Annotated in this window: 56 protein-coding genes and 2 riboswitches (1 of these 58 running past the window's edge); of the genes, 15 read left to right on the top strand and 41 right to left on the bottom strand. The window is 39.9% G+C overall.

What is annotated here, in order from left to right:
• Nucleotides 1-690, bottom strand: partial view of a type III polyketide synthase gene (locus O0550_RS06270; RefSeq protein WP_096886744.1) — the 5' portion only. Its footprint begins 366 nt before the window's first position; the window shows 690 of its 1,056 coding nt (coding positions 1-690); it begins with the start codon at nt 688-690; its stop codon lies off the left edge, out of view.
• A 263-nt stretch (nt 691-953) separates the two neighbouring features.
• Between O0550_RS06270 and brnQ the strand changes: the two genes are divergently transcribed.
• Nucleotides 954-2,303 (top strand): branched-chain amino acid transport system II carrier protein, encoded by a 1,350-nt coding sequence (gene brnQ, locus O0550_RS06275; protein ID WP_181747877.1) that lies wholly within the window; start codon nt 954-956, stop codon nt 2,301-2,303.
• A 118-nt stretch (nt 2,304-2,421) separates the two neighbouring features.
• Here brnQ and O0550_RS06280 read toward each other — a convergent pair whose 3' ends face one another.
• The 6 genes from O0550_RS06280 to O0550_RS06305 form a co-directional block, all read right to left on the bottom strand.
• On the bottom strand, nt 2,422-4,872 hold the full coding sequence (locus O0550_RS06280; protein ID WP_258425847.1) for an AAA family ATPase: 2,451 nt from the start codon (nt 4,870-4,872) through the stop codon (nt 2,422-2,424).
• A gap of 266 nt (nt 4,873-5,138) precedes the next feature.
• Entirely contained in the window at nt 5,139-5,342 is a 204-nt protein-coding gene (locus tag O0550_RS06285; protein ID WP_041752217.1) for a hypothetical protein, read from the bottom strand.
• A gap of 207 nt (nt 5,343-5,549) precedes the next feature.
• Entirely contained in the window at nt 5,550-5,879 is a 330-nt protein-coding gene (locus tag O0550_RS06290) for a hypothetical protein (RefSeq protein ID WP_003335984.1), read from the bottom strand.
• 99 nt (nt 5,880-5,978) lie between these two features.
• The gene (parC, locus tag O0550_RS06295) at nt 5,979-8,450 is read right to left on the bottom strand and encodes a DNA topoisomerase IV subunit A (RefSeq protein ID WP_101668495.1); all 2,472 of its coding nucleotides are present in this window, start codon (nt 8,448-8,450) and stop codon (nt 5,979-5,981) included.
• A gap of 1 nt (nt 8,451) precedes the next feature.
• Nucleotides 8,452-10,419, bottom strand: coding sequence for a DNA gyrase/topoisomerase IV subunit B (locus O0550_RS06300; RefSeq protein ID WP_258425848.1), 1,968 nt, complete (start codon nt 10,417-10,419; stop codon nt 8,452-8,454).
• Between the two features lie 411 nt (nt 10,420-10,830).
• Complete coding sequence (locus tag O0550_RS06305; RefSeq protein WP_003340575.1) at nt 10,831-11,577, bottom strand: YebC/PmpR family DNA-binding transcriptional regulator; 747 nt, start codon at nt 11,575-11,577, stop codon at nt 10,831-10,833.
• 179 nt (nt 11,578-11,756) lie between these two features.
• Between O0550_RS06305 and O0550_RS06310 the strand changes: the two genes are divergently transcribed.
• Nucleotides 11,757-12,146 (top strand): YflT domain-containing protein, encoded by a 390-nt coding sequence (locus tag O0550_RS06310; protein ID WP_003340577.1) that lies wholly within the window; start codon nt 11,757-11,759, stop codon nt 12,144-12,146.
• A gap of 75 nt (nt 12,147-12,221) precedes the next feature.
• Here O0550_RS06310 and O0550_RS06315 read toward each other — a convergent pair whose 3' ends face one another.
• The 19 genes from O0550_RS06315 to O0550_RS06405 all read right to left on the bottom strand — a co-directional run bounded on the left by O0550_RS06315 (nt 12,222) and on the right by O0550_RS06405 (nt 32,104).
• Nucleotides 12,222-12,521, bottom strand: coding sequence for a DUF1292 domain-containing protein (locus O0550_RS06315; RefSeq protein WP_003335979.1), 300 nt, complete (start codon nt 12,519-12,521; stop codon nt 12,222-12,224).
• 260 nt (nt 12,522-12,781) lie between these two features.
• The gene (locus O0550_RS06320; RefSeq protein ID WP_003335978.1) at nt 12,782-12,973 is read right to left on the bottom strand and encodes a hypothetical protein; all 192 of its coding nucleotides are present in this window, start codon (nt 12,971-12,973) and stop codon (nt 12,782-12,784) included.
• Nucleotides 12,974-13,039: 66 nt separating this feature from the next.
• On the bottom strand, nt 13,040-13,909 hold the full coding sequence (locus tag O0550_RS06325) for an ABC transporter permease (RefSeq protein WP_121474487.1): 870 nt from the start codon (nt 13,907-13,909) through the stop codon (nt 13,040-13,042).
• A complete protein-coding gene (locus tag O0550_RS06330; RefSeq protein WP_003335975.1) occupies nt 13,909-14,835 on the bottom strand; it encodes an ABC transporter ATP-binding protein in 927 nt (308 codons plus the stop codon). Before O0550_RS06330 ends, O0550_RS06325 begins: the two co-directional genes overlap by 1 nt.
• On the bottom strand, nt 14,835-17,138 hold the full coding sequence (locus tag O0550_RS06335; RefSeq protein WP_258425849.1) for a hypothetical protein: 2,304 nt from the start codon (nt 17,136-17,138) through the stop codon (nt 14,835-14,837). The genes O0550_RS06330 and O0550_RS06335 overlap by 1 nt, the downstream gene beginning before the upstream one ends.
• 14 nt (nt 17,139-17,152) lie before the next feature.
• The gene (locus tag O0550_RS06340) at nt 17,153-18,253 is read right to left on the bottom strand and encodes a TolB family protein (RefSeq protein WP_258425850.1); all 1,101 of its coding nucleotides are present in this window, start codon (nt 18,251-18,253) and stop codon (nt 17,153-17,155) included.
• Nucleotides 18,243-18,818, bottom strand: coding sequence for an RNA polymerase sigma factor (locus O0550_RS06345; RefSeq protein ID WP_003335972.1), 576 nt, complete (start codon nt 18,816-18,818; stop codon nt 18,243-18,245). The genes O0550_RS06340 and O0550_RS06345 overlap by 11 nt, the downstream gene beginning before the upstream one ends.
• Before the next feature lie 213 nt (nt 18,819-19,031).
• On the bottom strand, nt 19,032-19,529 hold the full coding sequence (locus O0550_RS06350) for a dihydrofolate reductase (protein ID WP_258425851.1): 498 nt from the start codon (nt 19,527-19,529) through the stop codon (nt 19,032-19,034).
• Nucleotides 19,529-20,314 carry a thymidylate synthase gene (locus O0550_RS06355; protein WP_258425852.1) on the bottom strand — a complete coding sequence of 262 codons (786 nt, stop codon included), beginning with the start codon at nt 20,312-20,314 and terminating at the stop codon, nt 19,529-19,531. Before O0550_RS06355 ends, O0550_RS06350 begins: the two co-directional genes overlap by 1 nt.
• A gap of 412 nt (nt 20,315-20,726) precedes the next feature.
• Nucleotides 20,727-21,533, bottom strand: a complete 807-nt coding sequence (gene nikE / locus O0550_RS06360) for a nickel import ATP-binding protein NikE (RefSeq protein WP_258425853.1) — start codon at nt 21,531-21,533, stop codon at nt 20,727-20,729.
• A gap of 17 nt (nt 21,534-21,550) precedes the next feature.
• Nucleotides 21,551-22,519 (bottom strand): ABC transporter ATP-binding protein, encoded by a 969-nt coding sequence (locus tag O0550_RS06365; protein ID WP_258425854.1) that lies wholly within the window; start codon nt 22,517-22,519, stop codon nt 21,551-21,553.
• Nucleotides 22,520-22,535: 16 nt separating this feature from the next.
• A complete protein-coding gene (nikC, locus tag O0550_RS06370) occupies nt 22,536-23,366 on the bottom strand; it encodes a nickel ABC transporter permease subunit NikC (RefSeq protein WP_258425855.1) in 831 nt (276 codons plus the stop codon).
• 2 nt (nt 23,367-23,368) lie between these two features.
• The gene (gene nikB / locus O0550_RS06375) at nt 23,369-24,307 is read right to left on the bottom strand and encodes a nickel ABC transporter permease (protein WP_258425856.1); all 939 of its coding nucleotides are present in this window, start codon (nt 24,305-24,307) and stop codon (nt 23,369-23,371) included.
• A gap of 35 nt (nt 24,308-24,342) precedes the next feature.
• The gene (gene nikA, locus O0550_RS06380) at nt 24,343-25,974 is read right to left on the bottom strand and encodes a nickel ABC transporter substrate-binding protein (RefSeq protein WP_258425857.1); all 1,632 of its coding nucleotides are present in this window, start codon (nt 25,972-25,974) and stop codon (nt 24,343-24,345) included.
• Nucleotides 25,975-26,132: 158 nt separating this feature from the next.
• Nucleotides 26,133-26,320: riboswitch (cobalamin riboswitch) on the bottom strand.
• A gap of 276 nt (nt 26,321-26,596) precedes the next feature.
• Nucleotides 26,597-27,220: a nitroreductase family protein gene (locus O0550_RS06385; RefSeq protein ID WP_258425858.1), complete on the bottom strand. Its 624-nt coding sequence runs from the start codon at nt 27,218-27,220 to the stop codon at nt 26,597-26,599.
• 246 nt (nt 27,221-27,466) lie between these two features.
• Nucleotides 27,467-27,853 carry a DoxX family protein gene (locus O0550_RS06390; RefSeq protein WP_003335960.1) on the bottom strand — a complete coding sequence of 129 codons (387 nt, stop codon included), beginning with the start codon at nt 27,851-27,853 and terminating at the stop codon, nt 27,467-27,469.
• A 106-nt stretch (nt 27,854-27,959) separates the two neighbouring features.
• On the bottom strand, nt 27,960-28,451 hold the full coding sequence (locus O0550_RS06395; protein WP_258425859.1) for a MarR family winged helix-turn-helix transcriptional regulator: 492 nt from the start codon (nt 28,449-28,451) through the stop codon (nt 27,960-27,962).
• A gap of 707 nt (nt 28,452-29,158) precedes the next feature.
• Entirely contained in the window at nt 29,159-30,358 is a 1,200-nt protein-coding gene (locus tag O0550_RS06400) for a flagellin N-terminal helical domain-containing protein (protein WP_003340610.1), read from the bottom strand.
• A gap of 612 nt (nt 30,359-30,970) precedes the next feature.
• A complete protein-coding gene (locus O0550_RS06405; RefSeq protein ID WP_003340614.1) occupies nt 30,971-32,104 on the bottom strand; it encodes a flagellin N-terminal helical domain-containing protein in 1,134 nt (377 codons plus the stop codon).
• A 296-nt stretch (nt 32,105-32,400) separates the two neighbouring features.
• On the opposite strand from O0550_RS06405, the gene O0550_RS06410 reads away from it, so the two are divergent.
• The 4 genes from O0550_RS06410 (at nt 32,401) to O0550_RS06425 (ending at nt 34,586) form a co-directional block, all read left to right on the top strand.
• Nucleotides 32,401-33,000, top strand: a complete 600-nt coding sequence (locus O0550_RS06410) for a hypothetical protein (protein ID WP_258425860.1) — start codon at nt 32,401-32,403, stop codon at nt 32,998-33,000.
• The gene (locus O0550_RS06415) at nt 33,001-33,771 is read left to right on the top strand and encodes a DNRLRE domain-containing protein (RefSeq protein ID WP_258425861.1); all 771 of its coding nucleotides are present in this window, start codon (nt 33,001-33,003) and stop codon (nt 33,769-33,771) included.
• Complete coding sequence (locus O0550_RS06420; RefSeq protein ID WP_258425862.1) at nt 33,714-34,043, top strand: hypothetical protein; 330 nt, start codon at nt 33,714-33,716, stop codon at nt 34,041-34,043. Before O0550_RS06415 ends, O0550_RS06420 begins: the two co-directional genes overlap by 58 nt.
• A 66-nt stretch (nt 34,044-34,109) precedes the next feature.
• A complete protein-coding gene (locus O0550_RS06425; protein ID WP_258425863.1) occupies nt 34,110-34,586 on the top strand; it encodes a hypothetical protein in 477 nt (158 codons plus the stop codon).
• A 436-nt stretch (nt 34,587-35,022) separates the two neighbouring features.
• On the opposite strand, the gene O0550_RS06430 is transcribed toward O0550_RS06425, so the two are convergent.
• From O0550_RS06430 to O0550_RS06450, 5 genes are all read right to left on the bottom strand, one after another.
• A complete protein-coding gene (locus tag O0550_RS06430; protein WP_258425864.1) occupies nt 35,023-36,012 on the bottom strand; it encodes a hypothetical protein in 990 nt (329 codons plus the stop codon).
• A 657-nt stretch (nt 36,013-36,669) separates the two neighbouring features.
• Nucleotides 36,670-37,371: a hypothetical protein gene (locus tag O0550_RS06435; RefSeq protein WP_096886771.1), complete on the bottom strand. Its 702-nt coding sequence runs from the start codon at nt 37,369-37,371 to the stop codon at nt 36,670-36,672.
• Between the two features lie 118 nt (nt 37,372-37,489).
• Nucleotides 37,490-37,690: an aspartyl-phosphate phosphatase Spo0E family protein gene (locus O0550_RS06440; protein WP_096886772.1), complete on the bottom strand. Its 201-nt coding sequence runs from the start codon at nt 37,688-37,690 to the stop codon at nt 37,490-37,492.
• A gap of 256 nt (nt 37,691-37,946) precedes the next feature.
• Nucleotides 37,947-38,093 carry a hypothetical protein gene (locus tag O0550_RS06445; protein WP_003340636.1) on the bottom strand — a complete coding sequence of 49 codons (147 nt, stop codon included), beginning with the start codon at nt 38,091-38,093 and terminating at the stop codon, nt 37,947-37,949.
• A 15-nt stretch (nt 38,094-38,108) separates the two neighbouring features.
• Nucleotides 38,109-39,383: a helix-turn-helix domain-containing protein gene (locus O0550_RS06450; protein WP_258425865.1), complete on the bottom strand. Its 1,275-nt coding sequence runs from the start codon at nt 39,381-39,383 to the stop codon at nt 38,109-38,111.
• A gap of 468 nt (nt 39,384-39,851) precedes the next feature.
• On the opposite strand from O0550_RS06450, the gene O0550_RS06455 reads away from it, so the two are divergent.
• The 5 genes from O0550_RS06455 (at nt 39,852) to O0550_RS06475 (ending at nt 44,332) form a co-directional block, all read left to right on the top strand.
• A complete protein-coding gene (locus tag O0550_RS06455) occupies nt 39,852-40,541 on the top strand; it encodes a peptidylprolyl isomerase (protein ID WP_276564925.1) in 690 nt (229 codons plus the stop codon).
• 641 nt (nt 40,542-41,182) lie between these two features.
• The gene (locus O0550_RS06460; RefSeq protein WP_258425866.1) at nt 41,183-41,947 is read left to right on the top strand and encodes a cell wall hydrolase; all 765 of its coding nucleotides are present in this window, start codon (nt 41,183-41,185) and stop codon (nt 41,945-41,947) included.
• 352 nt (nt 41,948-42,299) lie between these two features.
• On the top strand, nt 42,300-42,608 hold the full coding sequence (locus O0550_RS06465) for a DUF1811 family protein (protein WP_003340649.1): 309 nt from the start codon (nt 42,300-42,302) through the stop codon (nt 42,606-42,608).
• A 26-nt stretch (nt 42,609-42,634) separates the two neighbouring features.
• On the top strand, nt 42,635-43,084 hold the full coding sequence (locus O0550_RS06470) for a DUF441 domain-containing protein (protein WP_003340650.1): 450 nt from the start codon (nt 42,635-42,637) through the stop codon (nt 43,082-43,084).
• 129 nt (nt 43,085-43,213) lie between these two features.
• Complete coding sequence (locus tag O0550_RS06475) at nt 43,214-44,332, top strand: DUF2515 domain-containing protein (protein WP_258425867.1); 1,119 nt, start codon at nt 43,214-43,216, stop codon at nt 44,330-44,332.
• Between the two features lie 140 nt (nt 44,333-44,472).
• On the opposite strand, the gene O0550_RS06480 is transcribed toward O0550_RS06475, so the two are convergent.
• The 6 genes from O0550_RS06480 to O0550_RS06505 form a co-directional block, all read right to left on the bottom strand.
• Entirely contained in the window at nt 44,473-44,637 is a 165-nt protein-coding gene (locus tag O0550_RS06480; protein WP_003335926.1) for a hypothetical protein, read from the bottom strand.
• A 5-nt stretch (nt 44,638-44,642) separates the two neighbouring features.
• On the bottom strand, nt 44,643-45,491 hold the full coding sequence (locus tag O0550_RS06485) for a DUF1444 family protein (protein WP_101668523.1): 849 nt from the start codon (nt 45,489-45,491) through the stop codon (nt 44,643-44,645).
• A 60-nt stretch (nt 45,492-45,551) separates the two neighbouring features.
• On the bottom strand, nt 45,552-46,709 hold the full coding sequence (locus O0550_RS06490) for a DUF3900 domain-containing protein (RefSeq protein WP_003340655.1): 1,158 nt from the start codon (nt 46,707-46,709) through the stop codon (nt 45,552-45,554).
• 291 nt (nt 46,710-47,000) lie between these two features.
• Nucleotides 47,001-47,156, bottom strand: a complete 156-nt coding sequence (locus tag O0550_RS06495) for a hypothetical protein (RefSeq protein WP_003335923.1) — start codon at nt 47,154-47,156, stop codon at nt 47,001-47,003.
• A 101-nt stretch (nt 47,157-47,257) separates the two neighbouring features.
• Nucleotides 47,258-48,487 (bottom strand): DEAD/DEAH box helicase, encoded by a 1,230-nt coding sequence (locus tag O0550_RS06500; protein WP_258425868.1) that lies wholly within the window; start codon nt 48,485-48,487, stop codon nt 47,258-47,260.
• 172 nt (nt 48,488-48,659) lie between these two features.
• Nucleotides 48,660-48,800 (bottom strand): hypothetical protein, encoded by a 141-nt coding sequence (locus O0550_RS06505; protein WP_003340661.1) that lies wholly within the window; start codon nt 48,798-48,800, stop codon nt 48,660-48,662.
• A 192-nt stretch (nt 48,801-48,992) separates the two neighbouring features.
• Here O0550_RS06505 and O0550_RS06510 point away from each other — a divergent pair, with 192 nt between their 5' ends.
• Both O0550_RS06510 and O0550_RS06515 read left to right on the top strand, forming a co-directional pair.
• Entirely contained in the window at nt 48,993-50,069 is a 1,077-nt protein-coding gene (locus O0550_RS06510; RefSeq protein ID WP_258425869.1) for a phosphodiester glycosidase family protein, read from the top strand.
• A 95-nt stretch (nt 50,070-50,164) separates the two neighbouring features.
• Nucleotides 50,165-50,632, top strand: a complete 468-nt coding sequence (locus O0550_RS06515; RefSeq protein ID WP_258425870.1) for a low molecular weight protein-tyrosine-phosphatase — start codon at nt 50,165-50,167, stop codon at nt 50,630-50,632.
• Nucleotides 50,633-50,758: 126 nt separating this feature from the next.
• Here the strand turns inward: O0550_RS06515 and O0550_RS06520 are convergent, their stop codons facing one another.
• A complete protein-coding gene (locus O0550_RS06520; RefSeq protein ID WP_003335916.1) occupies nt 50,759-51,625 on the bottom strand; it encodes a HEPN domain-containing protein in 867 nt (288 codons plus the stop codon).
• 63 nt (nt 51,626-51,688) lie between these two features.
• A complete protein-coding gene (locus O0550_RS06525; RefSeq protein WP_022586242.1) occupies nt 51,689-52,372 on the bottom strand; it encodes a peptidylprolyl isomerase in 684 nt (227 codons plus the stop codon).
• A gap of 108 nt (nt 52,373-52,480) precedes the next feature.
• Between O0550_RS06525 and O0550_RS06530 the strand changes: the two genes are divergently transcribed.
• Both O0550_RS06530 and thiC read left to right on the top strand, forming a co-directional pair.
• On the top strand, nt 52,481-52,630 hold the full coding sequence (locus O0550_RS06530; protein ID WP_003335914.1) for a hypothetical protein: 150 nt from the start codon (nt 52,481-52,483) through the stop codon (nt 52,628-52,630).
• Between the two features lie 122 nt (nt 52,631-52,752).
• Nucleotides 52,753-52,869: riboswitch (TPP riboswitch) on the top strand.
• 125 nt (nt 52,870-52,994) lie between these two features.
• A complete protein-coding gene (gene thiC, locus O0550_RS06535) occupies nt 52,995-54,773 on the top strand; it encodes a phosphomethylpyrimidine synthase ThiC (protein ID WP_096886782.1) in 1,779 nt (592 codons plus the stop codon).
• Nucleotides 54,774-54,911: 138 nt separating this feature from the next.
• Here thiC and lpdA read toward each other — a convergent pair whose 3' ends face one another.
• On the bottom strand, nt 54,912-56,324 hold the full coding sequence (gene lpdA / locus O0550_RS06540) for a dihydrolipoyl dehydrogenase (RefSeq protein ID WP_003340672.1): 1,413 nt from the start codon (nt 56,322-56,324) through the stop codon (nt 54,912-54,914).
• 4 nt (nt 56,325-56,328) lie between these two features.
• A complete protein-coding gene (locus O0550_RS06545) occupies nt 56,329-57,648 on the bottom strand; it encodes a dihydrolipoamide acetyltransferase family protein (RefSeq protein WP_258425871.1) in 1,320 nt (439 codons plus the stop codon).
• Nucleotides 57,649-57,671 lie beyond the last annotated feature (23 nt).

The following is a 57,671-nucleotide window of genomic DNA, read 5'->3' on the forward strand; positions in this document are numbered from 1 at the left end:
ATCCCATCCCATAACATCAACCGTATCACGCCAGATCGTTGAATGTGTTGACAAGATAGCAGGTACATGATCAGATACTGCTTGTTTATCTCCATAGAGCAATACAGCAGCAGCCCCATCAGCAAATAAGCTGGTAGCGATTAGATTACTTTTACTTCGATCCCCATGTACAAAGGTTAAACCGCACAGCTCAACGCAACAGACAAGTACACGTTCCGATGGGTGTGCCTTCGCAAACGCGAAACCTCTGGCTAATCCGGCTGCTCCTCCTGCACATCCCAGTCCCCATACAGGGGTTCTTTTCAAATTGGAGCGAAACGGTAAGCGATTGAATAGAAGAGCATCTAAGCTCGGAGTTGCGATCCCAGTGGAGCTGACCATAATCACATGATCAATCGCATCTGCTGTAACACCTGCCCTTTCCAAACACTGCTCAATTGCACGTACGCTTAATTCTAGTGCCTGCTGCACGTATAATTGATTTTTTTCTGCCCAGTCATGGGGCTTTTCAAACCATTCTAGCGGAGTTGAGAAGCTTCTATTTTCAATTTCTGCTGATTCAAATACTTGTAACAGACGTTCGATATCAGAAAAATGCGGTTGAAAGAACCGACGCGAGAATTCCTTGCTTTCTTGCTTCGTAATAGTATAATGTGGATTTGCTGTGCCGATTGAGACAATTCGCGGCATCATTTCTCCTACTTTCCGTTGTTTTGCTTTTATTCTTTCCCAAAGACTTTCCCTTATGTAAATAAAGTGGTAACATCAGGAAAAATGGGTCTAAACAATTCGTAATAGTATAAACCTTCGAACAAAAGAGTGAGAATTATCAATAAAAACAGATTTTATTCACAAAACGGTAACATTATTAAAAAATTTAACACGTATGCTTTTTTCAATGTGTGATAAATTAATTGAATAAGAAAATCTATCGCAAGGAGTCTACCTACCTTATGAAACAAAAGCAATTATCAATGAAAGAAACAGTGACAATTGGATTAATGCTGTTTGCTCTCTTTTTTGGAGCCGGCAATATGATATTTCCTCCTTTATTAGGACAAAACGCTGGGACAAGCGTATGGATAGGTATTTTAGGATTTGTTTTAACCGGAGTAGGACTTCCGATCCTAGCAGTTGCTGCCACTGCAACAACGTTAGGTGATTTAAAGGTTATTGCAGGTCGGGTACATCCGCTATTCGGCATTATTTTTCCCACACTCATTTATCTAGCTATTGGCCCATTTTTCGGAATTCCACGAACGGCTAGCGTTGCCTATGAGATTGGTCTTAGTCCTTTGTTGTCAGACTCTATTAAAGGAAGCAGTCTACCTTTGCTTGTCTATTCGATTGTCTATATGTCGATTACGTTCTGGTTATGTCTAAATCCTACAAAGTTGGTCGATCGCATCGGAAAAGTCTTAACACCCACATTATTGCTAATTATCGCAATATTGTTTGTTCGGAGCATTTTTAAGCCATTAGGGGACTTTACAGCACCTTCAGAAGCCTATATGAACAATGCATTTTTTAAAGGATTCCTCGAAGGATATCTAACTATGGATACGTTGGGTGCTTTAGTTTTCGGAATTGTCGTGATTTCTTCTATACAAAATCGAGGAGTTACAGATAAAAAGAGCATTACCATGGCTACAGTGAAAGCAGGTTCCATTGCTGGAATTGCTCTAGCCCTTGTATATATGTCTTTAGCCTATCTAGGAGCTGGCAGCTCTTCTATAGTAGGCACCTCAACAAATGGTGGCCAAATTTTAACTGCGGTTGTATCCTATTTGTTTGGTCAAGGAGGCGTTATATTACTCGGTACCGCTATTACCTTAGCATGCTTAACGACTTCAATTGGACTTATTACAGCGTGCGGTCAATTTTTCTCCAACCTTATCCCTGCCCTAAGCTATAAGGTTTCGATCAGCATTTTGTCTGTATTTAGCTTAATTATTGCTAACTTGGGTTTGAATCAAATCATTTCCTTCTCTGTACCTGTATTGGCTGGACTATATCCAATTGCAATCGTACTGATCCTTTTATCTTTGATTCACAAACATATAAAAGGCTTTAAAGAAGTATATATATATAGTGTCGTGTTCGCTGGAATCATTAGTCTAGTGGATTGTTTGCATGCCTTTGGCTTTGCTTTAGGCAAGATTACCGTATGGCTACAAATTCTTCCGTTATATTCAGTTGGTATCGGCTGGGTTATTCCCGCCATCATTGGTGCGATTATTGGTTTTGTCGTAGGTTCATTGAAATCTCAAGATCGTGTGAATCCCTCTACTCAAACCGATTAATCTACTTTGTTTCTTTCCATTCGTATTGTCGCGATCGTGATGGAACCAATCCGTCTTCGCTTCTTATATACTAAGTAAAAAAGACAGGGATAGGCTCACAGCCCCCTGTCTTTTTCTATTATTTTGCCGGCATGATACGCTCAATAGCTTTACTAAAATCTTCCCATGTAAGTAAGCTTAAATCCTCTTTCGTCCAATCTGATTTCTCTGCTGCTGCTAACCGTAGGGCCTGCTCCTGCATTGCTTCTTGAACCAAATTTTTAGCAAATCGCCCGTTTCCTTTAATTCTTCCCTGTTCACTCCACGTCCCTAGCTGCTCTGCTAAACGCTCTTGTGTATCATCCGTTACCTCATAGCTATTGTCCTGAATAAATTGTGTAATAATGGATAAAAGCTCGGAGGCTGTATAATCCGGGAATCGGAAATATTTTTTAAAACGTGAGGAAAGACCTGGATTGCTATCAATAAACTTTTGCATATCGTAGGGATAACCTGCTAGGACAACTACTAAATTTTCCCCGTGCTTGCTTATCTCTTCGACCAACGTATTGATTGCCTCGTGTCCATAGTCATTTTCACTAGTAGACATCAACGCATAGGCTTCATCAATAAATAAGACACCACCTAAAGCCTCTTTTATTTTTCGCTTCGTCTTACTTGCTGTCTGCCCTACGTAGTTTGCCACAAGATCAGCGCGACCAACTGTTACGAGATGCCCTCGCTTGAGATAGCCTACTTCTTGTAATATTTGTGCATATAATTGAGCTACCGTCGTTTTTCCTGTTCCCGGGTTACCCGTAAACACTGCATGCAATTCAACAGGAACAGCCGGCAACCCATTTTTTTGACGCGAACGCTGAATAGACACAAACGCAGCGACCTTGGTTAATTCAGCTTTCATTTCTGCAAGCCCTATCATTTGCTCCAAGTGTTGCTTTGCCGAAAGAGTGTTGATTTGTACCTCTTTACCAGATAAATGGGCTTCTACATCTGCTGGTGTAAGGATTGTGAAATCTGGTATCTTCATTGCTTCTGTATCGCCTACATGGCTTCCTTTAGCAAAGATAGCATCTAAAATAATATTTTTGGCTGTTCGAGCATTCCCAAAGGTTTCATCAACCCTCTCTCGCTCTAAACGCTGCTGAATCGAGATTTTTGTATCAGGACGAAGAATGAAATCATTACGCTCCGCCACTTGCTCAGCTACTTGTAATAACTCATCTGTTGTAAAGTCAGGCAGTGTAAAGTGATTGCTTTCCGGGAAACGACTGCGTAAACCAGGGTTTGCCCGCAGGAAGTTTCGCATCTCTTCTGGATAGCCTGCTAATATTACTACGAACTTGCCGCTATATTCACCGCTTGTCATTGCAGAAACAAGGGTATCAATCACAACCTGCCCATAATCACTATCGCTGGACTCCGCCCGTTTCAAGCTGTAGGCTTCATCAATAAACAAAACGCCGCCCACCGCTTTCTTAATCACTTCCATCGTCCTTTGCTCTGATTGACCTACATACGCTCCCACTAGCTGAGAACGATCGACTTCTATCACTTCTGCTCGTTCTAATAAGCCTAATTCATGATATAGAGTGGCTAACAGGCGAGCTAATGTCGTTTTCCCCGTACCGGGATTCCCCATTAATACAGCGTGCAATTCTAGCGGATCGGCCAACTCCCAGCCCTTTTCCGTACGAATACGCTGGTACTGTAAAAATTGTGCAAGTTGCTTTACCCTTTTTTTCATGTCGGCTAAACCAACTAATTGATCAATTTGTTCCATTGCCGGAAGTTCATCCTGTAAGTCTGCTTCTGCTTGTGTAGGAGTTAGTTGTTCGCGAATAGATTGCTCGATCTCCTGCAAATTTTTATTAGCTTGCTGAAGTCGAGCCAACAATTCGGAAGAGTAAAATAATCCTTGTACCGAGCCGGCATACTTCTGTGCCTCCTTATGTAACAGGATTAATGCTTCCTCTAGCTCTAAGGTACCCTCACGCAGAGACTTATATTTTTGCTGAAGAAGGGTATTCGCCGAAAGCTGAGCGGCTTGTGTTCCTGCTTGTAGCATATCCTCCCAATTAACCAAATCGTCAAGACGCTCTTGAATCTGTGAAACGAATTGAGCTGTTACTTTCTTGCGCGTAGCTGCATTGTCAGTTTCACGCATAGCAGGAAATTGAGCTGTTTCTTTTAAGGATTGCAATAAAGAATGCAGATACATGTCTGCTTGCAAAGAAGCGGCTTGCTTACTATCTGGGTCCAATTTTCTCGCTTTTTTTAACCATTCCTCCACCAGCGAAATTTGCTGGGTCTTCCTCCAACGTATCTGTGCAAGGATAGTAAGGACTGTTGCTTCAGCTTGATCAAGCTCGGCCTGTTCTACTCCGACCATCTGTTTTTGCTCTATCTGTTCGTCAGAATCCTGGGTAAGAATATGTAGGAGTTGCTCGCGTTTTTCTTCTATATATTGCAAGGCCACAATAGCCTCTACTTCTGTTACATGTAAATTTCCATTTGGTTTTTGCCATTCTTTGATTTTATCTAGTACTGTTTGCTCTTCTCTTCTATTCATTGTTATGTTGTCCTCCGTTATCTGCTCCCTTTCCTTGTTGTATCACTTTTTTAACTAAAAAGAAAGAGGATAACCCAATCAACTCATTATATCTATGGATTTTCCCTTTCATCTTAAAAATGGGTTGCTTCCTCACAGCAAAAAACCCGGCTCATCCTTCATTCCGGGTCTTGTTGCTATACAAGACATAACTTGCTCTGCAAGAAACAAGCAATCGCTATTTAGCTCCTGCTTGTTTGTCCATACGCGAAATGTCGCATGACGTATTATAGTTGCAAATGTCCCATTTCGATATCAGACTCCATATGTGCTAGTGCTGCAGGGAATACATCCTGTTCAGATTCAGCGTATATCTTAAATGAGCTGACTATCTTTTCTCCGCTGCACACCTGTACGTTATATTGAGAATCTCCATCGTAGGTCGTTGCAAATCGATACTCTCTTCCGTTTACATTCAAATTTTTTTCCACGATAATCACCTCATCCTTAGTTTGTCCAGCTTTAAAAAAAGCATTACGATCTGTCCTTATCTTTGCTCTGGTTACCTAAAGAAATGAGTCCATTCTCCATTCTCCATTCCCCCGGAAATAAGCCATTTCACTCATGGAAAAGATAAAAGCCGCTGTCCACGTGCTTGGACAACGGCTCTTTCTTGGCTTCCTATCTCTACCCTGTTTTTATACCATGGAAAAATCCATGATATTGGTTCGTTGCGTTAGTTCTTTTCCTGATGGCAAAGTAACGTACATAAGACCTTGACTCTCTTCTTCATTCGTCCAGGTAAAATCAAACGTTACACTTTTTTTCTCAAACGCCTGCTCTTCCTCAAATTCCTCCAGGATTAACCGCAATGTTTCAGGATGCAAAGGTACAGAAATGGATTCCCCCGACTGACTCGGAATCGATAGATATTTTAACGCATCTTCAAAATACATGACTGTATCAAGCAACAATGATAACTGTTGCCAGTTCAATTCACTTGTAAACCGCTCGAATGGTTTTAACATTTCCCCGTCATCCCTTCAATGATGTTCCTGTATAAGGATTTCTCTTGGTGCTTACTCTTAGTTGGATGAAAAATTCTCGTTTTTATTGCTGATTCGAAGTTATAAATCGGTTTCCGATTCTTTATCATCATGGGATGGAATCGTGGCTTCTAACAAAATCTGGTTAAAAGCCTCATCAACTATTAGTCGTCCAATTCCACCTTGCTCCGTTATTGGCACTTGATCGGCTTCTACCGTTATCAACTCTCCACGCTTTGTCACCACAATCCACTTAGGAGAATGAGGCTCCTCCAGCAAAATCGCTTTGATCTGATGCGGATTCGTTTTTCTTTTACGGATCAGAAGTAAGCCTTTCCCAGCTCGACCCTGTAGAGGAATATGAGCAATGGAAGTACGTTTCACTACTCCTTCTGCAGTTAACGCTCGCAATACTCGATTATCTTCTATATCCGTAGCCAGCAGGTCAATTAATAGGTCTTCTTTTGCCAAATTAATTGCTTTGACACCACTGGAAGCTCGGCCTGTCGGCGATACCTCCGTTTGCAAAAAGCGGATTACCATTCCATCCTGCGTGACACCAACAAATGCTCCCTCGTCATCAATCAAATGAACATGATTCACTTCATCTTCACTGTTCTTTAATTTAATAGCAACGACCGCACCTGATCGATTGGTTTCATACTCTTTTAGCGCTGTCTTTTTAAGTAAGCCGCTCTTGGTTGAATGACAGACATATAATGGCTTGTCAAAACTATCGACAATATGTACAGCAACGATTCTTTGACTTTTTTCAAGAGAAAGCACATTTACAAGTGCTGTCCCGATATCCTTCCATTTCGCGTCCGGAATATCATTTACCAGCATAGCAAAATATTTGCCATCCTGTGTAAAGAATAGTGCTGTATGGGATGTATTGGTTTCACAGAAGGTCCTTACCTTATCCCCTTCCTTTACCCCGCAGGTTTCAATCGAACCACCCATTGATTTAAAGGAACGTGGGCTAACTCGCTTCACATAGCCTTGATGAGTTAACGTCACAATACAGTCCTCTACCTGAATTTGCATGGATAAATCGAGTTTAATTTCCTCAATTTCACCCTGAATTTCAGTCATACGCGGCTCACTATATTTTTTCTTGATTTCACTTAGCTCAGCAACCAGAACTGAAATTAGCTTTTTCTCACTACCTAGAATAGCCTTAAGCTCCTCTATTTCCTTGGCAAGCACCTGTAGCTCCTTCTCAAGCTTCACAATATCAATTCGTGTTAAAGAAGCAAGCTGAATACTTAAAATAGCGTCTGCTTGCAGCTCAGTAAAACCAAACTTAGCAATAATATTCCCTTTGGCATCCGCACGGTCCTCGGAATCCATAATCGTATCCACGATCTGTCTGAGAATGGACTTAGCATGAATCAAGCCCTCAACAATATGCTTTCGATTTTCTTTACGGTCCAGATCAAATTGAGAGCGACGAGTCACCATCTCTTTTTGATGTGAAATGTAGGCATCCAGTAAGTGCTTGAGTCCCATCTGCTTGATGGTACCCTCATGGATGGCATTCATATTGTAGTTGTAGAAAATCTGTAAATCCGTATTTTTATATAAATAATGGAGGATCGCTTGGGCGTCAGCTTCTTTTTTCAGATCGATAACAACACGGACTTTTTTGAGCTCGGCTTCCTTACGCCCGGTCTCGTCTCGAACAGCTAATGCACCTTCAATCTTACGCTCCATAACCAGCTCATCGATTTGAGCGACTAGCTTTGATTTCACCACATCATATGGGATTTCACTAATCACAATGCGCTTATGCTTGTTCCCTTTTGCCTCTTCGATATCAGCTCGTCCACGAATAATAAACTGGCCTCTACCTGTTTCGAATGCCTTTTTAATGCCAGATACCCCTTGAACAATCCCTCTGTTAGAGAAATCTGGACCCTTCACAAACTCCATGAGCTCATCAGTCGTAATGGACGGTTTACGCATCATGGCAATTGTAGCGTCAATGACTTCTCCAAGATTATGTGTAGGAATGTCGGTCGCAAAGCCTACAGCGATACCAGACGCTCCATTTACCAGCAAATTCGGGAACCGTGCTGGTAAAACAGCAGGCTGCACTGTGGAATTATCATAGTTCGGGATAAAAGGTACAGTATCTTTTTCGATATCTCGCAATAACTCATTAGCCAGTGCAGATAAGCGAGCCTCCGTATATCGCATAGCAGCTGGAGGATCGGCATCAAGGCTACCGAAGTTACCTTGACCCTGAATTAACACATGGCGCATCTTCCACCATTGTGCCATCCGTACCATTGTCTCATAAATAGAGGCATCCCCATGCGGATGGTACGTTCCCATTACGGAACCAACTGTTTTTGCTGATTTCCGATAAGGCTTATCAAAGGTGTTATTCTCTTCGTACATCGAATATAAAATCCGGCGTTGTACCGGCTTTAAGCCATCGCGAGCATCCGGAATAGCACGTGAGAGGATAACTAGATTAGCATAATCCCCAAAACGTTTTCCCATGATCTCTGCAAAGCTTTGTTCAATTAAACGATTAGAAAACATGCTACTCATCCTCTCCTACTTCAAAAGTGACATGGGTCTCGATCCATTCACGGCGAGGAGGGACTTTATCGCCCATTAAAACCGTAATTAATTTTTCACAGTGAGCCCTGTCTGCAAGAGACACTTGAATCAGCTTCCGGTTCTCAGGGTCCATTGTCGTTTCCCATAATTGATCAGGGTTCATTTCACCTAAGCCCTTGTAACGCGTAATTTTTGCCCCTTTGCCTAACTTTTTCAGAGCGATTTCCAATTCTTTATCATCCCAGCAGTAATAGGATTCCGCACCCTTCTTACCCTTTCCACCATCTCTAGATACCTGATAAAGCGGCGGCTGAGCAATATAAAGCTTATTAGCAGCAATAAGCGGCTGCATATAACGGAAGAAGAAGGTTAATAGGAGCGCCTGGATATGCGAACCATCCACGTCTGCGTCAGACATGATGATAATCTTATCGAACGCACAATTCGCAATCGAAAATTCTTCGCCGATATCTGTCTCCAGCACTTCTAAGATCGTTCTGAACTCTTCATTTGATAAAACCTCGGAAAGCTTAGCCTTCTCCGTATTCAACGGCTTTCCTTTCAGTCCAAAGATCGCTTGATATTCAGAGTTGCGTGCTTGCTTAGCCGATCCTCCTGCTGAATCACCCTCGACTAGGAATAGCTCGTTAATCTTCGGATTTTTATATTGAGGGGGTGCAAATTTTTCCGAAATGGATTTACGCTTCTTCGCACCTTTCCCTTTTTTGTCCCCGCGCAATGCTTCTCGTTGTTTTCGCAGCTCTTCACGAATTTGCATCGATTTTAAAGCTTTATCAATTAATAGCTTAGCAATCTCAGGATTCTCTTCCAAGAAAAAGCCCAATTTTTCCGAGATAATCTGTTCAACAATGGTGCGTGCTTCTTCATTGCCCAATTTGTCCTTTGTTTGCGATTCAAACTGAACATCAGACATTTGCAGAGATAACACGCCTAAAAAGCCTTCACGCAAATCGTTCCCGGTTAAATTAGGATCTTTTTCCTTGATATACCCTTTCTTGCGGGCAAAATCATTAAAAATCCTGGTGGTGGCATTTTTAAAGCCTGTGACATGTGTACCACCATCATTTGTCGGGATTGAATTCACATAAGAAGCCAATGTCTCCGTATATCCATCATTGTATTGGAAGGCCAGCTCTACATACACATTATCCTTCTCTCCATCGAAATAAACTACAGAATGGAGACCATTTTTACCCTCGTTTAAATACTCTACATACGATTTAATGCCATCTTCATAATAGAATTCTTCTTTACGTACCTCTGACGTACGTTTATCAATTAAAACCATGCGCAAGCCTTTCAACAGAAAAGCCGTTTCACGGAAGCGATCACGCAAGGTCTCGTAATCAAATTTAGTAGCAGTAAATACCTCAGGGTCTGGTTGGAACGTTACGGTTGTCCCTGTACGTTTGGACTTTCCTACAATCTCAAGGCCCGTGACAGCTTTACCCACAAACTCCTGCCCATTCTTATCTACTACATATTCAAAGCGTTGTTTATAAATGTTTCCTTCTCGGTGAATTTCTACTTCCAGCCAACGAGACAAGGCAACAACGACACTGGAGCCAACTCCATGCAAGCCACCGCTTTTTTTATACCCGCCTCCGCCAAATTTACCACCTGCGTGAAGTGTGGTAAAAATAACCTCTGGCACTGGTCGTCCAGATTTATGCATACCTGTTGGAATACCGCGACCGTGATCCTCCACGCTAACGCTACCATTTGGATAAAGAGTGACAATAATACGATCGTTTACGCCAGCCAAAGCTTCATCCTTAGCATTATCCACGATCTCCCACACTAGGTGGTGCAAACCGCGTGATCCAGTGGAGCCTATGTACATACCAGGCCTTTTACGTACGGCGATCAAGCCTTCCAGGACCTGAATATCTTCTTCGGTATATGATAGTGCTCGATTATCAGCCATTCTGTTCTCCCCTCTTACACACTTGCAATCAACGTTCCTTCAAGCGAACACCTAATCGCTATTTTATCTCATTTCATAAAAAGAAAAAACTCTTTTACATGAAAGCTCTTACATAGTTGCTACTATACATGTATTTTACTTGTTGTTCCACCGTAACAAACTTACATACAAAGAAAAGTTCACCTTTCCTATTGCTTTTCCCTATTCTTCTAGAAAAATAACCATCTTTATCCCTTTCTAACAAAGGTAACGTTCTTCCTGCTTTTTTATATGTATTTTTTTGCAACCTAGCTCTTATAAAAGGTAAAGCTTTTACGTAACAGGCTACTTCCTAAAAACAACAGGAACATTCGTTCGTTTCTTATAGATAAATACAGCCACCCTGCCGTTTGGACAAGATGGCTGAAAGACTTAGCCTTGAATACGTTCCAGCTCTTCTTTATCAATGTCGTAATTCGCATACACATTTTGTACGTCGTCATTTTCTTCAAATGCTTCCATCATCTTCAGGATTTTTTCAGCATCTTCACCTGAGATTTTCACAGTGTTTTGTGGAATCCACTGTATCTCAGCATTAGTAAATTTATAACCCTCTGTTTCCAATGCATGTTTTACTTGCTCTAACTCGTGGGGATGCGTAATGACTTCGAATTCTTCCTCTGTCACGATTAAATCCTCTGCACCCGCCTCTAGGGCTTGCATCAGCATTGTATCTTCATCAACCTCGAATTCTTCGCGGTCAATAACAATTACACCTTTACGGTCAAACATGAAGCTTACAGATCCTGTTTCCCCCATGTTTCCACCACGTTTACCAAAAATAGCTCGTACATCAGCGGCTGTACGATTACGATTATCAGACAAGCATTCTACGATCACAGCTACTCCGCCTGGAGCATAGCCTTCATAACGGATTTCTTCGTAATTATCCCCTTGACCACTGTCTGTCGCTTTTTTAATCGCACGCTCAATATTGTCATTGGGCATATTAATAGCTCGTGCATTGGCAATAATTGCTTTTAGTTTCAGGTTTGCAGTGGGGTCAGGTCCGCCGTTTTTAGCTTCTACAAATATTTGACGAGCTAACTTAACATATTGATTGTTTTTCTTTTGATCGGCTGCACCTTTTTTTCCTGCAAATAACTTAAACTTTGGCATCTGAAACTCTCCTCACCAGAAATGTCTGCTTGGGTATGAAATAATAATTTATTGTAGCAAAGAATAGCGATTCATACAAGGCTGGCTCGTCTGATTGCCACAAAGATGGCAAGGGTAAAGACATAATTACGGGGTAAGCTAGATAGTGAACCCATACCTATTTGCGAGGAGGATGAGCCGTGCTAAGTGCAACGAAACCGTTTATAAAGCTGCATAAGTATGACGAGCATCTGGTTGCTGACATTGAGGCACTTAATTCATCTGGATATGCTAAAGATGACATTTATGTATTAAAATGGAATCCTGATAAGAATCATTCAAATCAACGCGACAATTTTTACAAATACAGTACACATTTTGAAAAAGCAAAAGGCCATATCGACACCAAAGCTAACTTTTTTGATAACGGTGGGAAGGAATTACGTTCAAAGCTCGAACATATTGGACTAACCAAAGACGAAGCCTCTGCCCTAGTTAGGGAACTGGAAGAGACAGATAAAACCTGCATTTTGGCTGTGCATGATTTAAAAGATAATATTATTGAAATGAATACGCAATATAATCAATAGGGTGCTTTAAACAGCAAGAAACCCGGAGTAAAGGTAGCTCCGGGTTTGATTTATCACATTTTTTACATGTTTTTTTTACTCGTGCGTACGGTCAATCAGCTCGATGCCTTCCATTGTTTCATGCAATTTCGCATGAGCAGCCTCTTCCTCTTCTTCTAGCAATGGTACTAGTTCTCCATCTTCAATACCAAATACATAAATATCGATTTCGCCTTCTTCATCGATCTCGTCTTCCTCGGTTGCTTCTGTAAGTGCAACAAATTGCTTGTTATTTAATTCAAACATCGCGATTACTTCAAAATCGCCCATTTCTTCGCCATTTTCATCATCTAGTGTGATGATATCACCTAAAACCAAATCTTTTTCATTTTCCATGTGTATATGCCTCCTGCTTTTGTTCGCTTAGGTTATGTATCGTCGTCCATTCAGACAGCAACTCATATGTTTGGTATGGGCTTACATAACAGGGTAGATGCTAGCTCAATTAGCTAATCCCATCTATATCCAGTGTTCCCCTACACCTTTCTTAGCATACCCTGCTTTTTAGGAAAAGTCTATGAGAAGTTCTAAAACATAAAGACCGTCTCCTTCTAAGAAGAACGGTCTCCTTCATGTATCTACTGTTTCGAGGTAAACTAATCAGCCTCGTAAGGGATCTCTTCAATGACTCCCTTTTCAATCAAAAAGGCTTCCTCAGCTTCCAAAATGGTAATAATTTCTTGACGTCCTACTTTCATGCCGCCTTCAGCCAGTTTTCTTTCTACGAATTGCAGCATCTCTTCATAGTCTAACACTTGTACATCTTGTTGATTATTTTGCTGTCCCATGGTTATACCCCCCTGCATTCTCTCAGCCATTCTTTGGGTAGTATAGCATGAATCCACCAAGCTAGGCTATTCACTAGTGCCCTCACTCATGCCCTCTTGTTTTCGAGACCATGGACGGCGCACTGGCTTTAACAAATAAGCAGACCAGCATAATAAACCTATACTGAGCACTAGATAAAAGCTAGCGAAATATCCCCAATAAAAATCATCGTTGCTTGACATAGAAGAAAACATGGTCATGCCTAGAATACGTGACCCGACTATACATGGATTAATATAGGTGAGCCACTTTAGTAGGAAAAAGTTTTCTATCCCATTCATTTCGGGATACCAGTAACGCATGATCGCTACCAAAAAGTACAAGAGAAACCCCGTACCTACCACAAAGAAAAAGGCAATACCATATGCAATAATCGTACTAACCCCAGTACGTTTAACCCATGTTGAACAAAAGATTCCTAACGAACCAAAAAACAGGATATTGATAGCAAAGAAGAGAATGATACTAAAAATTTGGGATGGTGATACTCCACCGTATAAGAATACAAAACTGTATAACGGCAGAGAAGCCATAATTAAGAGAAACATAAAGGACAATGATGTAACCAGCTTGCTCAATATAATCCGTCGTGGCGATAATTGAGTGGTTAATAGGATATTCAGGGTTTGTCTTTCCCTTTCACCGCTGATTGTCCCTGCTGCTAATGCCGGCGCAATAAAACAAATCAAGGCATAATGCAGAGCTGACATAGCAAAAAATAGATCATCTCCCTCTCCTAAAAAAAACGTGGACGTTTTCTCCATGATAGTTAAATATCCCAGCAAAACAGCACCAAAGACCATTAGATAGCTAAACAGAATCCAGATCGACCTTTTCGAACGAAATCTCTCACGCAATTCTTTCGAAATAAGCGGATTACCAAAAAAGTGCCCCATCAGTTACCCACCCCTTCCGTTATCGCTAAGAACACATCTTCTAGGTTTTCCTGCGAGTCTGCGAAGTGTGTTACAGGGATGTTTGCCTGTATTAACTGCTGTAGTAAAATAACCTTCTCTTCCGGTGTACCTGTAAAGTGAAACCGAAAATGACTGTTTTTATTATCTAAGCGTCTCACAAAAGGAGAGGCTTGAAGGATTCGTTCTGCAAGCTCCACGTTCCCCAATGTCTTTACCTGCATAATAGAGATACCGCGTGTCTCCGTGCTTACCTCGTTAACCGCTCCATTTGCAATAAGCTGGCCTTTTTCAATGACGCCGATCTCATCGCAAAGCTCTGCTAGCTCAGGCAGGATATGTGAGCTAATCAGGATTGTTTTGCCCATTCCTTGTAATTTCTTTAAGATTTCTCGCATTTCGATACGTGCTCGTGGGTCCAACCCTGAAGCAGGCTCATCCAAAATAAGAATTTCTGGACTATGAACCAAGCAACGGGCTAAGCCGAGACGCTGTTTCATTCCGCGTGACAAATGATCCACATAAGCATCAGCTTTGTTACTGAGATTAACTAAATCCAACAGATCAGCAATCAAATTAGAACGGTTTCGGGCTGGAATATTATATGCCCTTGCATAAAAATCAAGGTATTCGGTTGCTTTTAAATTATCATAAACACCAAAAAAGTCAGGCATGTAGCCTAGGAGCTGTTTAACCTCCCTCGGCTCCTTCTCTACATCATATCCGCCAACATAAGCTTTTCCACTGGTAGCTGGCAGGAGGGTAGCTAGAATCATCATCGTTGTACTTTTGCCCGCACCATTTGGCCCAATAAACCCATAAACGCTTCCCTTTTGAATGGACAGGTTCACATTCTTTAGGGCTTCAAATTTCCCATATCGTTTGGAGAGATTCTGCGTCTGTATCATTATTGTTTCTCCTTTCCTTCCAACTGGAAGACAGGCTGTGGAATGGAGACAGGTGAATCTCCTTCATAAATAAATCTGATCAAAATAAAACCTTCCGAATTGATATATTCTTTCGGATTGTCTTTTAGCTCTAATGCGCTACTACTGTCAAGGATTTTCCACTCACGAGAAGCGGCATGATACACTGCTTTCTTCACAAAGCGATAAGCCAAATTGTCTAGAGGGGCCGTCACTCTTGTGATGTCCACATTGGCTGGTACTTGTAATCCGTACGTTACTTTTCCATTAAACATAGTAACACCATCGTGATCATCTCTATTTACTTTGCCTTCCGTACTAAGAATCTGAACCCCTAGTGTCCCATATGGATACGTGATGTGACTGGTTTGCGCATCTTTTAACAAAATGGGTTGTTGAACAAAGCTTAGATAGTCTTGCATGATTCCTTGTTCAGATGTAGTAAAGACCTGATAGGGGCTATTGCTTACACCTATCAAAGTCAATCCGTTAGCATTGCTTAGCCCTTGCAGTGAACTTTCGTACAAAATAGCCTTTTCCCGCTCGTTTTGCGTAGGATATGTCGCGTCTTCAACTGAGAAATCTTGTGTATAAAATGGCTTCACTTCTTCATTTATTTGCTTGGTTTCCCCTTTAGCAAGAGAGCCTAGCTCCATTCTTCGATTTCCCATTGTCAGATACAGCTCTTGATAATCAAAAACACTCTTGTTTGTTATGGTTCCTTTGATATGCTCCTGCTCGAACACTAAATCAGCTTGTAATTGGCCAACATCTTTAACTAAACCTCCCCCATTAATCGGCTTTTGCGCCATATACGGGATATGAGTTAAGGTTGTTTGAAATTGACCACGATCGTTTTGTCGAATGGTATAGGTTGATTTGTTTTTATTTCGTTCTGTGTATTGCAAAAGATTTCCTGGAACGATAATCCCATCTTTTGTGTCTAAGGTCACTTCTCCACCAGAACGTTTCAACACAGTTGCATCCGATTTTAAAATCGCTAAATCTGGTCGAATCGAGATAATTTGGTTTACTGTATAAAGCTTATCATTTGGAGCTATTAAATTCTTTCCAAAAGAAAGGGCTCCAACACTAACCACGAGGGCTGATACCGGGATAATTCCCCACGCCCAGTCTCTACGGTCCCTACGTTTTAACAGCACATACAGGATAGGACCAATCAATAGTACATAACCGATCCAAATGAAAAATAGCACGGAAGCAGACGGCAGACGAACATCAGGAATGTGCTGTGCCATATTATAATAGTTAGGATTTCGATTCAGATAAGGAAAACGCACTTGGCTATTTAGTGCATATTGGGAGACTAGCTTACTCCAAAGCTGACGGTTGAATTCCCATGAGGCCAGTGGCTGTGCATTGACATCATAGTTAGCAAAAAACAACTTTCCTAAGCCCACCTTTTGGGTCGAAAACAGTGGCAATGACTTGTTATACAACGCTATCTGTTGAATAGGCAAAGCTGATTTTTTACTGATCTCGGTAAAGCTAGACAAATCCTTAGTGATTCCCGGCTGCTTGGTTAAAGCCGGCATCCACTCTTTAAAAGCATCTAGTATTTCTGGAGGAGTGGAAGCAGATAACAAAATGTTCCCTCCAGCATATACCCATTCTTTTATTTTCTTTATCTGTTCTGAAGGTAAGCTGCTTGCTGAAATATCTCCAATTACTAGCATATTGATATTACTTAGTACATGAGCTTCAGTGGGTAGCTCTTCTGGTCTTACATTGCTGACCAGCATACTGCTCCAGGTAGCCTCCTTTCTCGGAGCAGCTTCTTGATTACTGTCTTTAGCACCCTCTTGTCTTACTTGGTTTAAGAATTGCATACTATTTTCGTGTTGATCGAGGACAACAACCGTTACTTGATCCGATTGCTTTTCTCTAATTTGATAGTTTGGTTTTACCTTTGCAAGCAAGTGTTTGCCTTGATAAAATTCCAGTCGTAATGCCTCGCTATTATTGATGATCTCTTCACTTGGTAGGTCGAAGAAAACATGCTTCGTTTCCCCTTTTTGAACCGTAATCTCTTTTACATAAGGAAGAGCCTCCTTTGAATGAGGCGTTTCACTTGCAAACCGCAGTTCACCCGAGACGGCATCACCGTTATTTGTAATATCTGCATGAACGCGAATTAAATTATCCTGGCTTGTTATATCAGCAAACGGAATCTTCGTTTTCATTTCAATTCTGTCCGCCGCATACGAAACAGGAAGTTGAAATCCCATGAAAGCGAGTGCAATCGCTACCAGCCATTTCCACATATATTTTCCTCCTATTATTGTAAATCAAGCGGCGTAAACATAAACCCTTGTTGATCAGAGTTGACAATTAATAGATGCTTTCCATCACTCGTCCATTCAGCCCTTTTTACTGATTCCTTCTCGATACCTGCTGGAAGCTTTACTTTTTTCCAGTTTTTAATAGATTCATCCATTGTACCCATTAGCATGACGCCATCTGGAGAAAGAATCGTAAGCTGCTTAGCTGAAAACCACGAGGGAGAGCTGCCTTTTACTTTTTCCTTGATTTCTCCCGTCTGGCGATCATAAATACAAACCTCTCCATTTTGTTCAAACGAGAGATAACGACCATTGTGCGACCAAGCCGGCTTTGAACCGTCCGCTACCTTCTCTTTACCAAAGGAACGCAGATTGGTTACCCAAATCTCAGGTTTATCCTGCTTATATGCTGTATAAGCTAAAAATTCATCTTTAGGATCAAATGCAGGGTCAATCACCGGACGATTCTCCTGCTCCAATAATAGTCTCGGAGCATAGCTTTTTTGTTTACTCTTATTAAGCTGTAAAATCCACAATTTCCCTTTCTCCTGGCTGTTTTCCGTCAGCGCCAGCTTTGTACCTGTAGAATTCCATGCTATGGAGTCATATGTTCCAATTTGTTGTGGAAGCTCAATAGGGGTATCTATGTCACTGTCAAATCCACTTATGATGTGCAGCTTATTATCGGCTTGCAAATAGGCGACTTGTAAATCAGAAGATAGCACTGCCGAATCAGTGGATAGCTTAGGAATATTGATGGATGACTTTGAAATAGCAAGATCAACATCTGCCTGAGCAACATTTACGTATAAAAAGGCAGCCAAAGCAATTGTTCCAATCCCGCCTAGCATATACCAGCCTCTTTTTCGATTGATCCTCTTTTGATCATTGTGCTTTATTTCTTCCTGGCGAATTACCGTCAGTTGCGGTTGTTTTTGCCCTTGCATTTGCTCCATTAATTTACGTTTCAAATCTTCTTTTAATCGATAGTTAACAGGAACCGCCTTACGCATATCACTTAAATGTGACAAGAGTTCAACCACGGTCTGTTCATGATCATTTATCTGATCTGATGCATTGCGTAGATCATCCTTCATGGCGATCACCTTCCTCATAAAAACTCTGCAAGACTTTTATTCCGCGGTGAGAGATCATCTTAACGGACGATTCACTTTTACCTAGCACTTCAGCAACCTGGGAAATCTTTAGATCAGCGAAGAAACGTAGCGTCAAAACATCACGCTGATCCTGCGATAACATATTTAACCTAGTTCGTAATAAAGTCATTTCTTCTTTAGATAAAACACGCAATTCAGGTTGATACTCATCATCTGCCTCAATAAACAATAATTCTTCTGCTTCAGTCGGGTATTCACGTACCTTACGAACAAAATCAATAAACGTATTATGAGCGATACGAAAAATCCAAGATGCAAACGGGCTTCGACGGCTATATTGGTCAAATTTTTCCAGAGCCTTTAAAAATACGCTGGTTGTCAAGTCGTCTGCATCCCACGAACTATGTACTCGACATCGTAAATAGCGATTGACCCGATCAAAATATTCATCATATAACTCTGGGAAATCTCTCGCCTCATAGTAATCAGTCTCTATCGCAACAGACGGATTTTCCTTACCGTCCTGCTTTACGGCCATTACCATCCCTCTTCCTCCACACTGTTTGTTTCTACTCCAATTGACGCATCATATCTGAAAAAGGTCACAGCCATAAATAAAAAAAGTGCAAAATATGCATTTTTTCTTATACATAAGCAAAAAAAAACAAACACACAGAAAAAAAACATCTTTGTTCCCGATCAAATACTGGGAGCAAAGATGTTTTGGCAGTTGACATTGCTTGGGATAGTCCCCAAACTATTTACAATTCGTTACACTCCGAACATATATTTGGAACTCATACTGATATGGATTCTCTTCGTTTTGTACACCTGGTGTCACTTCAACTAATGCCCATTCAGATTCATCAAAGGCTGGAAAAAAGGCATCTCCCTCGAATTCCTGCCCAATCTTCGTAATGTACATTTTGCTAGTGTAAGGCAATAATAGCTTATAAATTTCCGCCCCACCAATAATAAAGGCTTCTTCTTTATGATCAATCAGGGACAGAACTTCTTCGATCGAATGAGCGATTTCACAGCCATCCGCCTTATAGTTTTCCTGTGTCGTCAGCACGATATTGCGCCGATTAGGCAAAGGCTTTCCAATTGATTCGTAGGTTTTACGCCCCATGATGATAGCATGACTAGTGGTAATGCGTCGAAAATACTTGAGATCCTCTGGCAATCGCCATGGGAGCTGGTTATCTCTGCCAATAACACGATTCTGCCCCATAGCAAAAATGCTTGATAGCACTAAACAGCCACCTCCATGGCAATTTTCGGCTGATGCTTATAATCGATTAATTTCACATCATCCGGTGTAAAATCATAAAAATCGGTGATCTCCGGGTTAATCCAGAAGGTAGGAGCAGGATAGGCCTCTCTTGTTAATTGGGTACGCAAGCCTTCGAAATGATTTTCGTAGATATGTGCATTGTTAATATAATGCTGGAATTTCCCTGGTTTCAGCCCTGTGACCTGCGCAATCATATGAATAAGCACGGCATACTGGGTAGTATTAAACGGAATGCCTAACCCCATATCACCGCTACGCTGTACAAGCGTACAGTTTAAATAATCGTCCGCAACATCCCACATGGTTTGAAACGCACATGGCTGCAAGGCCATTTCTTCTAAATCATTCATATCCCATAAACTAATAATATGTCGGCGCCCTTGAGGATCGTTTTTTAGGCCATCAATCAGCTTGTCTATCTGTTTGTGTTTAGCAACTTGATAACCATATGCTTTCCCGATCGTTCCGTCCTCTTTGGCCCATTCATCCCAAACACGTACGCCCATATCTTGTAAGAGTCTCACATCATTGCTTTGATGCTTATAAATCCATAGCAATTCCTTAACTGCTGTTTTAAATGCAACAAATTTAGTTGTTAAAATCGGAAATTCTTTTTGCAAATCATAGCTTAACAGCTTACCAAATAGCTTTTTTGTAGGGATTCCTGTCCGATTGTTATCATAGTATCCGTTTTCTAAAATATCTTCCACTAATGCAAGGTATTGTATATCTGCTTGACTCATCTTGTTCACGTCCTTCTTACAAACTCTAAGACAGTATATCGAAACATTCCGTTCTTGAAAAGCTTTTCGCTCAATACACTTTTGTGTTACAAAACTAGCAAAAAAACTACTACATGATTACCAAATGGCGGGATTGCAATGCTTCTAGCTAGAAAGACCTTGCTCCTTAGCCTTGTGCAGTCTGAAATAGATAGTAGTCTAAATATTCAAAAATCAACTAATTACAGGTGTGCCGTAAGTGAATGAAAGAGAGTTTCCACCTTCTGTTGTAAAAGGAAAGGATACAAATTCTTTCCCCCTTTTCCAAAAAGTGCGTTCGAAAAATAAGGGGATACATTTGACTTTTACCTACTCTGAAACTCTCTTAGATTTCTGGACCGTTCAACAGCTTCTGTCCCATCCCCTCAAACACCTAAGCTTTAAGCTTAGAGAATCCTGGATATGGATATAACACAGAAGACATGATTTTTTGGGAAACAGGATGTTTTAATCGTTCAAGCTGCTCCATATCATCTACCCATTCAACAATCTCACCTTTATACATGACCCCTATACAATCCGCGATATAATTGATCGCCTGTAAGTCATGTGAGATAAACAGATAGGAAAGCTGAAACTCTTCTTTTAATTCTGCTAAAAGGTGTAAGATTTGTACCTGAGTAAGAGCATCTAAAGCGCTTACAGCCTCATCAAGTATAATCAGCTTCGGTCTTAGTGCAATCGCTCTAGCGATATTGATTCTCTGTAATTGCCCTCCGCTGAACTGGTGTGGATATTTATGCATATCTTCCGGAGCTAAGCCTACGATCTCCAAAAGCTCCTGTATTTTCTGTCTTTCTTGAGTATCTGTTCGTTGTTCGTAATTTCGTAAGGGTTCAGCGATAATCTCTCTAATCGTTAATCGTGGATTTACAGCGCTATAACAATCCTGAAAGACAACCTGTAAATCCCGCCGTACCTCTCTTAATTCTTTTTCTTTTAGACGATAAAGGTCCTTTCCCTGAAACCAGACCACTCCCTGATCAGGTTTTTCAAGTCCCAAAATAATTTTGCCAAGAGTGCTCTTTCCTGCTCCGCTTTCTCCCACTAGTCCTAAACATATCCCTTCTTCCAGAGTGAAAGAGACATCTTTAACAGCTTCTACCGTTTTCCCCTTCCTCCAAACAGAATTTCCTAGTGAATATGTTTTCTTTATGTTTGTAAGCGTAAGCAGACTCACTCTTCATTCAGCCACCTTTATCGTAATTTTACACATCGTACCAGATGATCTTGTTCATATTCTTTCCATTCAAGCTTTTTCGTTGCACAGATGTGGTCTGCATTCTCGCATCGGTCTAAGAACGGGCAGATATCCTCTCTATTTAGCGGTTTAGGGAGTGACATGCTAACACGGTTAATCCCCTTCCTCCTGCTCGTTACTCCAAGTCTGGCTTGTAACAGGACACGGGTATAGGGGTGCATCGGGCGATTAAATAATGTAGATGCCGGTGCCTTTTCAACAATATAGCCAGCATACATGACAGCTACTTCATCAGCTAGCTGAGCAATGACCCCCAAATCGTGTGAAACTAATAAAATACCTGTATTATATTCTTTTCTTATATGATCCAACTGTCTCAAAATCTGAAGTTGATTCGTCGCATCGAGGGCTGTCGTTGGCTCGTCCGCGATAAGAATCGTGGGCTGTAAAGACATCGTGATTGCAATCATTACACGCTGGAGCATACCGCCGCTTAACTGAAATGGATATTGCTTCAATACATTCTCTGGATTTGGCAAGTCCATTTTTTCCAGATGCTTCAAAGCCATTTTGTGTGCTTGTCGCTTGGTAATAGGCAGATGAGTTCTAAGTGTTTCTATAAAATGTCTGCCAATTGTACGTACAGGATTAAAGGCAGTCATCGGATTTTGCATAATAAAAGCGATCTCGCTACCGCGTATTTTTCTTACCTCTTCTTCTGAACAGGTTAGCAAATCTTTATTGCAAAATGTGATGCTCCCTTCGACCACCTTTGCCTGTTCAGGCAAAAGATGTAATAAAGACATGCATGTCATCGTTTTACCTGATCCGCTTTCTCCAACCAGTCCAAACACTTTTCCAGCCTCTATTTCAAAGCTTACCTCATTGACAGTCTGAGTCACCCCATGCGGTGTTGATACAACTATATGTAAATTGTTAACAGTTAAAATGGGGTGCTGTGCCATCCTCTGATCCTCCCTTCTAGTTTCTTTTTAGGTCTAAGGCATCCCTCAAGGCTTCTCCGAACAGGTTGAAAGCGATCACGACAAGTAAGATCATCATCCCTGGATACAGCATCAAGGAAGGGTTATTTCTAAAAAACGGTTTACTGTCATTGATCATCATTCCCCACTCCGCTCCTGGCGGCTGTATGCCAAGGCCCAGAAATGAGAGACCAGAAATAGCTAAAACAACTCCTCCAATGTCCATAAAAGCTAAAACGACCACCTGCGATACAATGGTGGGTAAGATATGCTTTAGAACAATGACCAGCTTTGGTGTTCCGCACACTTTTGCTGCTAAGATAAAGGGTTGCTCCTTCACACTAAGAACCATTCCTCGAATGATTCGCGCATAAAACACCCATTGGACAAGCACCATGGCAAAAATCATATTCCCCAGACCGGGTCCGAGGATTCCAATCAAAGCTAATGACAGAAGCAAGCTTGGAAAAGCCATGAAAATATCACAAATTCGCATGAACAGATAATCAACCCAACCACCTCTATAGCCTGCAAAAATCCCAACTGGAAGACTAATTAGCATGGTAAATCCCATGACAAAAAAAGCTGTCCCCAGTGAGGTTCGTGTTCCATAGATCAGTCGAGACCATATACATCTGCCTAAATGATCTGTCCCTAACGGAAACTTCGAGGAAGGGCCTTGTAGCTTTTGCGTGATATCAACTAGATTCGGATCATTTGGAGACAAAAAAGGAGCAAACAGAGCCAATAGTATCATGAGGATGATAATCATGCTGCAAATGATCATGAGCTTTTGCGACAGTAGCTTTTGCTTCAATTTTTTCAACACACTTATTGCTCTCCTTCCCATTTTATCCGGGGATCTAGGAAAGCATATGCAATATCCACAAGGAGATTGCAGACGACAAAGATCACACCCATAAACAATAAACAGCTCTGAACCATCGGATAATCACGGTGTAAAATAGAAGTGACAAACAAGGAGCCTATACCAGGCCATGCAAAGACGGTCTCAACAATTACGGCTCCGCTTAGCATGTTTCCAATGCTCATGCCAAGTCCAGTTAACACAGGTAATAAGGATTTTTTAAACACATGTCTACCAATGATTAGACTTTCTCGCAGCCCTCGCGCTCTCGCATACACGACAAATGGCTCATTCAAATTTTCTAGCATACTGGTGCGAAGCAAGCGCATGTACGTACCTATATAAGGAAAAGCCAATGTCAGGGCCGGAAGCACTAGATGGGCAAAAGTTCCCCTTCCCAATACGGGAAATAAATCTAACTTTACCGATAAAAAATAGATGAATAGAAATCCGAGCCAAAAAGCAGGCATCGAGACGCTTACAAAGGCAAGCATCCTGCTAACCTGATCAATTAATTTCCCCTTGTAAAGGGCAGAAAACATTCCTAAAGGTAAACTAATAAAAATAATCAGGAGCAATGAAGCACATGCAAGTTGCAGCGTTGGGGAGAAATGGAGAATAATTTCATCCCATATAGATTTCTTCGACACATAAGAAACCCCTAAATCCAATTGAACCACTTTTCCTAACCAATTTACATACTGGATATACAGGGGCTTGTCCAGCCCTAGCTCTGCTCGAAGGGAAGCCACTGCCTCATCTGTTGGAGGAATATGTGACGCCCTCAAGTAAGCTACGGCCGGATCCCCAGGTGTTAAGTGGAGCAGAATAAAAGTGATCAGAGAAATTCCCAATAATATTGGCAGTAAACTTGTGAGACGTTTAACAATAAACCAACCCATTTACTACTCCTTTGCCGTTTTTACATAACCCCACTTCACTTCATATCAATGGTAGTGAAAGGAACTTCATATTCTTGAGGCAAGAAATGAACCCCGCTCAGATTTTTATGATAGACCGCTATATTAGATTGATAAGATATTGGTAAGTAAGCAGCCTGTTCGTGCAATGTTGTTAAAATATCTGTATAAAGCATCTTTCTGTGTGCTTCATCTGTACTTACTAATACTTCCTTGATTTTTTTATCTAATTCTTTCTTGCCTGGTAGCCCTGATAGAGCTTTGTAATCCGGACTGCCACCTTCCGAAGGTGTTGTGATAGCAGATAAATAGGAATGTGGATCAAATGGAACACCCCAGCTTGCCGTAAATAATAAATCAAAGCTGCCTTCATTGGCTGTAGCCCAAAAATCCTCTTCTTCCTTACTTGTCAGCTTCATATCTATCCCTAATTTTCTAAACTCACCTTGGGTATATTCTGCGATCGCCTTCTGGATGTTGTCTGAGCTAATAAACATCAGCTCCAATTGTAGCGGTTTTCCAGCCTTCTCTCTAAATGGTTTGCCATTTACTTGTTTCCAGCCCGCTTCATCCAACAATTGTTTCGCTTTTTCTTCATCGTGTTCATACGGTTTTACATCAATCTTCGTATATGGAATGGTAGGTGCAAATAACGTATCAGCTTTTCTTTCTGTGCCGTAAAAGATATGATCGATGACAGCCTGCTTATCAAAGGCATGCTGAATAGCTAGACGTAAGTTACGCTCTTTGAGAGCTTCTCTGTTCGTATTAAAGAGTAACGCCCTTGTAGCCGTAGGTTCTGATAGTTTGGTTTCATATTTTCCCGAATCCTTCAGAAACCGGAACGAATCCTGGCTTATGACTCCGTTCCCAAAAATCAAATCAATGTCCTTCTTCTCAAAAGCGAGAACTCTCGATTCACCGTCAGGTATGACTTTAACAATCACCTTATCGACTTTCGGTTTCTCGCCCCAATACTTCTCGTTTCTTGTAAAGACAGCCCTTTCATTTTTCTTATATTCGCTTAGTACCCATGGACCTGTCCCAATCTGTGACTTGAGCCCGTCTTTAAATGTGTTTTGGCTATCAGGAAAGGCAGCTTCTCCTACAAATCGTAAAGGTCTGATGTACGTAAGCTCCTGAAGAGTTGGGTAATATGGCTTGTTCAAAATTAATTTAAACGTAAAATCGTCCACTACCTCAGTACTTTTAATTTGATTTATTAATTCCATCCATTCATGTTGGGGAGCATTAGCTAAAACCGTATCGAAATTTTTCTTCACGATTGTAGCATTAAACGGCGATCCATCCGAAAATGTAACATCTTTTCTTAGATGAAACACATACTCTTTTCCATCCTTCGATACATCCCAGCTTTGGGCCAGCCACGGTTTAAGCTCCCCGCCTTCACCGTAGTAAACGAGAGATTCATATACCATAGCTTGTGAGAACCATTGATTCGGAAAATAGGTATGAGGATTTACGTCTCCGATATCTCCAGACCAGGAAAACGTAAGAACTTTTGAACTATCTTGAGTTGCTCTATTTTCTCCTTCTTTTGTTGTGTTACCACAGCCAGCGATAATGATTGTTAGCAGCGCTACTAGTCCAACAAAAGAAGTAATAAATGCAGACCGTTTCAAATACATTTTTATCACCTTTTATATAATTTAATTATTCTAAAAATGTTAAAAAACAAAAAAACATTACCAACCAGATTAAAAAGGTCAGAAATGCCTATCGTTTATGAACACATCACATCGGTCTTTTAGCATTCAAAACACCTCCCTATCTCCCCGTAGGTCTAACAGCATTTCTAGAATAGGCAGGTCTTCTGACTTGGGTTCATCATCTCCATGCGTCTTCCCAGATATGATCCAGTGACATATTTGCATAAGACTCCCCCTTACAGCGGCGGGACCGTGCCGGATTTACACCGGCTTCCCTTTTAAGTATCCGTTATGAAACAAATACACCTATTCCACTACCATATGTAGTTTTTCCTTGGAAATATTCACTTTATATCCTTATTTTGAAAGTAGGACAAAAAGTTTACCTAGAACAAATTATATTCGTTATTCCACGTTTACGCTATATGAAATTAAAGCCCTTCTATAATTCCACTCATAAGATGGAACACTTTTGTCCAGAAAGGCTTAAGAGGATGCATCTAGGATCAGGTTCATCTATAAAAAGCGCCAATTCCTCTATAGTAAAAAAACATTGCCACAGCATGTCCCATTAACAGCTTTAGCAATGTTTTCATAGAAATCACATACCATTGTAGCTTACAAACTCTCCGTTCGGCTTACGATAGCCGCGTGGACGTTGGCTTGAGAGCTTTTCTTTTCCGATAGTAATCATCATGACTGTTTCATATCCATCAGGAATTTCTAAAATTTCCTTAATAGCACCTGGATCAAATCCAATCATTGGGCACGTATCCCAACCTTTATCTTTCGCAGATAGCATGAACAGCATCGCAGAAAGGCTTGCATTACGAATGGCTTCTTCCTTCATAAAGGATTCACCCTTACCCTCATATATCCCCGTCACAGTCTCAACGGTACGATCTAGCTCTTGTTTACTCAAAATTCCGAGATGATGCATTCCCTCGTTTATTTTTTCCACTGCTTGATAAGCGTAACGATTGCCCAACACCAATATGACCGCTGAAGCTGAATGCACCTTATACTGCTTGCAGGATTCATAAATTTTTTCTTTCAAGGCTGGATCCGTTACGACAAGATAATGTGTATGCTGAAGATTAAAAGCAGAAGGAGCATATTTAGCCAAAGTAAAGATCTCTTCAAGCTCGGGTCGGGTAATTTCTACCCCTTCAACGAAATTATTTGCGGAACGTCGACTTTTCACTAGGCTTGTAAATTCACTCATGTAAACTCCCTCATCTCATGTATGTATCGAAATTGTTACAGGGGAGGAGAAAAAGCGTTTTCTCTACACTAACTCGCTCCCCTTGCTTTTTGTACCGAATTCATTCTGCTTTTCTTTGTCAGTTCTTTTCTAATCACACTTATTTAGACCTATAATTGCGGCATAGTTTACGTTATCCCTCATTATCATACAATAGAGTACGTGAATCTGGATACCTTTCTTTTCAGGTCCGTCCTTAGGCAAAACTTATGCAAATAATACATATGCACCTGGACCAATCAACGCAACGCCGATAGCTACCGCTAGCAATACCAGATTGTATTCCATACCGTTCTGAGTAATCCACAATCCATTTTTTCCATGTACAGTAAAGATAGCGATCAGCATAGTAACAGCGATTAATGCTCCACCTACCCAAGTAAACACACCAGATGCAAAGAGCAATCCTCCAACAATCTCACTGGCTCCTGCCATGAAAGCCATTAACAAGCCGGGTTTCACACCGATTGATTCTAACCAACCCGCTGTTCCCTTTAAGCCATGCCCACCAAACCATCCAAATAATTTCTGTGTACCATGACCAATAAATAAAAGTCCCACAACTAATCGAATAAGTAAAAGTCCTGCATTCATTTTCTTTTTCCTCCTCAGGAATATGTTTTATTTTAAGTATCTTTAATTAAAGATATATGAGAAAGATGGATAATATGTTTCTTTTTATTATCGCATCTGTTTTCAGCTACTTATCTACAAAATTCATTTCGGCTGACTTCCCTAGCTTTTTTAACAAGGTGATGGTAATCTCTTTTTCTTCAGGAGACAGTCCACTCATTGCTTCTGCTAGCTTTTCTCGATGCTTTGGAAAAATCTCTTGGAGAAATTGCTCTCCTTCTTGTGTTAATTCCGCATAGATCACGCGTCGATCATTCGGACAGGGCTTACGAAGCAAATAACCTTTTTTTTCTAGCTTATCAACCACATAAGTAATATTTCCGCTAGAGATTAAAATCTTATCTCCAATTTGCTGTAGAGGCTGTCTTCCTTTATGAAATAACAATTCTAGCACGCCAAATTCAGTCGGATTTAATCTATATTCTCGAATATCCTTCTGAACATGAGCAGACGTCCAGTTAAAGGCACGAGATAAGACAACGAACAAATGGAGAGATTGCTCTTGAGCTTTATTAACATCCGTAATCATGTCCGTTTGCTTTCCCTGTTTGTCCTGCATTTTGTTCTCTCCTTTCCTTTATTATTTTATCTTACCTTTTACAAAAAATAATTCAACATGTCTCACTTTTAAATATCTTAAATTTGAGATATATGAAGCATACCCTATTTTTTTTGCGTTGTCAACTAGTAAACTAAAAATATATGAAAATCAACAATGTGGTGGCTGGAGCTGGTTATATCATCATTATTACACAATATCATCATTACTACACAATCAAAATTTACTAACTGGAAGCCTTATCAGCTTTGGTTACAAACAGCTTTTGGACAAGAATCTCCTCTTCTTTTCGTCCAAACATTAGCCCATACAATGGTCTTAAATCCATTTCCAAATCGCACAGTGCTAGTATCTCTCCAGCCCTTAGCAATGGGTTGCTCTACATAAGGAAAGAGCAGGAGGTATGTCTTTACCCACGGCAAATCCACAGGCGAGGAAAAGCAATGCCAGTCTTCCAGCTCCCCTAGTTCTTTTGTTCTTTTGTTCTTTTGTTCTTTTGTTCTTTTTATATAGTCATTCTCCGTTACAACATCGCTAAACTCTTTTAGATGGTAATAAGACTGCTTACAGGATTATCTTGTTCACGGTAAAAAATTTTTTTCTAGCAAATAAATCCCGTATACTTTGGGTCATTTAAGGTACCCATTTTCAACAAGAAAAGACCTAACTGAATTGTTAGGTCTCCTCTTATCATTATCATCGTTAGATTAACGAAGTAATTGAAGTACGCCTTGAGGCTGTTGGTTAGCTTGTGCAAGCATGGCTTGAGCTGCTTGAGTAAGAATGTTGTTTTTCGTGAAGTCCATCATTTCTTTCGCCATATCAACGTCACGGATACGAGATTCAGCAGCTGTCAAGTTCTCTGCAGTTGCTCCCAAGTTGTTGATAGTGTGCTCTAGACGGTTTTGGTTTGCACCTAGTTTAGAGCGCTCTTCGGATACTTTGTTAAGAGCGTTGTTGATGGTTGTGATTGCTTTGTCTGCTGCTTTTTGTGTAGAGATATCAACACCTTTAGTGTCATCAATTTCAGTTGCTTTAGTAGCAGTCACTTCTGCTGGAGAAGTTGTTGCACTTGTTCCTTTAGCTACACCAGTCAAGTCTCCACCAGCTTTAACACTCACTGTCAATCCTGCTTGCTTTAAAGCATCAAAAACTTCTTGTTTTGTAGCTGTGATATCACCGGCTTTGTGTTTAGTTGGGTCAGCATCTGTTTTATCAGCAGCAGCTTGTTTCAAAGTAATAGTAATGTTTCCATCCTTGTCAACAGATGCGGAAGTTTTATCCACACCATCTCCAGTTTTATCTTGAGCAGTAGTGAAGGAGATTTTAATATCTTCTCCAGATTTATTAGTGACAATGATATCGCCTAAAAGCTCTGAATCTACACCTTTTAAGCCTGCAACTCCAAGTTCTTTATTGCTCATGTTATTAATGCTCAATTTAATGTTTTGACCTTGGTTAGCACCGATATGGAACGTTTTGTCATCAAAAGTTCCATCCAATACCTTTTGGTTGTTGAACTCTGTGTCTGTAGAAATACGTTTGATTTCTTTAGACAGTTCATTTACTTCTGCTTGGAGTTTCTCACGGTCAACGCCTTCGTTTGTGTCAGAAGATGCTTGAACTGCTAGTTCACGCATACGTTGTAGGATACTGTGTGTTTCAGTCAAGGCACCCTCAGCTGTTTGGATCAAAGAAATACCATCTTGAGCATTTTTAGAAGCCATTTCTAGACCGCGGATTTGTCCACGCATTTTTTCGGAGATTGCAAGACCAGCTGCATCATCACCTGCACGGTTGATGCGAAGACCAGAAGACAATTTCTCTAAGTTTTTACCAGATGCTCCAGTGTTTACACCTAGTTGACGGTGCGTGTTAAGTGCTGATACGTTGTGATTGATTCTCATGTTCCTTACCTCCGTGTTTTTACTTTTTTAACCATCCATGTTGTTCAAGATGTTGTTGTGTTGCTCTATTTTGAAATAGAATTGTTTCAAAATGGCAACTTCTTTAGTCTCCCAATCGGCTAATAGTAGCGCTACCCTTAGCATGCATGGTTCAGATAAAAACCAAGATTTAGGTGACTATTATTAGTATCGGATATTCATCATAAAATTTTACAGTTCATTAAAAGTTTTTTTATTCATATTTTTCCAACGTTAAGTTGAGAAGTTTTATTTTAGTAGAAAGTAGGTTAGCTTTTATAATGAAATTTCAGCAATTCATACAGGTTTACCATCAACTAATACTTGATTCAAAAACGTAACAAAAAATAGAAATATCGATTACAGGACTTTTTATCACTACAATATATTGCATCCAAAGAGTTGGGGAATGCTCTGATATCTCCCGGAGAAAAGGTACATCGAACTAGTTCAGTTCGTATTATCTCTTCTCCAAAGAATACTTTTAGATAATTTAATATCTTATTTTCCTCTTTTATTAAGAACTACCCTTTTGAGCAAAAAGAAAGACCTAACTGAATCGTTAGGTCTTTTCTTATCATTATCATCGTTAGATTAACGAAGTAATTGAAGTACGCCTTGAGGCTGTTGGTTAGCTTGTGCAAGCATGGCTTGAGCTGCTTGAGTAAGAATGTTGTTTTTCGTGAAGTCCATCATTTCTTTTGCCATATCAACGTCACGGATACGAGATTCAGCAGCTGTCAAGTTCTCAGCAGTTGCTCCCAAGTTGTTGATAGTGTGCTCTAGACGGTTTTGGTTCGCACCTAGTTTAGAGCGCTCTTCGGATACTTTGTTAAGAGCGTTGTTGATGGTTGTGATTGCTTTGTCTGCTGCTTTTTGAGTGGAGATGTTAACACCTTTGGTGTCATCCGCCACCCCTGCATCTGCTTTCTGATCAGCAATTGTTCCTTTTACTACTTCGTTCATTTTTGTTTCATCTTTAGCAACTACATCAAGACCTGCTTTTTTCAGAGCATCCATTACATCTTGTTTCGTACCTGTACCTTCTGTACCATCGCTTTTTAATGTAACTGTATATTCATTTGGGTTAGTTAGTTTAGCAGAGGTTTCTGTCGCAGCAGTAGTAGTAGGGTCACTAAATTTAATTGTAATATCAGCGCCCTCTCTATTTTTTACAGTTAGTTCAATATTTGCAAGATCAGTTTCTTTGTAATTACCATTCACACCAAGCTCTGAGTTGCTCATGTCGTTGATGCTTAATTTAATGTTTTGTCCTTGGTTAGCACCGATATGGAACGTTTTGTCATCAAAAGATCCATCCAATACTTTTTGGTTGTTGAACTCAGTGTCTGTAGAAATACGTTTAATTTCTTTAGACAGTTCATCAACCTCTGCTTGAAGTTTTTGACGGTCTACGCCTTCGTTAGTGTCAGAAGATGCTTGAACTGCTAGTTCACGCATACGTTGTAGGATGCTGTGTGTTTCAGTTAATGCACCCTCAGCAGTTTGGATCAAAGAGATACCGTCTTGCGCATTTTTAGAAGCCATTTCTAAACCGCGGATTTGACCACGCATTTTTTCGGAGATTGCTAGACCTGCTGCGTCATCACCTGCACGGTTGATACGAAGACCAGAAGACAATTTCTCTAGGTTTTTACCTGATGCGCCAGTGTTTACACCTAATTGACGGTGTGTGTTTAGTGCTGATACGTTGTGATTGATTCTCATAATTTGTTACCTCCCTGTTTTTCATTTTTTTAACCATCCATTTGTTCTAGATGATATTGTGTTGCTTTGTTTTGAAATAAAGTTGTTTCAAAATGGCAACTTCTTTAGTCTCCTAAACGGCTAATGGTAACGCTACCATTAGTATGCATCGCTCAGATAAAACCTAAGATTTAGGTGACTATGATTAGTATCGGATTACATCACAGAAAACTTTATAGCTTTATTAAACAAAGACTAAGAATGTTAATATTTCTTCCTTTAGTTTACACTTATAAAATTATTTGGAGGTCAATACAATGTTATCTCACATTAATCTCTACTCTCCTGTACCACAAAGAGAGTTCATATGGTTGGCAGAATACATAGATGGTACTCATCTATCAGAATTTGATTTTAGTACAAAACAAGAAAATAATTTTTACTCGATAGACAAAAAAACTGTTGTTCGTTTTGGATTAATCGGTCATGGACATAAGCTTAACTATGAAGCATTTGGTGGTCATCTTAAATTAGGAAATGGACAAATTTATCTTGTTTATAAGGCTGGAGATAAAGAATACTTTTTAACAGGACAGAATGAGTTTTATCAAGATTTAATTACGTTTAAACGTGCTGAAGCAGAGATAAATTTGTTAAATAGCTCTGGAGAATTAAGCCCTATTATCACAGAATATGTGTTTGGATATAAACATAAATTGAAATTTGAAGATATTTCTTTTCATATAAAAGTATTGGTTGGATTATCTGAACAATCCCCTACCCTCACTCTTCGACTAGTTTCTGACAGAAATATTCAAGGAAGTCTTGAAATTAAGCTTAATGGGGAAACAGTAAGCGAGTCGATAGTAAACCTCACAAAAGAAACTAGTCAAGAATTTAGTTGGAAGATGAATTAAATGGCTACAGTTTTAATAGGAAGTGAAGAAAAAGAGTTTGATGTCGTTATCTATGTTGATGTAACAGGTGATGATGTTACTGGAGATGGTAGCAAAAATAAGCCATATAGACACATAGATAAAGCTTTTTCTGCTCTGCCTAAAACAGGAAAAGCTTGTATATATGCTTTGTCTAAAGGTGATTATGAACTGAGGAATGGGGTTCAAGGTGGGTTACATCCATCTATTGAATTAATATATGCAGCTCACCCTTTACATTTAGGGAGAGTTAATTTTTATCTTTATAAAATATCTTATAATGATCGGATAAAAATGGGCTTCTTAAATGAATTTATTGGTATTGTTTTTAAGGCAATGTCTTCATTGTTGAGTCAGTATTATGAGCGATTTGAAGCTGATGCCACCCTTAAATTGAGATTCTCAAATTGTGTTTTTGATGATCAGTCTCTCGGAGCGTCATTTCCAATTATCATATTCAACCCTAGTCAAAATACAGTCATTAACTGTTTCGAATTTGTAAATTGCATTTTCAAACAAAAAAGTTCTTGGAGTACAGAGCGTTTTCGTGGATTAGTTGAATTTGATTTATCTAAACTACCCAAAGAGAAAGAATTAAAGCGAGCCAAGTTAAAACTATACTGTGGATACTTAGATTCACCCATTAAACTTTCTTTGTTTGAAATTCTCGATGGTTGGCGAGAACATGACGTAACATGGAGCAATCAACTATTCAATTACAAACCAAAGAATCATCAACTCCCCCTATATTAGAAGTAGGGTTTTATAAGCTCATATCTAATTTAGCTTTAGGCAAGCTTCCAGCAACCTTGTCTATTCGTGCTAACGGTGAGGACATCCTAACAGATTCCATCAATGTAAACAGCAAATACAAAGCAAAAGACTTAGCTGCACAGGTATCCATTTTAAGAAAAGCAGTAGATACCGATTTAAGTTGCTCAATGGATGTAGTAGGCAAGAGAAGCAATACAATGTCTGATCATGTCTATTATGAAGAAGTTCAGAGAAGCTATAATTCCTACTGAACTTACTGTAAGACGATTAGATGATACATCTTACTAAGCTCTATAATAATCGAGAAAAAGTCACGTATGAGTCAGTTAGATGCTTCATTAACTGTACGTGTAGCTGAGCATCAACAGTTATTCTCTAATCTGAGCATTGAGAAAAAAGAACGATATAAGCAGCTACGTGCAATCATTAAAGTTGCTTATGTAAAGAGTTTACCAGCTACCTTGAGTATTGAGAAAAAGGAAAGAAATCGTGATCTTGCATGTTCATTAATTATTCGACAACGAGAAAGTGATACACTCAGTGGCTCAGTTGTTATTCCATTAAGGAAGTTTTTCACCAGCCAAATGTTTGTTCGACATGTTAGAGATTTCCCTTGTAGTATTCAAGTTAACTCAGGATTTTTACATGCAGAAATCAAGGTTAGGGGATATCGGGATATACAAATTCCAGCTACTGTTACAGTAAGGGTAAGAAGGATTAGTGACATACATGCGAGGATTACGGTGAGGAATTTACAAAATGATGCAGATGCTGGTTATGTATTTATTTTGTAAGGTGGAACCAAAAAAGAAGTAGATCACCCTTGAGCCCGACAACTCAATGATCTACTTCATCTGTAAATGAGCCACCCCTTTGAAGGGATAGTCTTTGTACAAACCGTAGGTGCTATCAACACCTGCGGTCTTTTTTGAACCCAAGTCAGTATATTAGCTTTAGCATAACACATATTGGCAGAAATGCAATTCCAATGCTGATATTATTAGCTAAGTCTTTTGTTAGCTAGAAGTTTAGTTAGCTCTCTTAATACGTCTGTTAATTCAATCAACTGTAAATAAACCAATAAGAACAAAAGCACAGATGCAAACAAAAGAAATATTTTAAATTTCCCCATTTACTCCTCCTTGTTCCTTACTGTTTACGTTCATCGACATAAACACGCATAGAGTGCTTATACATATTTCCTTTATATATAACATTTGCTGTGAGATACTAATTTAGCTCAAACCACTTATCAGATTTAGGAGCAGAGATGGCTATTCCTGGTTGAATACTAACTTTGTCAGGTAAGCTTAATTTGTTCCAAGGAGTCTTAACATTCCATTTGACATCACCATCACTATAATTCCCATCTACAGTTAAGGAGATTTTCCCTCCAGTTTCAAAGCTCCAACTAATCCCCCAAGGTAAGCTTACAGTAAAAGAAGAGGAATCTTTATCAGTATCAGGGGAGAATTTTTTAAGTACATTTTTACCTGTTTGAAATGCTTTGAATTCAAAACTGTCATTCATTGCACTTCCTTTTACGGTATCTAGTTGGATGATGTTATCTACGTAAAAATAATCCGATTTTGAATTTTTACTTTTTATATCTTGGTATGCATCGTAACTCACATACATTTCAGATATTTTGTTACCATCTTTGTCCTTTACATAGCTTGTAAAGGTGTCGTCCCCTATAGCAGCAAAATCATTTAACTCATATGGGGAAAGTTTAACATCTTTATTTCGTTTTTGATACTGTTCTTGAAGAATCTCTTTGAGAAATTTATTGTTTAAAGCCGAGCTTCTATTGTACGTATTTTTATCATCAGATATAATATCAACCTTGGCATAATCAAGTTTAAATCGCTCCCCTTTTTTCTTAATAGCAATCACTTGATATTCATCTATTCCTTTTGCATTTTCCGACAATCCAAGCTCAAAAAAATTATCTAATTTGTGCAAATCAAGTTTATCACCATATACATAAATTGGTTTCTCATCCTCTACCATTGACTGAAATGCTTGTAGTAACTCTTTATCATGTAATAAATCATCCATGGATACTGCTGCGACATCTAAGTTTCCTGTATCAGATTCTACACTTTTGATAATAGGCACTGTGTCATAAGAAATTCTCTCCTTTGCTAAAGCAGGATTTATACATAGCGATGCTATTCCTAAACTCAAGAAAGAAGATAACACTTTTTTTGATAACAAGTCACTCAACTCCTCTTTTTGTTAGCATTTAAAAACGCCTTTAGTCACAAATCCATACTTTATACCTAGTTATCTTCAATGAATAGCTGAACAACGGCTATATAATTATTTCCCTACTGGGTTTCGAAAAGTTTTCCGTACAGCTTATTCACATGTTCGATAACTATTTTTTCCAATAAAAAAAATTTTCCCCTTTGAACGGATAGACTTGAATGGAGCATTTTTTAAATGCTTGGAATGTCGCGGTGTTCCTAAGCTTTCTGAGAGCATATGGGAACATCCCGTTTTATTTAAATTCCTTCTCTCGACATCTATCATCGTCCCAAACTAGCATCCCCAACTCCTTTTAGAAAAATCTGAAATTGAAGTGAGGGAAATAACAGTTCGAGGCGAATCACCTCTCACTAACCTTTTTTTAGGAAATTATGTTGTGCTTTTATCTTTAGTCTCCAGAACCCAAACCCGTAAAAAAATAATAACAAAAGCAAACTAACTAACCAGTATCTTGTGTCAATTGCATAGATTAAACCAGACAGAAGACCGCCATTTATTGGCTTGAATATCCATTTGTTTTTGAAGATATCGTAAAAAGTAGTGATAAGCATTAAACCAAATGCGATATAAATATAATTATTTGCCATGACGATCGCCTCTCTTTTATCTAGATTTCATCATAAAACCGCCACTGTATACTCTAAAAATAACACCATTTCCTTTATTTTTGTTAGAAACTAGGGAAGCCGCAGTTCCAGCAATAGCACTGCATAGTGCAGATGAAGCAGCAGGAAGAGGACCCATAAATAATGACAAAATTACAGAAGCTACAGCAGTAACTCCAGTGGCAACAATTAAAACATCAACAACTGCCCTAGTATCATCATCATTTGCGTAAAACCAGAGACCGACATCCCAATTAGGGTTATCATATATATAGGTTTGCTTTGATTTTCCTTGATATTTAGTTGAATCTTCATGCTCTGGAGGAATAGCAGACGGAGATAGTTCATTGGATGGCTTGTCGCTAATTACTCTTTCCTTTATTAATTTATTTGCTTGTCTAAATGTATCCTCCATTAATGCATAGGTTTCTGTTGGAATATTTTCTCTAGCCTTATCTGTAAAGTAGTACCCCTTATTACCTACAGAGTAATACTGCTTATAATCGTCCAATCCCTTAAAAAGTAGTTTTGCATCTTCAGATTCCATTATTTCATGAATTTTTTCAGCAGTTTCATTGGGCAAATTCAATTTATTTGTAGCTTGTTTAATATTGCTTGTGTGTGCAGAAGTAGGGACTGCAAAATACAATGAAGATGTGAAAATTGGCAAGGAGAGAGCAACAAAAATCGATTTTTTCAAAATAAATACACCTCTTTCAAAAATTATCGTATTTTTATGAATATCACAATAAACTTATTGGAGGTCTAGTTGTCAGTACTAACACGCTGAAACGTTCAAATCTTTTCCCTTCCAGTCATCAATTAATACCCTTTAATATTGAATAACCGATAGTTATTTTTTGATATGCAACAAGGTACTCATCTAGTTGCTGACTCAGTTGCAACACTGTTGGACTTGAAAATGAGCCTTCTTTGTAATACAACATCTCTAACTCTTGACGGAGGATTTCAATATTTTTTTGTAAGTCATTTCCTAGTTGAGAATTTTCTGTTTTCACATTCTGTAGATGAGTGGTAAAATGAGTTTGAGTAACATTTTTTGTTGCTCAAGGTGGGGGCGTTCCGATTGTCTGCAAACTAACGGGAACGCTCCTTTTAGTTGACATATCATATAGACTAAAGGTAGCACCTCCTTTCTTCCTCCTGAGTATTATTTTCCATCCCGTTCTAACTTTTCCTTTAAAATCCATTTACTTGAAACGTTTTACAAATTACGACAAAAGTTGATAAAAAAAAGAACACCAATTATTGGTGTTAATAGCCGGGATCATAATGATTCTGCTGTATACTGTAAAGTCCAATTTTTTTTGTGGTAGCATTACTATCGCTTGTAGGGGATTCTGTAGAAATAAAACAAATTATAGCCAAAGCCAACGTTAATATTGATATTAATTTTTTCATTTAAGCCTCTCCTTCCTAATTCATTTTATTGCTTGCAATCCCATTATATACCTTTTTTAACTTTTCGAACAATAATTCCGATTGAGAACGCAAGGAGTGATTTGAAAGTATTTCATTCATGCATTTTACAATTTCTTGATATGCATTAACCTCTCCATATGCTTTCAAACTTTCAGTGTAACTAATTATACCATCCTCGAATAAACCCATGCTTACTTGATAATTACCCTTGAACAAATAGTACCTACCAAGTGAAATTAGTTTATATGGTGTCGAGGTACTAAACAGTAAACTCTTTTCATTTGCGAATATCTCAGAAACAGAGTCTACATCTTTTAATTCAAAATATATTTCTAGTAGTTCATTAACTACATGTATCCGAGCGTGCTCGCTAATATTTTGTAGAGATTCTTTTAGTAACGGGATAGCTTGATCATACTCTTTCTTTTTCGATTTTACGATTGCGCTTTCTAGTTTTGTTGCTTCCGCAACAAAATTATGCTTAAACCCCTTAAAAATCTCTAGGTGTAATTCTACTGTGGAATAGTCGCCCAAATCAGAATATGAGTTAATCATAGCTAAATATGCTCTAGCCTTCAGCTCAGTATCTTTTTTTTCAAGAGTAATTCCAGCTTGACATAGTTCAATACATGTTTCGTATTTTTTTATAGCATATGCTTGAAGCGCCATTCTAAAATATAAAATGATCCGCTCCTCTTCAGTCAAAAAATCTGCATAGTGAACAACCTCTTCACCAATTTTAAATGATTCCTCCATATTTTTTAAATCTTGTCTTTCAATTAGGTATTTTTGTAATGACGATTTTGCTATGTACATGGGAATGCCGTGTATTCTTGCATATTTAATAATTGTATTGTATAGCGACAGTCTAATTTCATTGTTTACAGTTTTATTAGCAAGTTTATTTATATGTTCTAATAATGCAAATGTATCCTCCTTGGAATTTTCAAGAAATTTTATAGCAACCTTAGCCATCAAAGTAGGATTCGAAAGTTCAATGCATAATGATAAAAAATCATCAAAAACTTCAGCCCGATGTTCAACTTTGATATACCATTCAATGATTTGTTCGTATGGGATATCTAAAACATCTGCGATTGGCTTTACAGTTCTTAATTCTGGACGCTTTGTTTCATCATTTTCAATCTTCGATAAAACCCCTTTGCTAATTCCTGTCATTCTCCCTAATTCCGACAAACTCAAGCCCATATCTGCTCTTTTCCCTCTTATCAGTTCCCCCAATGTTGTGAAAGTTAGACTGTCAACCATGTCAATCCCCTTCCATAATTTATAAATAATTACATTGATTCCTTTATCAATCTTAACTTGACTCTAACTATATTGTATATTTTTGTAAATAACAATAAAAATTATTGGATTAAATAATTTTTATATTTTTTACAACAAGAAAGGTGGTTTTCTAAATTTAAAACCTTATAAATCTACTCCTATTCGCTGGAAAGGGAGTTAATTAATATGCACTTGCTTCATATAACTCTACGTTGAAAGGAACTTTTACCATATTCAGTAATCAAGTCTTAGAAGTAAAAATTGAGAATCTACACAGCATGACTGAAAATCCTCTTTTTTGATTTACATAGGGACTTAATAGTTTATATATTTATAACTTTCAAGCCAGTTATCAGCTTCATTTTGTGTATATTGAGATTTAGCTACCAACATTTCACCCCTCCATGGGTTGTCTGGTACAATGAAGAAAAAATAAGGAGGATCAGTATGAAACATCTACCGATCGCACTATTATTAGGCTTCGCTCTTCTCGTAACAGGCTGTGGGACAAAAACAGCTCCTGCTCCTGATCAACAACAAAATAACGCTGCTTCCGGGCAAACCGCTCCTTCCGACAAAAAAGAGGAAACCGCTAAAAAGCCTAGCAAACAATATGATAAGGCTCCTGAAATGAAGATTGATCCAAACAAAAATTATGAAGCCGTTGTAGAGACGAACAAAGGGTCATTTACCATCCAGTTGTTTGCAAAAGACGCTCCTAAAACCGTCAATAACTTTGTTTTCCTCGCAAACGATCATTTTTACGATGGTGTAACATTTCACCGCATCATCCAGAGCTTCATGATTCAAACTGGTGATCCAAAGGGAAATGGAACAGGCGGCCCTGGTTATTCCTTTGAAGATGAATTAAAGAATGGACACTCGTATGATAAAGGTGTTGTAGCAATGGCGAATGCGGGGCCAAATACCAATGGAAGCCAATTTTTCATTGGTTCTGGAAATGATGTAAAGAACTTGGAGGCTCGACCAGACTTTACAATATTCGGCAAAATAACAGCAGGTATGGACACCATCGACAAAATTGCCGCTACACCTGTCAAAGCAAATGCATTTGGTGAAAATAGTATGCCAACTGAAACCATTACCATACAAAAGATCACCGTTACAGAAAAATAAACATAAGGAAACCGCAAGCCCTTGGAATGCCTTTTGGCATGACTCAAGGGCTTTTTCCTTTTTCATCTATTTTTGCTACCTACATATACAGCGTCGTATACATCCCCATTCTTCCAGTTTATTTCATACGTTTCCAATGGGAATTAGAGGTATGATAGCCAATCTTCGGGTTCATTTGTGGCAAAGTGAACCATTTGTTCTCCTCCCTCCCCTGTCTATTTCTGCTTTTTTTGATCATGTTCAATTCTGTTTTCTAGCTGGCTAACTCATACTTTCCCACTCACCTCTGTTCCCTTCATTCCTTGTTCCATTGCGCTTTTATTCGACTGCACCTACTAAAAGCCTTCTCTTTCTCACTGCCTACTGTTCCCCCCACAAGAGAAAACTTCTTCCATTTCTATGTCCCTATGCGTTTTTTCATGCATTTCCTCCCAAAACGGTTTCCAATATCCTACTATTGTCCTAGTCTTTTGCCTACGACTAGAATGATTGAAGATCAAAAGACTCATCGGCATAAACTGAGGACAAAAAACAAAAGGGCGTTTACCTCTACGTCCTTTTCTATTACATGAAAAAATTGCCAAATTTGACGTGTGGTGAACTAGTCTAGCTCCCATTCGAACTTTAAAGGAGGCATTCTCTTGCAATCAATAAGGACATTACCTTTGATACGTATGGCTTTACACATTAGCCTTTTAGCAAGCGTTAGTGCTATTGCATTTTTCTTTACACCAGCCGGTGTAGCTGCTCCGGCCATCCAACCCGTGTCTGCAAACAAGATAGAAAAGCAAGCCGCTTCTTTGGCTTTTGCTCCTCAACAAAGTCCAGCAAACGTGGAAGTTGTAGAAGAGGTGCAATCAGACAGTAATCAGAAAAACATTCAGAAAACGCAAGCTAAGCTCCAAAAAGCAGGGCTATATCAGGGGCCGATTGACGGTCGGTCAAGTGAGCAATTAGGACAAGCAGTAGCTGCTTTTCAACGCTTAAAAGGTCTCCCGGTAACTGGACTACTTAATGAAGAAACCTTCGCCCGGTTACAAAAAAGTAATTCTATTTCCGCGGAAATAGACATGCTAGAACGTCTAGTTTATGCGGAAAGCCGTGGTGAGCCCTATGACGGAAAGGTTGCTGTAGCAGCCGTTGTATTAAATCGAGTGAAATCAGAGCAATTCCCTGATACGATAAAAGGCGTCATTTTTGCTCGTAATGCATTTAGCGTTATTCAAAATGGACGATTATCCAGTGCTAAAAACAAAGAAACTCAACTAGCTGTTCGAGATGCTTTATTTGGAGATGATCCTTCTCGTGGAGCCCTGTATTTTTACAATCCAGATATCTCTACTTCTAGGTGGATTTTTAGCCGGACAACAACTGTCGTGATTGATAATCATGTGTTTGCTGTTTAGGTAAATAGGAGCAACATGTGACATCAGATGATTTTATTTTTCTTTTATTTTACCTTTATTTCCAATTTATTTTTATTTGATATAGTAAGGCCTAATCAGTCGTTTCAAATTTGAGTTGGATTCTGAAGGCTTATTCTTCAGAGTACTTATCACATATTCGGTTATTCGGGTGAGAGCGGACAATCGATTTGTAAGTATTCCTTCTCAAAACCCCCATATTCTATGCACACATTCTATGACGAATGAGTGCTTTTTTTTTACCATTTTGGCTCACGCTTTTTCTTTTTTCTTGTTACAATAAAGAGTTAGAAAGATAAATTGAAGCAGGAGTCAAGTATAGGGGAGGCAGAATATGCGTTTATACAGCCAGTTTACCTTAGCAGAACTACAAGAGGAAATGGAAACACTTCGAAAACAAATTGATGAGAAAAAAAGACAAAACGATCAGGTAAGCATTGGCATTCTTGAACAAAAATTTTTCATGGCAAAATCCTATTATCTAGGTACCAAAGAATTCCGTATTGGGAAATGCTATAAGGTACACGGACAACAAGAGCCTTTTATCATCGAGTATTTTAATGGTGTCTTTGCGTGGGGAACCTTTCAACATGACAGAGAGGCAGAAGCCGTGGGTTTTCCAGTCGGCATGCTAGAAGAATAATTTACGGGGAAAGTGAGATTATCATCATGGACATCACCAGTTTACTTCTATTGTTATTGCTAGGATTGGCAATTGTAGGTAGTAATAATGCAGTAGCGATTGCTGTTTCTTTTTTACTGTTTGTGCGTTTATTACAATTAGAGCGTGTTTTTCCGTTTTTAGAACAAAACGGTTTGCATATTGGAATCATTATTTTAACAATTGGCGTCATGACTCCGCTTGCTAGTGGAAAAATTACACCGCAAATGATTTGGAGTACATTTACCCACTGGCAATCGTTATTAGCTGTAGCGGTGGGAATTTTTGTTGCTTACTTAGGGGGACGAGGTGCAGGCCTCATGTCAGCGAATCCTGTCATTGTTACAGGCTTATTAGTAGGAACAATTATTGGGGTATCACTATTTAAAGGGGTTCCTGTGGGACCATTAATCGCTGCTGGTATCGTTTCGATGTTATTTCAGGTTCTACCAAAATAAGCATAAAAACTAAGCCTCCATCCATACGGGTGAGAGGCTGTTTTTCTAGTTACTGCATTTGCTGCATGTTCTCCTGCAAACAGGATAGGCTAATAGGTATCTGTAAAAGAAAGGATTTTTTACACTGCCATGTCTGCTTTTTCAAAAATAGAACTCCTAGCAAGCATTCGTCATCAGGTAAAGGAAGCCAATGCCACAAATATTACCCGCACGAATGCTTATCACTCCTTTTATAAGGCTTATCCTGAGATAGATTGGGCTCTGTTAGCTCATCTGGTCTCACGTAACGGCGGTTGGCAAATGACCGATTTACACGGGGAATGGTTGCCCAAAATATTACCTCAGCAAGAAATAGAGGATTTTTTTATCTTTTTGGAGCGATGTAACTGGCTTATATTCCAAGATGCCTATCCCCAGCTATTACTATATGCAGCCATGCAGAAACATTCGCAGGATTTTTCAACATGGCTCCCTGAGCTTGGGGTTTCTGCATTTATGATTCCGATCTGGTCTCAATTTTGGCGTAGCATATCTCAATTCAAAGGAAAAGCATGGAGTCCTTTTGATCCATCTCTAAAAGATGAACGTAGACGACTTACCTGGGCTCTCATTATTAATGAGCAAAATTATATTCATCAGCGAGTCATTACCCATCCCCACTTTGTCACACATGTAGTAAAACGATTAGATTTTACCTTACCCGAAATGCTTTCCTTACAACAAGTCCTATTCCCTTACCAAATCTCGTGCAGCAATGCCTACGATAAAATGCTAGTGCTTAATCTAACACATTTTGAGAAGCTATCCAGCCGTATTCAGATCGGCAAAACCTTATATCATTATCTATTTGCGAATCCTGAACGTTTGAAGGCTATCTGTCGTTTTTGCGAAGAGGTTACGCATACAGGCTCAAGGGCTGATTATTGGCCCCATCGATTTACTTCTTCTAAAGAAAACATACGCAGCACCTCTGCCTTTGCCACTAATGAGCCCTCCCCAGCCTACAGTCCTTGTTTACAACAAGTATGGTTACCCGTTCGCCATAAGGATGCCGGGGGAATAGACTGGTTTTGTGACATGTCCTGGTACGATAAATTAGAAGAAGGGGAACTATTACCAGTAGAAGGAGAGTCTGAATATCAATCAGCATTGGATATGATCAAACAAGGCACTCATTGGTTTGCTCCGTTTTTGAAAATAAAGCAATGGCTACAATCCATTACAAAAGATCGTAATTTTTCAAAATAAATAAACCACATTCGTTCCCAAACGATAGCTATTTCACAAAAAAGGAGAGCAACCTGACGATAGGTTGCTCTCCTTGTGACAGAAGCCTTTATCTAAAAAAATGAGTAAAGCCTCTTGTCATCCCGCTGTATTGCTTTGGCCTATTTAGGCTGGGTCAATCCCAATTTTTTCGTGATGCTAATAAACGTCTTATAGGTTGCGTTCATTTCTTGTCCTGGCTTCAAGCTTTTTTTATAATCGCTATAATCAGCATATAAATCATCCATGCATTCTTCTAGTAGTTCTTTTTCAATTTTCGTTAGCATTTTTCTTATCCTTTCTGATTAGGACTGACGACTAGGTAGGTCTCTAATTCCCCTTGTTGATAGATGAAAGGTAACGGACATATGGGCACGTCACCTTTACTTGCGAAATGGTGTGTTACTTGAGCTAATAGTTGTGCGCCTTTATCATTTGCTAGATCGCCAATGATCATGACATCCTGGTGAGGAATAGCGGTTCCCAGTAGCTTTCCTTTCTTTTTCCCCTCAAATTCATGTAGGATGCCGGGCAATAAAATCCGACTCGCCGCATATCCGTCTTGTGCATTGAGAAAATAAAGCACATGCTCCCCTACCTGATCGCTTTTCATGGTATAAGGAGATGCCTCAAGATTATCCATCGCAAGGTCATGGAGCTTCTCCTGGGTCCATCCAGCTTGCTGCAGCATTTTCTCATCCAGTAGAATGTATCCATCCTCGCGATCTAATGCATAGGCAATTGTGGTTTCTGCTGTATGGGGATGGGTAATTAAGCTTTTTGCTCTAGGATGATCGAAGAAAGATGAATGGCGCAACACTGGATACACATTCTGTTCATTTCCCTCTAGCTTACTCGTATCTGTAGCTCCTTTTACCGCTGCCATGATATGCTGTACATAGCGATATAAAAGTTCACGACGGTTGTCAGGCTGAGCTTCCACCTGCTTATATAAGGCTTGTAGAGAAATAGAACGCTCATGGATCTCCTCTTTTATAACAGCTTGTAGCTTAATGTGCTCCCCGTCTAAAAGACAGCTCCAGCCCTCGGGTAATTCTTTCTCCAATAATTCTTTTACACGCTTCTGAATGGATTCACGGCCTTTTGGATTGTGTTGTTCTTGATCATGATTGTAGCTCATCTACTCACCTCTTTGTCTGATCGCTACTTTGACTTTGCATTGCCTATTAAAAAATCATTCCTACCAAGGTGGAGTATCATCTGAAGGTGCTAGTGCTGATGCTACTTCCATACTAGAGGTTTCTTCAGCGCTGTTTCCTTGGTATCCAGGATGAATGGCGGCTTCTTTAGCCCTTCTTTCAATGTCATCTACTAGCTCATGAAGAGATTTAGGCTTTAAAAATTCCACAGGAGAGAAGCCTTTCTCAAATTGCAGCACATCTCCCTCTAAGACAACAACATAACGGCCATTCACTTTGGCAATATTCATTTGTGTGCCATAATCGGACAGCATTGCTCTTACCTGTAGGTGATCCAATTTAAATTTCAGTTCGATCTCAGGTTGGTGCTCCGTAATGATGTTCATTGCTTCCATGACGGTTTCATGTTCCCATTTCTCAGCCAGCTCCCGTTTAGGACTCGCAGCTATTAGCTCGATTTCTTCTTCCTCCTGCTGACGCTGTGGTGAATCTTCTGGATAAGTATATTCAATATGCTGTTTTGCAAGCGAGATAACTTCTTGAGAGACAATCTCTGTGATCGTTCTTGGATACTCGATAAATTTGAGGAATTCTTCAAAATAGCGAGCATGGGAGAACTGATGAATTTTCACATGATAAATATCTACCATACCTTCTTCTTCCATGAAGGGGTACATAATTGATTTTATATTTTTTGCATTAATGGCCATTTCCACATTAGATATCAGGCTGTTTTCATCCGTGATCACCGCTGTTTTTTGCTCAAAATCACATTTTAACAGAAATAAGAATGAATCGTCGAGCTTGTCTAGCTTGGCTTTGACGATTATGAGTACGCCACCGCGAACCTGTGGTGTTTTGACATAGGATTGTAGGAGGTCTAGCGAATGCGATTTGATATCTTCCTTAGCTGTGGAATGCAGCAAACGTTTAAACAACCCATAATTCGGATTTGAATCTAGCGGATGTCCAGGCTCTAGGATAAACTGCCCCAATTTCGTTGCCGCCGCATCATGTAAGGGATTTTTTTCTACTTTTCGTTTCGCAATCTTGGTAAATTCTCCGTCAAGGAATGTTTTTAGTTCGCTTTGTTCATATTCATTATGGGAAAGAATTTTAGACATGCGTACCTGCTTCGTTCCCTCATCATCAATCTGCTCTAATACAAAAAAGGAAAGCCAATCGATACTAAAGTTCATAAAAATGTTTCTCCTTCTCTCTATTTCCCGCGTTCTAGCTATCAGAACTTGATTATAACAGATGATTTGCTTACATTGGAGATAAGGAGCAATTTTCATGAGTAGGTTAGTCCCCTAGGAGGAGAGAAAACATTGAGCAGTTTACCTTTTACTAGTATTATCTGGATCATTATTCTTGGGGTCAGTTTTTGTTTTTTATTCTATTTGCTATCTAAACGTCCAAAATAACCAGCTATAACCTTGCAGTAACGAAAAGAGCGGCTAAAAAAGCCGCTCTTTTTAACGTGGACCCTATTCGACAATCTCTTGTTGCTTTGCTTGTTCCATTAGCTCTTTTAATTCCTGAGCTTCTCTTTGCAATGTTTGGCGCTCCTGACTGGATAACCGCTCGCCACCAATCTGCCCATTTACCAAAAGCTTTTCTTCATACAGTCTGTTTTTACGCACAAGCCCTTCCCACCTTCCGTTAATAAGGAATGTTTGTACCCTACTAATGTGTCACAGTTAGAAGAGGCTTATGTACCTACAAAGAAAAACAAGCGCTCTTTTTAGAAACGTTTTCTTGAAGGACTGCGCTTACCTTGTGTACGATCTCCAGTAGAAGACTCACGCTGTTTCGCTTTCTGTCCTAAATTAGGCTTACGTGCCTCACCTGGATCAACCAAAGCCCCATGGGACATCGCTTTTTCTAGAATCGGAATTTGTTTTTGTTTAGAGAATTTTTGGATGATAAATCGTTGGTTAGGTAACACAATCGAAAAGACCAGTCCTGCCTTCCCCATACGTCCTGTTCTTCCGCTACGGTGAACATATGTATCGGCATCTGTAGCAGGATCATAGTGAATAACCAGCTCAACATCAGAAATATCAATACCGCGCGCGGCTACATCTGTTACGATTAATACAGGTAGTTTCCCTTCACGGAATTGCTGTAAGGCCCTTGCTCGATCCACTTTTGGCGTATCTCGATGAAGCAGTTCGCATTCTAGATGATGATACGTTAGCTTCTCTTTAATTTCATCAACCCGCTCGATGGTATTTAAGAAAACAAGTGTTTTTTTAGCATTGACCAAACGAATCAGACGACGAAGCGCATCCGCTTTTTTACGCCCTTCTTCTACTAAATAAAAATGAAGCACTTCATATTTACTCTCAGGAGCCTCTGTTGCAATGACTACCGGCTCGTGAGCCATGCTCTTTATTAAAGCTTGTGTTTGTTTAGATAATGTTGCAGAGAAAAACAAGCGTTGCGTATCACGCATTAAACGGCGCAATACATCCTGCACCGGATTAGCAAATCCGCGATCGAGCATGCGATCGGCCTCGTCGATTACTACACTTTTCACGGTATGCACTTTTAATTTGCGCATTTCTAACAGCTCTTTAACGCGCCCCGGTGTTCCGATAACAATAGCTGGATGGGTTTTTAGCTTGTCCAACTGGCGCTTCGCATCGACTCCACCAATCAGTGCGGCGGCATGCATTCCAATAGAAGCTAACAACTGTGTAGCCTCGCGATAAATCTGCATAACCAGCTCTTGCGTAGGTGCTAATACTAGTACTTGTAATTCTTTTTTTGTTTCATCTAAATTTTGGACAAGAGGCAATAAATATGCCATTGTTTTCCCTGATCCCGTAGGAGATTCAGCTATGACATCTTTTCCCTCTAGAATGACAGGTAAGGTTTGTGCTTGAATAGGAGTTAGCTTTTCATAGCCACGTTCCCTTAGAAATGTTACAATGGGACCTCGTGTAATTTGCATAAAATCGTTAGACACTGAAGAAATCCTCCTACAACCAAATAGTTCGTACAGATTAGCTTACCATTTTCTTAGCAAGAAGAAAACCCAAGGTATCAAATTCAATCTTTGCATCTCTCATCACCATCTATGTATGCAAAAGGCGATTTCTCAAAAAGAGTCATCGCCCTTACGTATCAGATTAGCCAGATTAGGAGTTAGAATCCACTCGTGTTTCGTGTTTTTCCATTTTATCATGGCGGTCTGTCTCACTATGCTGGTTATGAGTACCCGGTGGATTTTTTCTGTACTCTTCTACTTGTTCCTGAAATTCTTTATCAAATTCGCGCATAAACCTCACCTCCATATGTAGTTTACCCAGAATAAGAGAAAGCATGCTGATCGCTTCATTAGGGCCAATCCAATAAGTGCTGTTAATGGAATGCAAAAAGGTCGTAACCTTTTATCCACATGCGCGTCATATAAATGGAACTACCTCCTTACACCTAAAAATATCAGATTAAGCTAGATAGGAATGAGATACATGTCAGAGGCACCACTAACCCGTACTCGCAGTTCTAAAGATCAGCAACCCATGCGAAGATCAAAAAAGAGAAAAGCGAAACGAAAAAAGAAACTATTAGTAGGAAGTATTGTAACCTTCGTTGTACTAGTAGCCGGTTTTTATTTAACCCACGACTTACGGTTGTGGCTTGCTGGAACGTTGTTAACAACTCAACATTCCAGTTGGGCTAAATATACATTGGTAGGAGAAGACGCCCTTAATTCTCTTCGTGCGGAGATTAATAATCCCGAAGCGATTAACTCCGTTTCACCTACAGAGGTAACTACTCCGCCTGCAAAAGAAGAAGAAAAGCAAGAAGAAAAGTCTGTTCAAAAAGAGCTGACTGAAGTTGTTCCGGTAGAAAAATACTTCAATCCCGCTCATTACTTTAAAGGATACGTTATGAAGGTTTCTGATCCTAACCGAGTCCACTTAATTCAAACAACCGGTGCAAAAAAGAACCGGGGTAAACCACGCGGTGAATGGATTAGTGAATTCTCAGAACGAACGAATGCAATTGGTGGAGTCAATGCAAGCGGCTTTTATGACCCCAATTTTATGGGGTACGGCAGCCAAGCAGCTGGACTAGTGATCGTAGATGGAAAACTGCTTCAAGATTACAATCCATCCGGCGGGGACACCGTGCTTGGAATTGATTATAACGGCAAGCTAATCACAGGTCGTTATACCTCTAAAGAGCTGTTGAAGATGAATATTAGAGATGCTATGTCATTTCGACCTCAATTAGTGGTAAATGGAAAGAACCTTTTTGCTGGAAAAGATCCGATTAGCTGGGGAATCGCTCCCCGTACGGCTGTAGGCCAGATGGCTGATGGCACCATCTTGTTCATTGTGATTGATGGTCGTCAAAAGCACTCTATTGGGGCTAGCATGAAAGATATGGCTGATCTGCTCGAAGAATATGGCGCTGTAAATGGAATGGCTATGGACGGCGGTACTTCTTCTATGATGGTTGATAAAGGCAACGTTCTCACAAAATCCGCAAATGGCGACCCACGTGGTCGTTGGTTACCAAACGCATGGATGGTATACTAAGAATAGGCATGTGAGAAGGTTAAAACAAAAAACCTCGGCGAGCTTGATAGCCGAGGTTTTGCTTTGTACAAATTCAATATAAGGAGGTTTTTCATATGGTACGTGTGTTATTTGTTTGTCTAGGCAACATTTGTCGATCACCCATGGCAGAGGCAGTTTTTCGTCATCATGTACAACGCGCCGGACTAGAGCCATTCATTGAAATTGATTCAGCAGCGATTGGCAGTTGGCATGTTGGAAATCCTCCACATGAAGGGACTCAACTAGTATTAACGAAGCATAACATTCGTTTTGATACGATTGTTGCTAGACAAATTCGTTCTGCTGATTTTCAACAATTTGACTATATTGTATGCATGGATGATTCCAACGTAGAAAAATTGCGTACTTTTGCTCCAGATGCTAAAAATGTTACCAAACTGATGGATTATGCTTCCGCTTATAAGGAAACAGAAGTCGAAGATCCCTATTTTACAGGTAGATTTGATTATGTGTATGAGTTAGTCGAAGCAGGTTCGATTGGTTTAATCAATCATATTCGTAATAAATACCATTTATCTTAATAAAGCAAGCCTGTGTCATTATTCGTTTTGTTTATTTGCAAAAAAAGCAGCCACTCCTGGAAAAAAGAGTAGCTGCTTTTCTTATTTAGGAAGGATTCCCCTGCTATTTATCCACTTTATTTCATTCTAAGGCAAGACAATATGCTCAAAATAAGCAGGTGAAAACTCCTCCTTGTACGTTCTGCCTGTTAACACCAAATTGTCTAGTTGTTCCCTCAGCTTTTGTAGTTTGGTTTTTTCTAAAGCTAAATTAATAAGGGTAGCTCTGGCAATCTGACGTAATATCTGTATTTCTTCTTTGATTGTATTACCTAAATCCTTACCGCTATGAACCACTTCAGAACGATGGTTGTAGGAGCTTTTAATAAAATTGGCAATCCTAATCCTTTCTTCAGGTGTTTGCCCCAGATAATAAGCAATTCTTGTTCGTACCTTGTACGTAATCTCTCCCTTTTTACCATCTGGTACAAACAAGGACTCCAAAGCAATCCATAAATCTAATAACTCATCCTCCAACGATTTCTTTTCTAAAGCTAATAAATATCTACGATACGGAACGGTTGGAAACGAGATATCTGCATTCATGAGACGCTTGAACAATCCCTCTATTTGATCGGTATAGATAAACTTAGGACCATCTAATGAGCGTTTTACATAATTAATCCCATACCGATTTTCTTCCATTGTTAATAGATAAGGGATCGAACAAACCCCTTCGCCATTCGCCATGTTTAAGCGATTCTCTATTTCAGCTATAAAAGGACGATCCTCTTTTACTTTTAAGGTAGGATACTCTGCATAGAGAAACAATGAGTTTGGTTTTACCTTCTCTTCAAAATGAAGCCGATTCTCGTTCATCTGTGGACGCAAGCGCTCATGACAAATCTTATACAAGGGCTCAAAGCCGGATACCAGAAAGAAATCCTCACTAAGCTGTATACGAAGTGGTTTATCTGTTATGGTATTAAATACGGGTGCAATCAAGGTTGGCATGATGATCCCTCCATTCGCCACGGCTTTATAGGGTAAGACTCTTATAAAGGCTTCTGGCCGTTTTTACTTAGATGCTGATCCTTGTTCCTGACTCAAACGCTTAATGATATTTTCATTCTCAATCATATCCTCTTGCTTGTCCGCATACAACAATCCATAATGGGTTAGCATAGTAGAAATTTGATTATTATCCGTTAAAATGACATGCAGAACAGCTTTATTTTTGAAATCATAATACTCCAGAACTCTTCCTAGGTCGCGTGTTGGCGCTCCATATACCTTTTTGATATCCTCTAGAGTTAGTTGCTTTCCAGTCTCAAGATTTTTCATCAAATCTCCACGTTTTAACATCACTTGGGCAGCTACTAATGTAGGATTAGCCGTTTTGGTAAAATATAAGGGGTAGGCTTTATTCCATTTTGCCCCTGTTAGTGGGTTGATCTTGATAAAAGCTACTTCTTGCTCTACTTCTGGATTTGGTCCATTCTCTTCTTTTAAATTGGTACGAAAATTACTTTTAATGGTCTTTTTTTCTACAGCGGGACCATATATTTTTTCCATCTGGGCTAGTGTCGTTTTCCCAATCGTAGCTTGCTCTGTAAACTTGAGCTCAGCTGTGAGATCAATCTGATTAACCTTTATATCTTGGGCTTGTTCTGTAGGCGTAGTATTTGATTGATTTCCACTACAGCCTGTTACAAGTAATAAGCTAGCTAGCACTGCCATAAACATCGATCTTTTTTTCATGAAAATCTGTCCTCTCCTGTTTAACTATAATTCACAGCGTTACAAACACTTCCCTGTGCATGCGATACCAATTTCCCTCCCATACTAATCACGAAGGAGCTGATAAGGATGGCAAAAGATGATTTCTTAGTAGAAAATCCGCATCAAACATATAATAACCAATTTCAAGGCTTAGAACAAACCGGGAAACCTTTACCAGGAACCAAAAAGGTAAAGCAAAAGAATCATTCCCGTCAAGTTAAAACACGTGAAGGATAATCCTCTGCTAACAAACCGCTTGTCCTTGGCCGGATTGGCGGTTTTGTTTATTTGTCCCACACGTAACGTCCATCAGTCCTATTGACCCACATTTTCCCATATGATATGGTAAAAGGGCAACTACATATGGATACGGGAGCTTGGATGAAGCCAGGCTGAGAGGGTGGAGAACTCTGCTACCGACCGTGAAACCTGATCTGGATAATGCCAGCGTAGGAAACGATCCCATACGAATGACTTCGTTTATTTCAGCATGTTTATTTTGTATGGATAAGAGCCGTCAGCCTTTGCTGTATGGCTCTTTTTTAGTTTGTCGCTCCTACCGTCCCTTGCTAGTTGCCAAATGATGTTGGGAGGTATAGCAATGTCTATTTTATCAACTCCGTCTTTTTTTCCAGCAAGTCGCAAGAGATATGTGACAGGCTCAAGGCCTGATCTACTAGTTCCGTTTCGTGAAATTATGCTTTCCCCTACTGTTGATCAACAAGGGCGCGTTACTCCAAATGCTCCTTTGCAAGTGTATGATACGAGCGGACCCTACACAGATGAAACACTGTTTGAAACGATTGATCTAAGCAAAGGTCTTGCACCACTCCGCTCTCCTTGGATTTTAGAACGGAAGGACACAGAAACATATGGAGTCTCCAAAAATCTTGCCCCTACAAAATCAAAGGCCGCTAACCCGCTTCCTGTTCAAGAATTTGAAAATCGTCCATCTCTGCGAGCACGTAAAGGAAAACGCGTCACTCAGCTGCATTATGCACGTAAAGGCATCATTACACCTGAAATGGAATTCGCAGCGATACGTGAGGGAATAAAGCCAGAGGTAGTACGTCAAGAAATTGCCAGTGGACGCGCCATATTGCCGGCTAATATAAATCACCCTGAGCTTGAGCCTATGCTTATTGGAAAGCAATTTTTGGTAAAAATAAACGCTAATATTGGAAATTCGGCTGTTCTTTCCTCCATAGAAGATGAGGTTGAAAAAATGGTCTGGGCAATTCGCTGGGGAGCGGATACCATCATGGATTTATCGACCGGTAAAAATATTCACACGACACGTGAATGGATTTTACGGAATGCTCCTGTACCAGTCGGAACTGTACCATTGTATCAAGCTTTGGAGAAAGCGGGAGGACAACCAGAGAATTTATCCTGGGAATTATACCGGGATACGTTAATCGAGCAAGCAGAACAAGGTGTGGACTATTTCACAGTACATGCTGGACTTTTGCTTCGTTACATCCCCCTTACCATGAACCGCGTGACAGGAATCGTTTCGCGAGGAGGTTCCATTATGGCCTCTTGGTGTCTTACCTATCATCAGGAGAATTTCTTGTATACACATTTCCGTGAGATTTGTGAAATTGCAAGTGCTTACGATATCTCACTCTCCTTAGGGGATGGTCTGCGGCCGGGGTCCATTGCGGATGCCAATGATGCTGCTCAAATGGCGGAATTAGAAACCTTGGGTGAACTAACGAAAATTGCCTGGGAGTATGATGTTCAGGTCATGATCGAAGGGCCGGGACATGTTCCTATGCACAAGATTAAAGAAAACGTAGACATTCAGCAGGATATTTGTCAGGAGGCTCCCTTCTATACGTTAGGGCCGCTTACAACCGATATTGCCCCCGGATATGATCACATTACCTCTGCCATTGGTGCTGCTATGATTGGCTGGTTTGGTACTGCGATGCTATGCTATGTAACACCGAAAGAACATTTAGGACTGCCGAATAAGCATGATGTAAAAGAAGGGGTCATCGCCTATAAAATCGCAGCGCATGCCGCCGATCTAGCAAAAGGTCATCCCCTTGCTCAAGCATGGGATGATGCGATGTCAAAAGCACGATTTGAATTTCGCTGGCACGATCAATTTCATTTATCATTAGATCCCGAGCGAGCACGCGATTATCATGATGAAGCCCTTCCCGCTGAACCAGCTAAAACAGCACATTTTTGCTCGATGTGTGGGCCGAAATTTTGCAGTATGAAAATTAGTCATGAGTTAAAAGGAATGGTTGATAACAGTCCATTGGCAGATAAAAGTACAGCAAGTCTTGAAGATTCTCTCATTGAAACAGGACTTTCTCAAAAGGCAGAAGAGTTTAAACGCTCTGGCTCTAAAATGTATACCTGAGATCTTTTATTAGCTTGTATTACACAGTAATGCTGTACACCCTCTTGTCTTTTTCTTGTAAGCTAATATGATCTTCTTTTACGAGTAAAGAAAAAAGGTTGCTGAAATAAACCAGCAACCTTTTTTTATAGAAAGCAATTATTTTACCACTACGTGGATCGGACGACCAAGCGCCATTTCCGCAGCTTCCAATGTTACTTCGCCCAAAGTTGGGTGAGCATGGATAGTTAGCTCGATATCTTCTAATGTAGCACCCATCTCAATAGCCAAAGCTACTTCAGATACGATGTTAGAAGCATCTTCCCCAACGAATTGTGCACCTAGAACTACTCCTGTTTCTTTGTCAGCAATGATTTTTGCAAATCCTTCGCCGGCATTAACAGATAGAGCACGTCCGTTAGCAGCATAAGGGAAACGACCTACAACTACATCTAGACCTTGTTCTTTTGCTTCTCTTTCAGAGATACCCACACTGGACATTTCTGGATCGGAGAATACAACAGAAGGAATGCACTTGTAATCCACTTCAGCCGCATGTCCCGCAATTGCTTCAGCAGCCACTTTACCTTCATAAGAAGCTTTGTGAGCTAGCGCAAGACCTGGAACAATGTCACCAATCGCGTAGATGTGTGGTAGACTTGTACGACCTTGTTTATCTACTTCGATCAATCCGCGCTCGTTCATTTTCACGCCGATTGCTTCAAGACCGATATCATTTGTGTTAGGCTTACGGCCAACAGTAACTAGTACGTAATCAGCTTCAAAGGACATTTCTTCACCTTTAACTTCTGCTTTTACGACTACACCGTTTTCTGATTCTTCCACACCTTTTGCAAGAGCTTTGGTATGAATTTTCACGTTGTGTTTTTTCAAACGACGTTCAACTAGACGAGTCATGTCTTGTTCAAATCCAGGTAGGATATGGTCTGCACCCTCAAGGATTGTAAGTTCTGTGCCAAATTTAGCAAGAACTGTACCTAGTTCAACCCCGATGTATCCACCGCCGATAACTACCATGCGTTTTGGAATTTCGCCAAGACTTAATACCTCAGTAGAGGACAATACTCGCTTGCTCCATTTAAACGCTGGAAGTTCGAACGGACGAGAACCGGTTGCGATAATCGCATTGTTGAACTTGAATTTAAGGGACTCATTATCGTTATAAACGCTGATTTCATTCTCAGACAAGAAGAACGCTTCCCCAGAAACTAGACGTATTTTGTTTCCTTTGAACAAGGAAGCAACCCCGCCAGTCAATTGTTTCACGATGCCGCTTTTCCATTCTTGTACCTTCGCATAGTCAACTTTTACGTTTTCCATGGTAATACCCATGCTAGCGCCATGCTGTGCATTTTCATAAACGTGAGAAGCATGGATAAGAGCTTTTGATGGGATACAACCCACGTTCAAGCATACGCCACCTACGTTAGCACGTTCTACTACAACTACGCTTTTCCCCAATTGAGCTGCGCGGATTGCTGCGACATAACCACCAGGACCTGCCCCGATGACTACTACGTCAATTTCTTCTACGAATTCTCCTACTACCATGTTGTTATCCCTCCATAACCAATAGTGTTGGGTTCTCCAGAAGCTTTTTGATATAGTTCATGAAACGTTGCGCTGGATCTCCATCGATTATACGGTGGTCAAAGCTTAGAGACAACGCTAAGACTGGTGCAACAACAATCTCACCGTTTTTCACTACTGGTTTCTCTTCAATGCGACCTACACCCAAAATAGCTACTTCAGGATGGTTGATCACTGGAGTGAAGAACATTCCACCAGCAGAACCGATGTTTGTGATGCTGAAAGTAGAACCTTTCATTTCATCGGCAGTTGCTTTACGGTCACGAGCTTTACCAGCTAATTCGTTAATCTCAGCAGAGATTTCGAAGATGGATTTATGATCTGCGCCTTTAACTACAGGTACGAGCAAGCCGTCTTCTGTAGATGTTGCAATACCAATATTATAGTACTTTTTGAAGATGATTTCTTGTGTTTCATCATCCATAGAAGTGTTAAGGATTGGGAATTTTTTCAAACCAGCCACTACTGCTTTCACAATGAATGGAAGGTAAGTTAATTTAATTCCTTGTTCCATAGCTAGTGGTTTACCTTCTTTACGTAGGTTAACCAAGCCAGTAACGTCTACTTCGTCAAACAAAGTAACGTGTGGAGCTGTGTATTTAGATTTAACCATCGCTTTAGAAATAGCTTTACGGATACCTTTCAAAGGTACGCGCTCTTCTAATTCGAAAGCTTGTGGAGCGTAGTGTTGTGTAGGTGTAGCTGCTGCTGCTTGAGAAGCAGTTGGTGCTGCAGCCGCCGCTGGTGCTGCTGCTTGAGCAGGTGCTGTAGCCCCACCAGCAAGATATGCATCTACATCAGCTTTGGTAATTCGACCAACTTTACCGCCTGTACCTGGTACAAGCGCCAAATCGATGTTCTTTTCACGAGCATATTTACGCACGGAAGGAGTAGCAAGTACTTGCTTGCGATCAATTGGAGCTCCACCTTGAGCAACAGCTGGTTCTGCAGCCGCCGCTGGTGCTTCAGTAGCTTTAGGAGCTTCTTGAGCAGGTGCTGCGCTTTCGCCACCATGTCCATGATCTGCACCTTCAGGCAATGCACCTTCTACTTCAATAACACATAGTGTGTCACCTACTGTAGAAACAGTACCTTCACTCACATTGATCTCAACTACTTTACCTGCAACAGGAGATGGTAGTTCTACCATGGATTTATCATTTTGTACTTCTAGGATAACTTGATCCTCTTCAATTGTATCTCCTACAGCAACATGCCACTTTGCAATTTCGCCTTCGTGGATACCTTCACCGGTTTCCGGAAGTTTATATTCAAATCGTGCCACTATAATTCCCTCCTATCGATTTC

Origin of the sequence: Brevibacillus halotolerans (genome assembly GCF_026891775.1) — a bacterium.
In the GTDB taxonomy this organism is placed as follows: Bacteria; Bacillota; Bacilli; order Brevibacillales; family Brevibacillaceae; genus Brevibacillus_B; species Brevibacillus_B halotolerans.

Coding starts and splice junctions, on each gene's coding strand:
- O0550_RS06510 (WP_258425869.1), top strand. CDS start 48,993: ATGTCAGAGGCACCACTAACCCGTACTCGCAGTTCTAAAGATCAGCAA.
- O0550_RS06315 (WP_003335979.1), bottom strand. CDS start 12,521: ATGGAAAATGAAAAAGATTTGGTTTTAGGTGATATCATCACACTAGAT.
- thiC (WP_096886782.1), top strand. CDS start 52,995: ATGTCTATTTTATCAACTCCGTCTTTTTTTCCAGCAAGTCGCAAGAGA.
- O0550_RS06365 (WP_258425854.1), bottom strand. CDS start 22,519: ATGGCACAGCACCCCATTTTAACTGTTAACAATTTACATATAGTTGTA.
- O0550_RS06470 (WP_003340650.1), top strand. CDS start 42,635: ATGGACATCACCAGTTTACTTCTATTGTTATTGCTAGGATTGGCAATT.
- O0550_RS06465 (WP_003340649.1), top strand. CDS start 42,300: ATGCGTTTATACAGCCAGTTTACCTTAGCAGAACTACAAGAGGAAATG.
- O0550_RS06400 (WP_003340610.1), bottom strand. CDS start 30,358: ATGAGAATCAATCACAACGTATCAGCACTTAACACGCACCGTCAACTA.
- brnQ (WP_181747877.1), top strand. CDS start 954: ATGAAACAAAAGCAATTATCAATGAAAGAAACAGTGACAATTGGATTA.
- O0550_RS06395 (WP_258425859.1), bottom strand. CDS start 28,451: ATGCAGGACAAACAGGGAAAGCAAACGGACATGATTACGGATGTTAAT.
- O0550_RS06445 (WP_003340636.1), bottom strand. CDS start 38,093: ATGAAAAAATTAATATCAATATTAACGTTGGCTTTGGCTATAATTTGT.
- O0550_RS06280 (WP_258425847.1), bottom strand. CDS start 4,872: ATGAATAGAAGAGAAGAGCAAACAGTACTAGATAAAATCAAAGAATGG.
- O0550_RS06410 (WP_258425860.1), top strand. CDS start 32,401: ATGTTATCTCACATTAATCTCTACTCTCCTGTACCACAAAGAGAGTTC.
- O0550_RS06425 (WP_258425863.1), top strand. CDS start 34,110: ATGAGTCAGTTAGATGCTTCATTAACTGTACGTGTAGCTGAGCATCAA.
- O0550_RS06530 (WP_003335914.1), top strand. CDS start 52,481: ATGGCAAAAGATGATTTCTTAGTAGAAAATCCGCATCAAACATATAAT.
- O0550_RS06305 (WP_003340575.1), bottom strand. CDS start 11,577: ATGCCAAAGTTTAAGTTATTTGCAGGAAAAAAAGGTGCAGCCGATCAA.
- O0550_RS06485 (WP_101668523.1), bottom strand. CDS start 45,491: ATGAGCTACAATCATGATCAAGAACAACACAATCCAAAAGGCCGTGAA.
- O0550_RS06290 (WP_003335984.1), bottom strand. CDS start 5,879: ATGTTAAAACCATTCGAGCGGTTTACAAGTGAATTGAACTGGCAACAG.
- O0550_RS06320 (WP_003335978.1), bottom strand. CDS start 12,973: ATGGGACAGCAAAATAATCAACAAGATGTACAAGTGTTAGACTATGAA.
- O0550_RS06520 (WP_003335916.1), bottom strand. CDS start 51,625: ATGCCAACCTTGATTGCACCCGTATTTAATACCATAACAGATAAACCA.
- O0550_RS06385 (WP_258425858.1), bottom strand. CDS start 27,220: ATGAGTGAATTTACAAGCCTAGTGAAAAGTCGACGTTCCGCAAATAAT.
- O0550_RS06345 (WP_003335972.1), bottom strand. CDS start 18,818: ATGGTAATGGCCGTAAAGCAGGACGGTAAGGAAAATCCGTCTGTTGCG.
- O0550_RS06300 (WP_258425848.1), bottom strand. CDS start 10,419: ATGGCTGATAATCGAGCACTATCATATACCGAAGAAGATATTCAGGTC.
- O0550_RS06355 (WP_258425852.1), bottom strand. CDS start 20,314: ATGAGTCAAGCAGATATACAATACCTTGCATTAGTGGAAGATATTTTA.
- O0550_RS06390 (WP_003335960.1), bottom strand. CDS start 27,853: ATGAATGCAGGACTTTTACTTATTCGATTAGTTGTGGGACTTTTATTT.
- O0550_RS06340 (WP_258425850.1), bottom strand. CDS start 18,253: ATGAAGGATGATCTACGCAATGCATCAGATCAGATAAATGATCATGAA.
- O0550_RS06335 (WP_258425849.1), bottom strand. CDS start 17,138: ATGTGGAAATGGCTGGTAGCGATTGCACTCGCTTTCATGGGATTTCAA.
- O0550_RS06325 (WP_121474487.1), bottom strand. CDS start 13,909: ATGGGGCACTTTTTTGGTAATCCGCTTATTTCGAAAGAATTGCGTGAG.
- O0550_RS06330 (WP_003335975.1), bottom strand. CDS start 14,835: ATGATACAGACGCAGAATCTCTCCAAACGATATGGGAAATTTGAAGCC.
- parC (WP_101668495.1), bottom strand. CDS start 8,450: ATGTTTTCTAATCGTTTAATTGAACAAAGCTTTGCAGAGATCATGGGA.
- nikB (WP_258425856.1), bottom strand. CDS start 24,307: ATGGGTTGGTTTATTGTTAAACGTCTCACAAGTTTACTGCCAATATTA.
- nikA (WP_258425857.1), bottom strand. CDS start 25,974: ATGTATTTGAAACGGTCTGCATTTATTACTTCTTTTGTTGGACTAGTA.
- O0550_RS06420 (WP_258425862.1), top strand. CDS start 33,714: ATGGAGCAATCAACTATTCAATTACAAACCAAAGAATCATCAACTCCC.
- O0550_RS06455 (WP_276564925.1), top strand. CDS start 39,852: ATGAAACATCTACCGATCGCACTATTATTAGGCTTCGCTCTTCTCGTA.
- O0550_RS06405 (WP_003340614.1), bottom strand. CDS start 32,104: ATGAGAATCAATCACAACGTATCAGCACTAAACACACACCGTCAATTA.
- O0550_RS06450 (WP_258425865.1), bottom strand. CDS start 39,383: ATGGTTGACAGTCTAACTTTCACAACATTGGGGGAACTGATAAGAGGG.
- O0550_RS06415 (WP_258425861.1), top strand. CDS start 33,001: ATGGCTACAGTTTTAATAGGAAGTGAAGAAAAAGAGTTTGATGTCGTT.
- lpdA (WP_003340672.1), bottom strand. CDS start 56,324: ATGGTAGTAGGAGAATTCGTAGAAGAAATTGACGTAGTAGTCATCGGG.
- O0550_RS06525 (WP_022586242.1), bottom strand. CDS start 52,372: ATGAAAAAAAGATCGATGTTTATGGCAGTGCTAGCTAGCTTATTACTT.
- O0550_RS06490 (WP_003340655.1), bottom strand. CDS start 46,709: ATGAACTTTAGTATCGATTGGCTTTCCTTTTTTGTATTAGAGCAGATT.
- O0550_RS06480 (WP_003335926.1), bottom strand. CDS start 44,637: ATGCTAACGAAAATTGAAAAAGAACTACTAGAAGAATGCATGGATGAT.
- O0550_RS06475 (WP_258425867.1), top strand. CDS start 43,214: ATGTCTGCTTTTTCAAAAATAGAACTCCTAGCAAGCATTCGTCATCAG.
- O0550_RS06505 (WP_003340661.1), bottom strand. CDS start 48,800: ATGCGCGAATTTGATAAAGAATTTCAGGAACAAGTAGAAGAGTACAGA.
- O0550_RS06515 (WP_258425870.1), top strand. CDS start 50,165: ATGGTACGTGTGTTATTTGTTTGTCTAGGCAACATTTGTCGATCACCC.